This is a genomic window from Streptomyces sp. NPDC005722 (assembly GCF_040630935.1).
Taxonomy (GTDB): domain Bacteria; phylum Actinomycetota; class Actinomycetes; order Streptomycetales; family Streptomycetaceae; genus Actinacidiphila.
Genome location: NZ_JBEXYN010000015.1, coordinates 109,930 through 165,169 on the forward strand (window position 1 = coordinate 109,930; position 55,240 = coordinate 165,169).

At 74.0% G+C, this 55,240-nt stretch carries 52 protein-coding genes (2 of these 52 running past the window's edge); 27 read left to right on the top strand and 25 right to left on the bottom strand.

Annotated elements, in window-relative coordinates:
• The 3 genes from secD to ABZ479_RS19410 form a co-directional block, all read left to right on the top strand.
• Positions 1 to 1,133, top strand: the 3' portion of a protein-coding gene (gene secD / locus ABZ479_RS19400) for a protein translocase subunit SecD (RefSeq protein ID WP_500462719.1). 1,120 nt of this gene lie to the left of the window's left edge; only the last 1,133 of its 2,253 coding nucleotides appear in the window; its start codon lies beyond the left edge, outside the window; its stop codon occupies positions 1,131 to 1,133.
• Between the two features lie 112 nt (positions 1,134 to 1,245).
• On the top strand, positions 1,246 to 2,070 hold the full coding sequence (locus ABZ479_RS19405) for an LLM class F420-dependent oxidoreductase (RefSeq protein WP_500462720.1): 825 nt from the start codon (positions 1,246 to 1,248) through the stop codon (positions 2,068 to 2,070).
• A 30-nt stretch (positions 2,071 to 2,100) separates the two neighbouring features.
• The gene (locus ABZ479_RS19410) at positions 2,101 to 2,541 is read left to right on the top strand and encodes a TIGR03668 family PPOX class F420-dependent oxidoreductase (RefSeq protein WP_500462721.1); all 441 of its coding nucleotides are present in this window, start codon (positions 2,101 to 2,103) and stop codon (positions 2,539 to 2,541) included.
• 149 nt (positions 2,542 to 2,690) lie between these two features.
• On the opposite strand, the gene ABZ479_RS19415 is transcribed toward ABZ479_RS19410, so the two are convergent.
• The gene (locus tag ABZ479_RS19415) at positions 2,691 to 5,207 is read right to left on the bottom strand and encodes an excinuclease ABC subunit UvrA (RefSeq protein ID WP_500462722.1); all 2,517 of its coding nucleotides are present in this window, start codon (positions 5,205 to 5,207) and stop codon (positions 2,691 to 2,693) included.
• 163 nt (positions 5,208 to 5,370) lie between these two features.
• A complete protein-coding gene (locus tag ABZ479_RS19420; RefSeq protein ID WP_500462723.1) occupies positions 5,371 to 6,246 on the bottom strand; it encodes a LysR family transcriptional regulator in 876 nt (291 codons plus the stop codon).
• A gap of 269 nt (positions 6,247 to 6,515) precedes the next feature.
• Between ABZ479_RS19420 and ABZ479_RS19425 the strand changes: the two genes are divergently transcribed.
• The gene (locus ABZ479_RS19425) at positions 6,516 to 7,373 is read left to right on the top strand and encodes an aldo/keto reductase (protein ID WP_499605093.1); all 858 of its coding nucleotides are present in this window, start codon (positions 6,516 to 6,518) and stop codon (positions 7,371 to 7,373) included.
• A gap of 58 nt (positions 7,374 to 7,431) precedes the next feature.
• Here ABZ479_RS19425 and ABZ479_RS19430 read toward each other — a convergent pair whose 3' ends face one another.
• Positions 7,432 to 8,199, bottom strand: coding sequence for an NPP1 family protein (locus ABZ479_RS19430; protein ID WP_500462724.1), 768 nt, complete (start codon positions 8,197 to 8,199; stop codon positions 7,432 to 7,434).
• Positions 8,200 to 8,394: 195 nt separating this feature from the next.
• Here ABZ479_RS19430 and ABZ479_RS19435 point away from each other — a divergent pair, with 195 nt between their 5' ends.
• The 3 genes from ABZ479_RS19435 (at position 8,395) to ABZ479_RS19445 (ending at position 10,464) form a co-directional block, all read left to right on the top strand.
• Positions 8,395 to 8,523 carry a hypothetical protein gene (locus ABZ479_RS19435; protein WP_500462725.1) on the top strand — a complete coding sequence of 43 codons (129 nt, stop codon included), beginning with the start codon at positions 8,395 to 8,397 and terminating at the stop codon, positions 8,521 to 8,523.
• 149 nt (positions 8,524 to 8,672) lie between these two features.
• A complete protein-coding gene (locus tag ABZ479_RS19440; RefSeq protein WP_500462726.1) occupies positions 8,673 to 9,497 on the top strand; it encodes a VIT1/CCC1 transporter family protein in 825 nt (274 codons plus the stop codon).
• A gap of 94 nt (positions 9,498 to 9,591) precedes the next feature.
• Positions 9,592 to 10,464, top strand: coding sequence for an aldo/keto reductase (locus tag ABZ479_RS19445; protein ID WP_499605088.1), 873 nt, complete (start codon positions 9,592 to 9,594; stop codon positions 10,462 to 10,464).
• 65 nt (positions 10,465 to 10,529) lie between these two features.
• Here ABZ479_RS19445 and ABZ479_RS19450 read toward each other — a convergent pair whose 3' ends face one another.
• Positions 10,530 to 10,973, bottom strand: a complete 444-nt coding sequence (locus ABZ479_RS19450; protein WP_500462727.1) for a hypothetical protein — start codon at positions 10,971 to 10,973, stop codon at positions 10,530 to 10,532.
• A gap of 67 nt (positions 10,974 to 11,040) precedes the next feature.
• On the opposite strand from ABZ479_RS19450, the gene ABZ479_RS19455 reads away from it, so the two are divergent.
• A complete protein-coding gene (locus ABZ479_RS19455) occupies positions 11,041 to 11,892 on the top strand; it encodes a DUF3626 domain-containing protein (RefSeq protein ID WP_500462728.1) in 852 nt (283 codons plus the stop codon).
• Between the two features lie 122 nt (positions 11,893 to 12,014).
• Complete coding sequence (locus tag ABZ479_RS19460; RefSeq protein WP_500462729.1) at positions 12,015 to 12,335, top strand: DUF7677 family protein; 321 nt, start codon at positions 12,015 to 12,017, stop codon at positions 12,333 to 12,335.
• 329 nt (positions 12,336 to 12,664) lie between these two features.
• Here the strand turns inward: ABZ479_RS19460 and ABZ479_RS19465 are convergent, their stop codons facing one another.
• Positions 12,665 to 13,510 (bottom strand): patatin-like phospholipase family protein, encoded by an 846-nt coding sequence (locus tag ABZ479_RS19465; RefSeq protein ID WP_500462730.1) that lies wholly within the window; start codon positions 13,508 to 13,510, stop codon positions 12,665 to 12,667.
• Between the two features lie 323 nt (positions 13,511 to 13,833).
• Between ABZ479_RS19465 and ABZ479_RS19470 the strand changes: the two genes are divergently transcribed.
• The gene (locus tag ABZ479_RS19470; RefSeq protein WP_500462731.1) at positions 13,834 to 14,121 is read left to right on the top strand and encodes a DUF6480 family protein; all 288 of its coding nucleotides are present in this window, start codon (positions 13,834 to 13,836) and stop codon (positions 14,119 to 14,121) included.
• Positions 14,122 to 14,147: 26 nt separating this feature from the next.
• Here the strand turns inward: ABZ479_RS19470 and ABZ479_RS19475 are convergent, their stop codons facing one another.
• The gene (locus tag ABZ479_RS19475) at positions 14,148 to 15,080 is read right to left on the bottom strand and encodes an ion transporter (RefSeq protein ID WP_500462732.1); all 933 of its coding nucleotides are present in this window, start codon (positions 15,078 to 15,080) and stop codon (positions 14,148 to 14,150) included.
• Positions 15,081 to 15,502: 422 nt separating this feature from the next.
• Between ABZ479_RS19475 and ABZ479_RS19480 the strand changes: the two genes are divergently transcribed.
• Positions 15,503 to 15,769 carry a hypothetical protein gene (locus ABZ479_RS19480; RefSeq protein ID WP_500462733.1) on the top strand — a complete coding sequence of 89 codons (267 nt, stop codon included), beginning with the start codon at positions 15,503 to 15,505 and terminating at the stop codon, positions 15,767 to 15,769.
• A 273-nt stretch (positions 15,770 to 16,042) separates the two neighbouring features.
• Here ABZ479_RS19480 and ABZ479_RS19485 read toward each other — a convergent pair whose 3' ends face one another.
• Both ABZ479_RS19485 and ABZ479_RS19490 read right to left on the bottom strand, forming a co-directional pair.
• On the bottom strand, positions 16,043 to 16,864 hold the full coding sequence (locus ABZ479_RS19485) for an SAM-dependent methyltransferase (protein WP_500462734.1): 822 nt from the start codon (positions 16,862 to 16,864) through the stop codon (positions 16,043 to 16,045).
• 82 nt (positions 16,865 to 16,946) lie between these two features.
• Positions 16,947 to 17,855, bottom strand: a complete 909-nt coding sequence (locus tag ABZ479_RS19490) for a Sco1979 family transcriptional regulator (RefSeq protein WP_500462735.1) — start codon at positions 17,853 to 17,855, stop codon at positions 16,947 to 16,949.
• A gap of 160 nt (positions 17,856 to 18,015) precedes the next feature.
• On the opposite strand from ABZ479_RS19490, the gene lplAB reads away from it, so the two are divergent.
• Positions 18,016 to 19,080 carry a lipoate-protein ligase LplAB gene (gene lplAB / locus ABZ479_RS19495; RefSeq protein WP_500462736.1) on the top strand — a complete coding sequence of 355 codons (1,065 nt, stop codon included), beginning with the start codon at positions 18,016 to 18,018 and terminating at the stop codon, positions 19,078 to 19,080.
• A gap of 232 nt (positions 19,081 to 19,312) precedes the next feature.
• On the top strand, positions 19,313 to 19,549 hold the full coding sequence (locus ABZ479_RS19500) for a DUF2180 family protein (RefSeq protein WP_500462737.1): 237 nt from the start codon (positions 19,313 to 19,315) through the stop codon (positions 19,547 to 19,549).
• 171 nt (positions 19,550 to 19,720) lie between these two features.
• Here ABZ479_RS19500 and ABZ479_RS19505 read toward each other — a convergent pair whose 3' ends face one another.
• Positions 19,721 to 19,882 carry a hypothetical protein gene (locus tag ABZ479_RS19505; RefSeq protein WP_500462738.1) on the bottom strand — a complete coding sequence of 54 codons (162 nt, stop codon included), beginning with the start codon at positions 19,880 to 19,882 and terminating at the stop codon, positions 19,721 to 19,723.
• A gap of 855 nt (positions 19,883 to 20,737) precedes the next feature.
• Here ABZ479_RS19505 and ABZ479_RS19510 point away from each other — a divergent pair.
• The 5 genes from ABZ479_RS19510 to ABZ479_RS19530 all read left to right on the top strand — a co-directional run bounded on the left by ABZ479_RS19510 (position 20,738) and on the right by ABZ479_RS19530 (position 24,783).
• Positions 20,738 to 21,439: a TetR/AcrR family transcriptional regulator gene (locus ABZ479_RS19510; protein WP_500462739.1), complete on the top strand. Its 702-nt coding sequence runs from the start codon at positions 20,738 to 20,740 to the stop codon at positions 21,437 to 21,439.
• 138 nt (positions 21,440 to 21,577) lie between these two features.
• Positions 21,578 to 22,114: a hypothetical protein gene (locus tag ABZ479_RS19515; RefSeq protein ID WP_500462740.1), complete on the top strand. Its 537-nt coding sequence runs from the start codon at positions 21,578 to 21,580 to the stop codon at positions 22,112 to 22,114.
• A gap of 5 nt (positions 22,115 to 22,119) precedes the next feature.
• Entirely contained in the window at positions 22,120 to 22,818 is a 699-nt protein-coding gene (locus tag ABZ479_RS19520) for a DedA family protein (RefSeq protein WP_500462741.1), read from the top strand.
• Positions 22,819 to 22,899: 81 nt separating this feature from the next.
• Positions 22,900 to 23,895, top strand: a complete 996-nt coding sequence (locus ABZ479_RS19525; protein ID WP_500462742.1) for a hypothetical protein — start codon at positions 22,900 to 22,902, stop codon at positions 23,893 to 23,895.
• Positions 23,896 to 24,045: 150 nt separating this feature from the next.
• Positions 24,046 to 24,783: a hypothetical protein gene (locus tag ABZ479_RS19530; RefSeq protein ID WP_500462743.1), complete on the top strand. Its 738-nt coding sequence runs from the start codon at positions 24,046 to 24,048 to the stop codon at positions 24,781 to 24,783.
• A gap of 19 nt (positions 24,784 to 24,802) precedes the next feature.
• Here ABZ479_RS19530 and ABZ479_RS19535 read toward each other — a convergent pair whose 3' ends face one another.
• Positions 24,803 to 25,198 (bottom strand): DUF2267 domain-containing protein, encoded by a 396-nt coding sequence (locus ABZ479_RS19535; RefSeq protein ID WP_500462744.1) that lies wholly within the window; start codon positions 25,196 to 25,198, stop codon positions 24,803 to 24,805.
• Between the two features lie 289 nt (positions 25,199 to 25,487).
• Here ABZ479_RS19535 and ABZ479_RS19540 point away from each other — a divergent pair, with 289 nt between their 5' ends.
• Both ABZ479_RS19540 and ABZ479_RS19545 read left to right on the top strand, forming a co-directional pair.
• A complete protein-coding gene (locus ABZ479_RS19540; RefSeq protein WP_499605053.1) occupies positions 25,488 to 25,844 on the top strand; it encodes a DUF805 domain-containing protein in 357 nt (118 codons plus the stop codon).
• Positions 25,845 to 25,951: 107 nt separating this feature from the next.
• The gene (locus ABZ479_RS19545; protein ID WP_500462745.1) at positions 25,952 to 26,623 is read left to right on the top strand and encodes an ATP-dependent DNA ligase; all 672 of its coding nucleotides are present in this window, start codon (positions 25,952 to 25,954) and stop codon (positions 26,621 to 26,623) included.
• Positions 26,624 to 26,762: 139 nt separating this feature from the next.
• On the opposite strand, the gene ABZ479_RS19550 is transcribed toward ABZ479_RS19545, so the two are convergent.
• A complete protein-coding gene (locus tag ABZ479_RS19550) occupies positions 26,763 to 28,214 on the bottom strand; it encodes an aldehyde dehydrogenase (RefSeq protein ID WP_500462746.1) in 1,452 nt (483 codons plus the stop codon).
• A gap of 82 nt (positions 28,215 to 28,296) precedes the next feature.
• On the bottom strand, positions 28,297 to 29,148 hold the full coding sequence (locus ABZ479_RS19555; protein ID WP_500462747.1) for an oxidoreductase: 852 nt from the start codon (positions 29,146 to 29,148) through the stop codon (positions 28,297 to 28,299).
• Positions 29,149 to 29,321: 173 nt separating this feature from the next.
• Between ABZ479_RS19555 and ABZ479_RS19560 the strand changes: the two genes are divergently transcribed.
• A complete protein-coding gene (locus ABZ479_RS19560) occupies positions 29,322 to 29,867 on the top strand; it encodes a TetR/AcrR family transcriptional regulator (protein WP_499600946.1) in 546 nt (181 codons plus the stop codon).
• A 37-nt stretch (positions 29,868 to 29,904) separates the two neighbouring features.
• Here ABZ479_RS19560 and ABZ479_RS19565 read toward each other — a convergent pair whose 3' ends face one another.
• From ABZ479_RS19565 to ABZ479_RS19585, 5 genes are all read right to left on the bottom strand, one after another.
• On the bottom strand, positions 29,905 to 32,802 hold the full coding sequence (locus ABZ479_RS19565) for a SpoIIE family protein phosphatase (protein WP_500462748.1): 2,898 nt from the start codon (positions 32,800 to 32,802) through the stop codon (positions 29,905 to 29,907).
• A gap of 32 nt (positions 32,803 to 32,834) precedes the next feature.
• The gene (locus ABZ479_RS19570) at positions 32,835 to 33,122 is read right to left on the bottom strand and encodes a hypothetical protein (RefSeq protein WP_500462749.1); all 288 of its coding nucleotides are present in this window, start codon (positions 33,120 to 33,122) and stop codon (positions 32,835 to 32,837) included.
• Positions 33,123 to 33,302: 180 nt separating this feature from the next.
• Entirely contained in the window at positions 33,303 to 33,956 is a 654-nt protein-coding gene (locus ABZ479_RS19575) for an FMN-dependent NADH-azoreductase (protein ID WP_500462750.1), read from the bottom strand.
• Positions 33,957 to 34,492: 536 nt separating this feature from the next.
• A complete protein-coding gene (locus ABZ479_RS19580) occupies positions 34,493 to 34,711 on the bottom strand; it encodes a hypothetical protein (RefSeq protein ID WP_500462751.1) in 219 nt (72 codons plus the stop codon).
• 164 nt (positions 34,712 to 34,875) lie between these two features.
• Positions 34,876 to 35,238 (bottom strand): hypothetical protein, encoded by a 363-nt coding sequence (locus tag ABZ479_RS19585; protein WP_499600951.1) that lies wholly within the window; start codon positions 35,236 to 35,238, stop codon positions 34,876 to 34,878.
• Positions 35,239 to 35,622: 384 nt separating this feature from the next.
• Between ABZ479_RS19585 and ABZ479_RS19590 the strand changes: the two genes are divergently transcribed.
• The gene (locus ABZ479_RS19590; RefSeq protein ID WP_500462752.1) at positions 35,623 to 36,102 is read left to right on the top strand and encodes a MarR family winged helix-turn-helix transcriptional regulator; all 480 of its coding nucleotides are present in this window, start codon (positions 35,623 to 35,625) and stop codon (positions 36,100 to 36,102) included.
• 148 nt (positions 36,103 to 36,250) lie between these two features.
• Here the strand turns inward: ABZ479_RS19590 and ABZ479_RS19595 are convergent, their stop codons facing one another.
• Positions 36,251 to 36,886 carry a DUF1345 domain-containing protein gene (locus ABZ479_RS19595; protein WP_500462753.1) on the bottom strand — a complete coding sequence of 212 codons (636 nt, stop codon included), beginning with the start codon at positions 36,884 to 36,886 and terminating at the stop codon, positions 36,251 to 36,253.
• 150 nt (positions 36,887 to 37,036) lie between these two features.
• Positions 37,037 to 37,510: a carboxymuconolactone decarboxylase family protein gene (locus ABZ479_RS19600; RefSeq protein WP_500462754.1), complete on the bottom strand. Its 474-nt coding sequence runs from the start codon at positions 37,508 to 37,510 to the stop codon at positions 37,037 to 37,039.
• A 111-nt stretch (positions 37,511 to 37,621) separates the two neighbouring features.
• Here ABZ479_RS19600 and ABZ479_RS19605 point away from each other — a divergent pair, with 111 nt between their 5' ends.
• Positions 37,622 to 38,356, top strand: coding sequence for a class I SAM-dependent methyltransferase (locus tag ABZ479_RS19605; RefSeq protein WP_500462755.1), 735 nt, complete (start codon positions 37,622 to 37,624; stop codon positions 38,354 to 38,356).
• 98 nt (positions 38,357 to 38,454) lie between these two features.
• Here ABZ479_RS19605 and ABZ479_RS19610 read toward each other — a convergent pair whose 3' ends face one another.
• Complete coding sequence (locus ABZ479_RS19610) at positions 38,455 to 40,755, bottom strand: esterase-like activity of phytase family protein (RefSeq protein ID WP_500462756.1); 2,301 nt, start codon at positions 40,753 to 40,755, stop codon at positions 38,455 to 38,457.
• Between the two features lie 555 nt (positions 40,756 to 41,310).
• Between ABZ479_RS19610 and ABZ479_RS19615 the strand changes: the two genes are divergently transcribed.
• The 4 genes from ABZ479_RS19615 (at position 41,311) to fxsT (ending at position 48,137) form a co-directional block, all read left to right on the top strand.
• Complete coding sequence (locus tag ABZ479_RS19615) at positions 41,311 to 41,445, top strand: hypothetical protein (protein ID WP_500462757.1); 135 nt, start codon at positions 41,311 to 41,313, stop codon at positions 41,443 to 41,445.
• A 35-nt stretch (positions 41,446 to 41,480) separates the two neighbouring features.
• Positions 41,481 to 42,629, top strand: a complete 1,149-nt coding sequence (locus ABZ479_RS19620) for an FxsB family cyclophane-forming radical SAM/SPASM peptide maturase (RefSeq protein ID WP_500462758.1) — start codon at positions 41,481 to 41,483, stop codon at positions 42,627 to 42,629.
• Positions 42,630 to 42,999: 370 nt separating this feature from the next.
• Positions 43,000 to 44,181 (top strand): FxsC protein, encoded by a 1,182-nt coding sequence (gene fsxC / locus ABZ479_RS19625; protein ID WP_500462759.1) that lies wholly within the window; start codon positions 43,000 to 43,002, stop codon positions 44,179 to 44,181.
• A complete protein-coding gene (gene fxsT, locus ABZ479_RS19630; protein ID WP_500462760.1) occupies positions 44,178 to 48,137 on the top strand; it encodes an FxSxx-COOH system tetratricopeptide repeat protein in 3,960 nt (1,319 codons plus the stop codon). The genes fsxC and fxsT overlap by 4 nt, the downstream gene beginning before the upstream one ends.
• An 80-nt stretch (positions 48,138 to 48,217) precedes the next feature.
• On the opposite strand, the gene ABZ479_RS19635 is transcribed toward fxsT, so the two are convergent.
• The 5 genes from ABZ479_RS19635 to ABZ479_RS19655 form a co-directional block, all read right to left on the bottom strand.
• Complete coding sequence (locus tag ABZ479_RS19635) at positions 48,218 to 49,444, bottom strand: toll/interleukin-1 receptor domain-containing protein (protein ID WP_500462761.1); 1,227 nt, start codon at positions 49,442 to 49,444, stop codon at positions 48,218 to 48,220.
• Positions 49,441 to 52,281, bottom strand: coding sequence for a hypothetical protein (locus tag ABZ479_RS19640; RefSeq protein ID WP_500462762.1), 2,841 nt, complete (start codon positions 52,279 to 52,281; stop codon positions 49,441 to 49,443). The genes ABZ479_RS19635 and ABZ479_RS19640 overlap by 4 nt, the downstream gene beginning before the upstream one ends.
• A complete protein-coding gene (locus ABZ479_RS19645) occupies positions 52,275 to 53,306 on the bottom strand; it encodes a hypothetical protein (RefSeq protein ID WP_500462763.1) in 1,032 nt (343 codons plus the stop codon). Before ABZ479_RS19645 ends, ABZ479_RS19640 begins: the two co-directional genes overlap by 7 nt.
• Complete coding sequence (locus ABZ479_RS19650) at positions 53,303 to 54,208, bottom strand: AAA family ATPase (protein WP_499600964.1); 906 nt, start codon at positions 54,206 to 54,208, stop codon at positions 53,303 to 53,305. The genes ABZ479_RS19645 and ABZ479_RS19650 overlap by 4 nt, the downstream gene beginning before the upstream one ends.
• Positions 54,209 to 54,276: 68 nt before the next feature.
• A protein-coding gene (locus ABZ479_RS19655; protein ID WP_500462764.1) for a large ATP-binding protein crosses the window boundary here: on the bottom strand, positions 54,277 to 55,240 show its 3' end. The gene runs 1,304 nt beyond the window's last position; only the last 964 of its 2,268 coding nucleotides appear in the window; its start codon lies beyond the right edge, outside the window; its stop codon occupies positions 54,277 to 54,279.

Consider the following 55,240-nt stretch of genomic DNA (forward strand, 5'->3'; position numbering starts at 1 on the left):
GCTTCCGGAACGCCTTCAGCGCCGTCGCCGACACCAACGTCACCACCCTCATCGCCGCCGCGCTGCTGTTCTTCCTGGGCTCCGGGCCCGTACGCGGCTTCGGTGTCACGCTCGGCATCGGTGTCCTGGCGTCCATGCTCAGCGCCCTGGTGATCACCCGGGCCCTCGCCGGCCTGGCCGTGGCCCGCCCGTCCCTGCGCCGGCGCCCGCACCTGTCCGGCATCGCGGGCATCGGCACCGTACGGCAGTGGATCACCCGGCGCGACCCCGACCTGATGCGGCGCCCGACGCGTTGGCTCGCCGTGTCCGCGGCGGTCCTCGCCCTGGCGGGCTCCGGCCTCCTCGTACGGGGTGCCGACCTCGGGGTGGAGTTCACCGGCGGCCGGCTCATCGAGTACGCCACGGACCGGCCGGTGAGCGCCGACCGGGCACGCGAGGTCCTCGCCCGGGAAGGGTTCCCCCGGGCGGTGGTGCAGACCTCGGGCGAGGACCGCCTCACCGTGCGCACCGCGGAGCTGACCGAGGCGGAGGAGGACCGCGTCGCCGCTGCGATCGGCGGCCTCGGCGGCCAGGTGGAAGAACTCCGCGACGAGTCCGTGGGTCCGGGCATCGGCGAGGAGCTGCGCCGGGGCGCCGTCATCGCCCTCGTCGTGGCGCTGGCCGCCCAGCTCGTCTACCTGGCGGCCCGGTTCCGCTGGACGTTCGGCGCGGCGGCGGTGGTCGCCATGGCGCACGACGTCGTCGTCCTCGTCGGGGTGTTCGCCTGGCTCGGCAAGCCCGTCGACGGCGTCTTCGTCGCGGCCCTGCTCACCGTCATCGGCTACTCCGTCAACGACTCCGTCGTCGTCTTCGACCGGGTCAGGGAACTGGCCCGGCGCGACCGGGGACGCGCCTTCGCCCGCGTCGTCAACACGGCCGTCCTGCAGACGGTGCCCCGCACCGTCAACACCGGGATGGGAGCGGCGTTCATCCTCGCCGCGCTCGCCGTGCTGGGGGAGGGGTCGCTCGCGGACTTCGCGCTGGCCCTGCTCATCGGACTCGCCGTGGGCACCTGGTCCTCGGTGTTCACCGCCGCGCCGCTCGCCGTGGAACTGCACCGGCGCGGGCGGGCGCCGAGGGCGGCGCGCCGCTGAGCCGCACCCGGCGCGATGCTCCTCCCGGGTGGTCGTGGGCGCACGGCCACCGGGGAGGGGTAGGGAGCACAGCGGGGCCCACCCCCTCGCCGCCGCAACCCACGGAGCCGTCGTGAAAATCGGGATCTCGACCTTCATCACCGACCAGGGCGTCCGCCCCGCCCCGCTCGGCACCGCACTGGAGGAACGGGCGTTCGACTCGCTCTTCATCGCCGAGCACAGCCACATCCCGGTCCGGCGCGAGAGCCCCTACCCCGGGGGCGGCGAGCTGCCGGACATGTACTACCGCACCCTCGACCCCTTCGTCGCCCTGTCCGCGATCGCGGCCGTCACCCGGCGCCTGCTGCTGGGCACCGGGATCGCGCTCGTCCCGCAGCGCGACCCGATCCACACGGCCAAGGAGGTGGCCTCCCTCGACCTGGTCTCCGACGGCCGCGCCGTCTTCGGCGTGGGTGTCGGCTGGAACCGCGAGGAGATGCGGAACCACGGGGCCGACCCCGCCTTGCGCGGGCTGCTCACCGACGAACGCCTGCGCGCGATCCGCGAGTTGTGGACCTCGGACGAGGCCGAGTTCCACGGCCGGTTCGTCGACTTCGACCCCGTCTTCGCCTGGCCCAAGCCCGTGCAGCGGCCGCACCCGCCGATCTACGTCGGAGGCGGCGAGGGCGGGTTCCGCCGGGTCGCCGAGTTCGGCGACGCCTGGCTCGCCAACAGCAACGCGCCGGACGACCTCGGCCCGCGCATCGAGCGGCTGCGCGAGGTCGCCGGGCGGGACGTGCCCGTGACGGTGTACGGGGTCCGGGGCGGCGCGGAGCAGCTCGAGGGCTACCGGAGGCTCGGCGTCGAACGGGTCCTGCTGTACCTGCCGACGCTGCCCGAACCGGAGACCCTGACGCACCTGGACCAACTGGCTTCACTCGCCGACGGGTTCCGCTGACCGGGCCGGCCGCGACGAGGGGAGGGCCCGATGCCGGCCCTGACGGACGGCGAGGCGCGCGAGCGCTTCGCCGCGGCACGCGTCGCCCGCCTGGCCACCGCCGACGCCGCCGGCACGCCGCACCTGGTGCCGGTGGTCTTCGCCGTGGACGGCGACACGGTCGCGCTGGCCGTCGACCACAAGCCCAAACGGACCACGCACCTCAAACGCCTGGCCAACATCGAGGCCAATTCCTCGGTGTGCCTGCTCGCGGACCACTACGACGAGGACTGGGACCTGCTGTGGTGGGCCCGCGCCGACGGCACGGCCCGCGTCCTCCCGCCGGCCGGCGGCCCGGGCGGAGGATCGCCCGCGGCCGCCCGCTGCGTCGACCTGCTGACCGCCAAGTACGGCCAGTACACCGGCCGTCCGCCCGCCGGACCCGTGGTCGAGATCTCCGTACGTCGCTGGAGCGGCTGGCGCGCCGCCTGAGCCCACGGGCGACGGGGGCCGCCGGAGGACGGGCGTTGGCGGCGTTCGGTGTGCCGCCGCCGTCCGGCGGCCCCGCGCACGGGCGTTGGTCACCGGCGGGGCAGGAGCGGCGGCCCGGACCGGTCGGCCTCGCCCGTCCGCACAGCCCGTCAGCCCGTGAGCCGGCGTGCCAGGTAGGGCGCCGTACGGCTGCCGTCCGCCCGGGCCACCTGGGCGGGACGTCCGGTGGCGACGATCCGCCCGCCCGCGTCCCCGCCGTCGGGGCCCAGGTCGATCACCCAGTCGGCGCCCGCCACCACACCCATCTCGTGCTCCACCACGAAGACCGAGTGCCCGGCGTCGACCAGCCCGTGCAACTGCCGCATCAGCAGCTCCACATCGGCCGGGTGCAGCCCTGTCGTGGGCTCGTCCAGCAGGTACACGGTGTGCCCGCGGCGGCCGCGCTGCAGCTCCGAGGCGAGCTTGATGCGCTGCGCCTCGCCGCCCGACAGTTCGGTGGCGGGCTGCCCCAGGCGCAGGTAGCCCAGCCCGACCTCCTGCAGGGTGCGCAGGCTCCGGGCGACCGGGGGGACGTCGGTGAAGAACCCGGCCGCGGCGTCCACGGTCATGCCGAGCACCTGCGCGACGTTCCGCCCCCGGTAACGGACCGCCAGCGTCTCCTCGTTGTAGCGGTCCCCGTGGCAGGTGGGGCACGGGGCGTACGTGCCGGGCAGGAACAGCAGCTCGACGGCGACGAAGCCCTCGCCCTGGCAGGTCTCGCAACGGCCGCCCGCGACGTTGAAGGAGAACCGCCCCGCCCTGTAGCCGTTCCGCCGGGCGTCGTCGGTGGCCGCGAAGAGCTTGCGCACCGCGTCGAACAGGCCGGTGTAGGTGGCCAGGTTGGAGCGCGGCGTGCGGCCGATGGGCTTCTGGTCGACCCGCACCAGGCGGTCGACCGCCCGCAGTCCCTCCGCCACGACGCCTGACGCCGGCCCGCCTCCGGCACCGTCCCACGCGTCGCTGTCCTCGTCGCCCCCGGGGGCGTCCGCGGGGTCCGGCGCGTCGTCCGCGGTGGCGGCCGGGCCCAGGTGTTCGGTCAGCACCCCCGCGAGCACCCCCACCAGGGTGGACTTGCCCGAACCCGACACCCCCGTGATCGCCGTGAACACCCCGAGGGGCAGCTCGACGTCCACGCCGCGCAGGTTGTGCCGCGTGATGCCGCGCAGGCCCAGCCACGACGACGGCTCCCGTGCCGCTCGCCCGGCGGCCGGATCGGGGCCCGAGGCGAACAGGAAGCGGCGTGTGGCGGACTCCGCGACCGCCTCCAGCCCGTCCACCGGGCCGCTGTAGAGCACCCGGCCGCCGTGCTCGCCAGCGAGCGGCCCGACGTCCACGATCCAGTCCGCCCGGCGCACCACGTCCATGTCGTGCTCGACGACGAACACCGAGTTCCCCGCGTCCCGCAGCCGCACCAGCACCGTGAGCAGCGCCTCGCTGTCCGCCGGGTGCAGCCCGGCCGAGGGTTCGTCGAGCACGTAGACGACACCGAACAGGCCGGAGCGCAACTGGGTCGCCAGGCGCAGGCGTTGGAGTTCGCCGGGGGAGAGGGTGGGGGTCGTGCGGTCCAGGCTCAGGTAGCCCAGGCCGAGTTCGGCGACGACCTCGATCCGGGCGACGAGGTCGGCGCAGAGCGTCCGGGCGATCTGCCGCTGCGGGCCCTCGGGGAGGTCGTCCACCGCGCCCCGCGCGGCCGGGCGCAGGACGTCGGCGAGCCGCGCGAGCGGCATCGCGTTCAGCTCGGCGATGTTCCGTCCGGCGAAGGTGACGGCCAGGGACTCCGGGCGCAGCCGGCTGCCGCCGCAGGCGGGGCAGAGCGAGCTCTCCAGGAACCGCTCCGCGCGGGCCCGCAGCGCCGGGCTCTTGGAGTCGGCGAAGGTGTGCATCACGTAGCGCCGCGCGCTCTGGAACGTCCCCTGGTACGGACGCTGGATCCGGCCCGCCTCCCGCACCGGGTGCACGGTCACCACCGGCTGCTCGTCGGTGAACAGGATCCACTCCCGGTCACGCGGGGGCAGGTCGCGCCACGGCCGGTCGACGTCGTGGCCGAGGGTGCGCGTGACGTCCCGCAGGTTCTTCCCGTGCCAGGCGCCCGGCCAGGCGGCGACGGCCCCCTCCTGGATGCTCAGCGAGGGGTCCGGGACCATCAGTTCCTCGGTGGCCCGGTGCACCCGGCCGAGCCCCTGGCACACCGGGCAGGCGCCGGCGGCCGTGTTGGGCGAGAAGGCGTCGGAGTCCACGGGGTCCGCGCCCCGCGGGTAGCGGCCCGCGCGGGAGAAGAGCATGCGCAGCGTGTTCGACAGCGTCGTCACCGTGCCCACGTAACTGCGGGAGGTCGGCGCGCCGCGGCGCTGTTCCAGGGCGACCGCCGGTGGCAGCCCCAGCACGTCGTCGACCGCCGGGGCGCCCACCTGGTGGATGAGGCGGCGGGCGTACGGGGCGACGGACTCGAAGTAGCGGCGCTGCGCCTCCGCGTAGATCGTGCCGAACGCGAGCGAGGACTTGCCCGAGCCGGAGACCCCGGTGAACACCGCCAGCGCGTCCCGCGGGACGTCCACGTCGACGTCGCGCAGGTTGTGCTCGCGGGCGCCGCGCACCCCGACGTACGGGTCGTGGGCCGAGCTGTTCATGCCCCTCCGGGGAACGGCGTACCGGTACGGGACGGACGCGCGGCGCCGCGCCGCCCCCGGCACCAGTGTGCGCGCCGGCCGGGGCGCCCGCAGGTCAGCGGCGGGTCCGCCGGCCGGGGCGCGGCAGGCGAGGTCACGGCAGGCGACGTCACGGCAGGCGACGTCACGGCAGGTAGGACAGCAGCGTACGGGCGGCGGGGGAGACCCGGTCCTCCTGGGGCAGGGCGGCCGACACCTCCCAGACGTGTTCCTCGGCGCCCGCCAGCGGCACGGTGCGCAGCCCCGCGGCGTGTTCCTTGCGCGCGATGGGCCGCGGCACGACGGCGATCCCGAGCCCGTGGTGGACGAGGTCGATCAGGCTGTGCACGTCGTTGACCTCCAGGGCGACCCGGCGCTGCACGCCGTTCGCGGCGAAGGCCCGGTCGGTGAGCCCGCGCGCGCCCCAGTCGGGGTGGAAGTCCACGAACTCCTCGCCGCCGAGGTCCGCCCAGCCCGCCGTCTCCGCCCCGGCCAGCCGGTGCCCGGGATGGCACAGCAGGACCATCGGGGCCCGGGTGATCGGCTTCAGCCGCACCCCTTCGGGCGCCTCGCCGCTCAGCGCCGTGAACGCCACGTCCAGCCGGCCGCTGGTGATGTCCTGGACCAGGGCGGCCGACCCGGCCTGCCGCAGCCGGACCTCGACGCCCGGGTGCCGGGCGCGGAAGCGGGCCAGCAGCGCCGGCACGTCGACACCGGCCAGGCACTGCTCCGTGCCGATGGTGAGCACACCGCGCATCAGTCCCTGCACGGCCGCCACCGCCTCCTTCGCGGCGCGCACGCTCGCCAGCGTCCGGCCGGCCTCGTCCAGCAGGGCCCGGCCCGCCGCGGTCAGCTCCACGCTGCGCGTGCTGCGCACGAACAGCGGGGTCCCGAGCTCCTGCTCCAGGGCGCGCACGGAGGCGGACAGGCCCGACTGCGAGATCATCAGACGCTCTGCGGCACGGGTGAAGTGGTGCTCCTCCGCGACCGCGACGAAGTACTCGAGATGGCGTAGCTCCATGATTCAGAAGCCTAGCTCCTGAATGTGTTCGCTTTCTTCTATTGGACGTGTGGCCGCAGCTCCGGCGAGGCTTGACCCCGTGCCCGCACGGCCGCGGCCCGTTCCCGTCCGTGCCGGCACGCCAACAGCGCTCCATCCGTACGCGATCGGTACGCCTCCCGTACGCGTTCCCTACGCGGGCCCTGCGCGTTCTTCACGCGGGCCGCGCGGGATCCGTACGCGGTCGGTACGCGAGAGCCGAGACGCAAGCCGAGAAAGGCCACGGACACATGCAGACTCGACGCATCGGCGACACCGAGGTCAGCGCGATCGGCCTGGGCGGCATGCCCATGTCCATCGAGGGCCGGCCGGACGAGGCGCGGTCCGTCGACACCATCCACGCGGCGCTCGACGCCGGTGTGACGCTGATCGACACGGCGGACGCCTACCACCTGCACGCCGACGAGGTCGGCCACAACGAGACCCTGATCGCCAAGGCCCTCGCCTCCCACGGGCGCGGTTCCGAGGTCCTCGTCGCCACCAAGGGCGGCCACCTGCGCCCCGGCGACGGCAGCTGGACCCTGGACGGCTCGCCCGAGCACATCAAGCGGGCCTGCGAGGACTCGCTGCGCCGGCTGGGCGTGGAGGCCATCGGCCTCTACCAGTTCCACCGCCCCGACCCCAAGGTCCCGTACGCGGAGTCCGTCGGCGCGGTGCGCGACCTGCTCGACGAGGGCAAGATCCGCATGGCCGGCGTCTCCAACGCGAACCCGGAGCAGATCCGGCAGGCCGGCGAGATCCTCGGCGGCCGCCTGGTCTCCGTGCAGAACCAGTTCTCCCCGGCCTTTCGATCCAGCGAGCCGGAGCTCGAGCTGTGCGACGAGCTCGGCATCGCCTTCCTGCCCTGGAGCCCGCTCGGCGGCATCTCCCGGGCCCACGAACTCGGTTCGGCCTACGCGCCGTTCGCCCGGGTCGCGCAGGCCCACGGGGTCAGCCCGCAGCGCGTGTGCCTGGCGTGGATGCTCGCCAAGTCCCCGTACGTGATCCCGATCCCGGGCTCCAGCCGCCCGGAGACCATCCGCGACTCGGTCGCCGCGGTGGAACTCGTGCTCACCGCCGAGGAGATCGCGGAGCTCGACGCCGTCTGACGGATGTCCGTGGCCGGGACGGGGCGGGGCGGTGCGCCGCCCCGTCCCGGCGCACGCGTCAGGCGTTCGGGTCGAACGGGATGCCCGCCGGCTTGGCCTTCGCCAGGTGGGCGTTGAAGTTGCCGTCCTTCAGGCCGAACACCGCGCTGCCGAAGTCGGCCTGGCTCAGCTTGTCGCGCAGGCCCGCGGGGTAGCCGTTCCAGCCGATCAGGTCGGGGAACTGCCAGCCGTGGTAGTGGTTCTCCGGCGGCTCGTCGTTGGTGTTGGCGGGACGGAAGCAGTGCGTGCTCACGCCGTCCTTGTGGTAGACGACCTTGGGGTGCGTCCCGTCCCAGCGGATCTGGTCGCGGCCGTAGACGTTGAAGTTGCCGTGCGCCGAGGTGGACACGTACTGCGCCTGGTCGTCCTTCACCCAGACCACGACGTGCTCCCAGTCGTGGCGGTGGCCCCCGAGGCTGATGCCGGGTATGGCCTGGTCCTTCTCGAAGTACAGGCCGTAGATGATGGCGCACCAGCCGTTGTTGCACTTGTAGCGGGCGTAGCCGTTGGTGTTGTCCAGGTCGGACTGGTCGCGGCAGTTGCCGTTGAGGGCGCCGGTGGGGTTCAGGCCCGGGTTGATCGTCCCGTCGGGGCCGATGGCGGGGGTGGCGTAGCAGCCGTCCGTGTCGTAGTCGAACGCCGGCTGGAACGTCTGCTCCAGGCCGTCCGCGTTGGCGGGCAGGGCGGTGGGCGGGGCGGCGAACGCCGGACCCGCGAGGGCGATCACCAGCGCGACCGCGCTGCCGACGACAGCCGGGATCCTGCCGAGACGCGAGCTTCTCTTCACTTGCTTCCTCCTGGTCGACCGCGGTGGGGGTATGCACGGCCTGATTGACATGCCCGGATCACCCTGGCCGAACCGCGTTGACGCGTCGAGCCTCGCCGGATGTCTCCTTGATGAAGCGTCAACCAATAGCGGGGACAGGCCCCGTCGGCCGCCGTGTCCCGGGACCAGCCGAAGTACGCGGCGCCCACTGCCCTGTTGCAGCTCCTCCTGACCGCGTGCACCGCCGTGGACTTCGATGCCGCCGCGCCGGAGGGCCGCCCCGAGGTCCGCGAGGCGATCCTCGACGCCACGGGTCACGGCAGCTCCGGGGATGCGGTGGGCTGACAGGCGGTCGGACGGACGAGTACGGCAGGACGTGGGCACCGACTGCGGGCCCGGGGACCGGGGCCGCGACGGGACCGGCCCGGCACACCCCTCCCGACACACCGCCCCGGCGTCGTTCGGCGTCCCGTACCAGGCGCGACCGTAGCCTGATGAGACGAGCGGCGAGGAGGCTGTGGCGTGGCATCGACGGGGCCGGACTGGTCGGTGCTCGCACCGCGCTGGGACCCCGCCGGGCGCAGCGGGAGGGCGACGCCGCCGCGGAGGCCGAACTCGCGGCGCCGGCCCGCACCGCCCACCGCGTCACGGGCGGCGGAATCCGGGCGGCCCTGCTGGGTGTCAACGACGGCCTGGTCACCAACCTCTGCCTGATCCTCGGCATCGCCGGCGCGAGCGCCGCTCCCGGGACCGTACGGCTGACCGGCATCGCGAGCCTGCTCGCCGGCGCGCTGTCCATGGCCGCGGGGGAGTGGGTCTCCGTACGCGGCCGGCGGGAGATCGCCGGCGGCATGGAGGACGCGCTCCACCGGGCGTGGACCCTGTCGCCCCCCGTCGTGCCGGCGCACATGACGCGCCGGATGCGCGACCGCGGCCTCGACAAGGAGACCGCGGTGCGGGCCGGCCGGGGCATCGTCGCGGCCCGGCGCACCACCCGGCAGACGACCCTGCGCATCCTCTTCGGCGTCAGCGCCCAGGAGGCCGGATCGCCCATGGTCGCGGCCGTCAGCTCGCTGCTGCTCTTCGCGACCGGGGCCTTCGTGCCGCTGGTGCCGTGGTTCCTCACCTCGGGAACGGGCGCGGTGGCCGCGTCGGCCGCCGTGACCGCCCTCGCCTCGCTCCTCGTCGGCGCCGTCCTCGGCTCCGGTGGCGGCCCGCGCAAGGCGGCCTGGACCGCGGCACGCCGACTGCTGATCGTCGCCGCCGCCTCGGCCGTGACGTACTTCCTCGGCGTCCTGGGCGGGCACGCGGTGAGCTGACGGCGGCCGGTCGGCGCACTCCGCCGCGCGGTGAGCGGGCACCTCACCGATGCTGGTGAGCAGCCGTCCGCGGGCACGACTGGAGGAGACCCCCATGACATCCATGAGCGCGGAGGCCGGCGCCCAGGACTCCGGCACCTTCCACCTCGGCGGCGACCTGCCCGTCCACCGGCTGGGCTACGGGACGATGCAGCTCACCGGCGAGGGGGTGTGGGGCGATCCCCAGGACCCCGAGGAGGCCGTACGCGTCCTGCGCCGCGCGGTCGCGCTCGGCGTCACCTTCATCGACACCGCGGACTCCTACGGCCCCTTCACCGCCGAGCTGCTCCTGCGCAAGGCCCTCCACCCGTATCCGCCGGACCTGGTGATCGGCACGAAGGCGGGCTTCGTACGTCCCGGCCCCGGCCGGTGGGTCGCGGTGGGCCGGCCCGCGTACCTCAGGCAGCAGGTCGAGCTGAGCCTGCGCCACCTGGGCGTCGAACGCATCGACCTGCTCCAGCTCCACCGCGTCGACCCCGAGGTGCCCGTCGCGGACCAGGTCGGCGAACTGGCCGCCATGCAGCAGGAGGGCAAGATCCGCCACATCGGGCTCAGCGAGGTGAGCACCGCCCAGATCGAGGAGGCCTCGAGGACGGCCACCGTCGTCTCCGTCCAGAACCGCTACAACCTCGCCGACCGCGCGTCCGAGGACGTCCTCGCCCACGCCGAGCGGCACGGCATGGCCTTCATCCCCTGGTACCCGCTCGCCACGGGCGGACTGGCCCGCGAGGGCGGCCCCCTGGACCGCATCGCCGAGGCTCACGGCGCCCACCCGTCCCAGCTCGCCCTCGCCTGGCTGCTCAGGCGCTCACCGGTCATGCTCCCCATCCCGGGCACGTCCAAGGTCGCGCACCTGGAGAACAACGTCGCCGCCGCGGGCATCCGGCTCACCGACGAGCAGTACGAGCAGCTGACGGCGGCGGTCTGACGCGGGCACGGCTCCCCGGGACGGAGGGCGTACGCCGCCACCGGGCCGGGGACGTACCGGCGCCGTCAGGAGCCCTCGGTCTTCCGGCACTGCTCCCGGGGGTCGTGGGCGTCGACCTCGCCGCCGAGGTTCAGGACGCGGCCCTGGAGTTCGTCCGCGTCGTCCGTGCCCTCGGAGGCGGCACCGGCCTGCAGCTCGGCGAGTTCGAGCCGTGCCGAGGTCTGCTCCGACACCCGGGAGAGCCCCAGGGCGAGTTCCTGCCAGTCCGAGTCGAGGCGGGCGGCCTGGGCCGCCTGGCGCGCGCTGTCCTGGAGAGCCGGTACGACCCTGCTGCGGATCGTCTCACGGCCGTCGGGAGTGTCGAAGTCGGACGGGAGGAACATCTCGTACGTCATGCACGCCTCGGCGGCGAGTTCGCGCGCCCGGTCGGCGTCGCCCGATCCGCAGGCGCCGAGGGAAGCGGTCACGGCGAGGAGGAGGGCGCAGACGCCCAGGGATGATCTTTGCATGGTCACATCATCCCGGAGCCGGGGATACCGCGTGCGGACGCCCCAGCCTCCGCGGGACACTGCGGGGATGACGCCCGACGCCGCCGCCCCGACACCGCGCGAGCGGGCCCTGCGCCATGTGGCGGGGCTGTCGTCGGGGCCTCCGGTGGATCCGGCACTGCGGGTGACGCTGAACTTCCACCCCGACCGGGCGGCGCGCGGCGAGCCGTTGCTCGCGGCCCTGGCCCAAGGCGGGCTCTACCTCTCCCAGTTCGCCACGGGGACGAGCAACGGCGGACTGACCGCCCGCCCGGGAGGCGACCGTTGGCGGTGGGAGAGCCGTATCTTCGCCGGCGCGTACGACGCCGCGCCGGCCGCCGAGCGCCCCGTGTACGGGGCGCTGAACTTCCGCCACAAGACGGTCGGCGCCGCACCGCGGTTCGGCTCCGCCCACCTCCGCCTGACCGCCCGGACCCTGGCGCGGACGACCTTCTGCTACCCCGACAGCTTCTTCGAGCCCACGGACTTCGGCGTCCGCGAGCGCATGGGCCTGATCGCGCTCGCCCTGGCCGACTCCAAGGACGCGCTGGACGACTACGTCGAGGCGCAGGTCCACGGGCCGCTGCGGCTGGACCGCGACGTCGAGGCGCTCGTGCTGGACCCGTGCTACCGGGGCACGGCCGTCGAGGACGCCGCCCAGCGGCTGCCGTGCCCCCTGGAGTGGCACGGCGGCTTCCGGCTCACCGTCGAGGAGCTCAGGCTCCGGCCCGCGTACCGCGGCCAGGAGTACGTGGACCTGGGCGCCGCGATCGCCGTCGACGGGGCGCTCGACCCGCGCGTCGTGGGGGCGGCCGCCGCCACCGGTCGCCACGACCCGCAGGCGCTCAAGAAGGTCTGGCACTGCCTCGCGCGCTTCGGCACGGCTCCCGACGGCACCTGACGCCTGGCCGGGGCCCGAAGCCTTCCCTCGGCGGACTTCGCGGGGTGCCGTCGTCGACCGGGACCGTGGCCTTGCCGTGCGGGGCTGTCGTCAAACGATCTTGCCGACACGGTGCGAAGGTCATGCATGATGAGCGCGTGGGACATCTTCCTGTCGACGTGCGCGCCTCGCTTCGGCTGTTCGCCTTCTACCTGGCGAACGGCACCATCGACCTCGAGTTGCTCGATGGGTTCGACTACCGCTCGACCGTTTTTCACTCCGGCTCATCGTTGGAACAGGTCTTCGCGATCTACGGCAATGTGCTGCAAGTCGACGCATACGAGGCGGTGCTGAATGACGGGGATGCGCAGTACCGGGTCGCACAGTGGATTCGGGCCTGCTGCGACCCGGACTATCGGGTCGAGCCGCCATTCGAAGCCTGGGAGACCGAACTCCATCTCTGAGGACCGAGCGTTCGTCGCCGGGACATCGCACCCGGATCAGGAGCGAGGCGAGGCTGAGGCTGACGGCGACCTGGTCGGCTGGGCGGTCATGTCGTGGCGGGTGGCGATGCCGCACCATGGCTCGAGGCGGTTGAAGCGCCGTTCCAGACGCTGCGGCGCTTGTTGTGCGTGCTCGTCGAAGGCCGGAGGCAGTCGGCCGCGTCAGCCTTGTCTGCCGCGGCGGAGCCGGTTGCGGATCCGGTCGGCGCGTTCGGGCGGCGCGGGCTCGATGCGGCAGCCGACACGCCGGTGTGGGTGACCGGACCTCCGGTGACCCCGTAGCACATGTCCTACACGCGGCTCCACTCGAGCCGCAGCTCGCGGCCCTGGGCCCGACCCGCTTCGGCGGCGGGGCGGCGGGTGGCGGGGTCGAGCGGGTTCGGGCCGATCGCCGCCACCGACGCCTCGTCCGGTCCGACCATGGCGACCTCCGCGCCGGCGGCCCGCAGTTGTGCCACGGCCTGCTCCAGCGGCCGCTCGCTGGGGAACAGCTCGGCGGTCCCCATCGGCAGGATCGCCAGCACACGTGACGCCCCCGCGGCGTAGTCGGCGTTCGATGCCGACCGCACACCGCCGTCGACGAAGCGGCGCCCGTCGATCGTCACGGGCGGCCAGATCCCCGGCACCGCGCAGCTCGCGGCGACGGCGTCGACGAGGTCCACCCCGGACGAGGCGTCGAAGACCTGCGGCCGTCCCGTGTGGGCTTCCACCGCCACGATCCGCACCGTCCGGGACGCGGGCCAGTCGTGGGAGGGGAGCCGCGACGCGATCACCCGTCGCCGTTCGGCCTCCGGCACGGTCTCGGCGCCGAGGGCGTACTCGCCGACCACGCGCCGCATGTCGGGGACCGAGGCGGCGCCCTGCAGCACCTCGGCGATGCCCGCGCCGAAGTCCGTCAGGTCGACCTCCGCCATGATCTCGGCCGACTGGAGTCCCGGCTCGGTCTGCCGGGCGTAGAGCTCGTCCAGGGACAGCCCGCTGCCCAGTTGCGCCGCGACGGTCGCCCCCGCCGACGTCCCGACCAGCACCTCGGCGCCCGTCACGTCCTGCCCCGCGTCCGCGAGCCCCGCCAGCAGTCCGGTGGTCCAGGCGATCCCGGCGACGCCCCCGCCGCCGAGCACCAGTGCGTCGGTCATCTTCCGTCCTCTTCCTCGGTGTTGTCCGCGCGAGCCCTCGCCCCATCCTCTCCCATGCCGCCCGGATCCACCGGTTGCACGAGGGGGCAGGGTGCCGCCGGCGACCGTGGGTGACCGTACGCTCACCGATGTCGCCCGGGGTGCCGGGTTCCCTGATCGTGGATCCCTTCGGGCGGATATACGATGAATTGCCCGGGCAGTGGGCAGCGGAGACCACCGCGGACCGAGCCGAGGACCCTGAGGGTGCCGGCTGCCGCCGCCCGACGTGACGCCGTGCGGAGCGGGTTCCCCCGCCCGCCAGAGGAACGTCCGGAGTGGTGAGCATGTCCGACACACTGATGACCCCCCGGCCCTTGACGGGCCCCGTGATCGGCCCGGCCTTCGGTGCCACGGCCGGTACCGCGGCCCGTTCCGCGCCCGCCCTGCACCCGCACCGCGAGCGGACGGAGCCCACTCCGACACCGGCCTGCGAGGAGAGCACCACGGCCGGCATCTCGTTCACCGAGCCCCCGGAGGTCCCGAAGGCGTGGGAGGTCGTGGCCCTGGTGGCGATCTTCGCCGTCACGCTCCTGATCGCCGTGGGGTTGTTCGCCCGGATCTTCTCGCTCTGACACCCCCGCCGGCCCCGTGGGGGGCCTCAGGTGGGGGACGGTGACGCCTCCGCACGTCCGCCGACCGCGGCGGGGGCGGGCGCGGCCTCCGGGCCGTCGCTCCGCGCGCCGGCGAGTGCCAGCCCCGCCTCGAGTTCGTCCAGGGCCCGGCGGGCGGTGGCGATGCGTTCGCGCAGGTGGTCGGACGTCCCGCCGTCAGGCGTGTGTTCCTGTGCCTCCCGCTCGTGCTCCAGCTGCCTGGCCTCCTCCAGCGAGCTGATCACCACGCCGATGAGCAGGTTGACCAGCACGAACGAGCCGAGCAGTACATAGGAGGCGTAGTAGAGCAGGCTCCAGCGCGAGATCTCCAGGCCGCCGCGGACCGCGTCCCCGATGCCGTCCAGGGTGATCAGCAGGAAGAGCGACAGGGCGGCCCGTCCGATGGAGCCGTAGTGCTCGGGGTCGGCGTCGGCGAAGAAGACCCAGCCGGTCATGGCGTAGACGTACAGCAGCAGCGTGCCCACGAGCAGGAAGCTGAACGTGCCCGGCAGGCTCTTGCCGACGGCGACGATGATGATGCGCAACTGGGGCAGGAAACGGGCCGCGCGCACGACCCGGGCCAGCCGGAGCAACCGCAGCACCGTGGCGTTCTCGCGGGCGAAGGGCAGGTACGCCAGGGTCACGACGGCCAGGTCGAAGACGTTCCACGGGTCGCGGAGGAAGTCCCGGGGGCGGTCGGCGTGCGCGCAGGCCCGTAAGAGCACCTCGGCGGTGAAGACCGCCAGGAAGCCGTGCTCCACCAGTTTCAGGGCGCCGTGCCAGCGCCCGGTGATCCCGTCGTACGTCTCGACGCCGAGGACGGCCGCGTTCGCCAGGACGAGGACGAAGACGGTGACGCCGAACCACTCGGAGTCGACGACGAGGCGGCACCGCACGGCGAGCGCCGCTCGGCCCGGGGGAGTGGCAATGTGTTCTGCCATGTGCGTGTACCCGGTCCTCCGCTGCCGCCTGCCCTGCCGATCCGACTGAAGTCGATCTTATGCCGGGCGGGCACGCCGGAGGGCCCGCTACGGCACGGAACTGCCGTTCGGACGTGGGTGGTTCGGCGCACGGCGCGTCGACCGGAGGGCCTGGGGCGGAAGCCGGGAGCCCCGCACCGTCGCGGACCCGCCCCTGGGCCGGGAATGACCGCCTCCGCCGGGCGGTTGCAGCGGGAAGCGGGTGACCGGTGGCGGGAGTACGCCGCCTGGCGCCGTGGGGGCCGTGACAGCGGTCGGGTCCCCGCGCGGGCGCCGGCGAGCGGCGACCGGCACCCGTCTGCCTCCCGCGCCGGTCCGGCTTCCGGACCGGCGCGGGCCCCGCGTCCGGGGGATTGTCGGTGCCGGGTGGCACCGTGGAGCACATGGACGAGCTGATACGACCCAGGGTCTACGGTGCCGACGTCGACGACCCGGATCCGGGCCCGCGGCCCGGGCACGTCTACCGGGAGCTGGTCGGCGGCCCGCTGGACGGGCTGCTGCTCGACGTGACCGGCTGGACCGGGCCGCAACACCTCGCGGGTGCCGAGCTGCGCACCGACATCGGGCGTTTCGGCGCGGGCGGGCGCGCCCGGTACGCCCCGCAGGAAGGGGACCCCGTCCGCTGGGACTGGTGCGGTGACAGCCGCTGACCACGCGCTCGTGCCCGGCGTCCCGGACGTCCCGTCACACAGGTGTCCACCGCGCGGGGTTGCGCACCGGCACGGGCGGAACACCGTGCGGCACCCGGGTGGAACGCGCGCGGAACCCGGGTGGGTCAGTCCGGCTCGCCGGATCACGCTGCGGGGTGTCTGATGAACACAGCGGTCCCGGGGCCCCGGAGTGGCCCCCGGCGGTCCCGGGCCGCTCTTCTCGTCGCGCGCGGCCGTGTTCGGGACCCGCCCGGCGCGGCAGGCGCCCCGCGGCTACGGCTTCCGGGCCATCCCGGCGGCGATGAGGCGCTCCCAGACGGTGAGTTCACGCTCGGCGTCGCCGATGCGCGCGACACCGTCGTCCGGGTCCGGGCGCCACAGCGACGCGGCGACGATGCCCGGCTCCAGGATCTCCAGGCCGTCCAGCAGGTCCTCGATCTCCTTGTCGGTGCGCCACCGGCCGCGACCGAAGGTCTGCTGCAGGATGCGCTCCGACTCGGCGGTCTCCGGGTTGTTACCGGCCCGGAAGTGGCTCACGAAGAAGTAGCTGCCGGAGGGCACTTGGTCCCGCCAATAGCCGACGATGCCGGCCGGGTCCTCGTCGTCGTTGACGTGGTGGAGGATCGCGCTGAGGATGACGGCCACGGGCTCGTCGAAGTCGATCACCTCGAGGGTGTCCGAGTGATGGCGGATGACGTCGGGCTCGCGTATGTCGGCCTGGATGACCCGGGTGTCGTCGTTCTGCTCCAGCAGCGCCCGGCCGTGGGCGAGGACGATCGGGTCGCTGTCCACGTACACCACCGTGGAGCCGGGCGCGTGCCGCTGGGCCACCTGGTGGACGTTGTCCGCGGTCGGCAGACCGCTGCCGAGGTCGACGAACTGCCGTACGCCGGTCGTGGTGGCGATCTCCCGGATCGCGCGGATCAGCGCGGCGCGGTTGGCGAAGGCGATCGCCACCGAGCCGGGCAGGTCCTTCTTGAACACGTCGCCGATCTCGCGGTCGACGGCGTAGTTGTCCTTGCCGCCGAGCAGGTAGTCGTAGACGCGCGCGATGCTTGGTCTGGTCTGGTCGACCCAGGAGACGTCGTCCGTCATGACACCCATCCTTCTCCGCGATGACGCCGGGCAACCGTCATCCTAGGGAAGATCGCGCGCGGTTCACCCCCGGCGGCGGTGCTCAGCCCATCCGGTCGATGAGCCGGGTGAGGATCCGGCCGGTGTTGCGCGGCGGCTGCGACTCGGCCGCGAGCCGGTCCATGACGGTCAGGTAGTGCTCCACGTCGTCCTGCTTGTCCAGGTAGAGCGCGCTCGTCAGCTGCTCCAGGTAGACGATGTCGGGCAGGTCGGGCTCGGAGAAGCGCAGGATGGTGACGGGGCCGCCCGCAGCGGCGAGGCCGCCGATGTCGAACGGGGCGATCTGCAGCGTCACGTTGGGGAGGGCGGCGACCTTCATCAGGTGCTCCAGCTGACCGCGCATCACATCCACGCCACCGAGCGGCCGGTGGAGGCAGGCCTCGTCGAGGACGACCCACAGCTGCGGCGCGTCCGGCCTGGCGAGCAGGCCCTGACGGGTCATCCGCAGGTCGACCCGGCGGCTGATCTCCCGCTCGGTCGCGCGGGGATGGCCGAGCCGGGTGACGGCCCGGGCGTACGCCTCGGTCTGCAGCAGGCCCGGCACGAACTGCACCTCGTAGGTGCGGATCGTGTGCGCGGCCTCCTCCAGGCCGATGTGCGTCTCGAACCAGCTCGGCAGGACGTCGGCGTACTGGTGCCACCAGCCGGGGTTGTTGGCCCGGCGGGCCAGCGCCAGCAGGTCGGCGCGCTCCTGCGCGTCGGTCACTCCGTACAGGGTGAGGAGGTCGGCGACGTCGCGCTCCTTGAAGCCCACCCGCCCCAGCTCCAGGCGGCTGATCTTCGCGTGCGACGCGCGGATGGCCTCGCCGGCCGCCTCGCGGCTGATCCGCCGGGACTCGCGCAGCCTGCGCAGCTGCGTTCCCAGGACGATGCGCAGCACGGTCGGTCCCCCGCGCTGCACGGCGAGCGGCGAACCGGTGGCGGGCTCGTGGCCCGGCCGGGCGGCAGTCATGTCGGATCCCCCTGAACGACTGGTTGCGGACTCAGTGTTCCATCGCGGGCGCCCTCAGTACAGGCACATCGGCACCACGGCCGTGCGCGCCGCGCCCGCCCCGTCCGTGCCCGGGGCGGCGCCCGGGACTAAAGAGGCGACCGGGACGGTTGTCGTCGGCATGCACGGTGAGTACAAGGTGCCCGGTGGGAAGCTCGTGGTCGTGGACCTCGACGACCACGACGGGATCCTCAGCAACGTCCGCGTCGCAGGCGACTTCTTCCTCGAGCCGGACGAGGCGATCTCCGCCATCGACCGCGCCCTCGAGGGCGCTCCCGCCGACACCGACGCCGCCGGCCTCGCGACCCGGATCGAGGCCGCCCTGCCCGAGGGAACGGTCATGTACGGCCTGACCGCGGAGGGGATCGCCGTCGCCGTACGGCGGGCCCTCGCCCAGGCCACGGACTGGACCGACTACGACTGGCAGCTGATCCACGAGGCACCGCAGTCCCCGGCCCTGCACATGGCCCTCGACGAGGTCCTGACCGCGGAGGTCGCGGCCGGCCGCCGGCCGCCGACCCTGCGCGTGTGGGAATGGGGTGCCCCGGCGGTCGTGATCGGCAGCTTCCAGTCCCTCGCCAACGAGGTCGACGCGGACAACGCCGCGCGCCACGGTCTGACCGTCGTCCGGCGGATCTCGGGCGGCGGCGCGATGTTCGTGGAACCCGGGAACACCATCACCTACTCCCTCTCGGTCCCGGCCTCCCTGGTGTCGGGGCTGTCGTTCGCCGACTCCTACGCCTACCTCGACGACTGGGTCCTCGACGCCCTGGGCGACATGGGCATCAAGGCCTGGTACCAGCCGCTGAACGACATCGCGACCGAGGCCGGCAAGATCGCCGGCGCCGCGCAGAAGCGCGTGGTCGCCCCGGACGGCGGGGCGGGGGCGGTCCTGCACCACGTGACGATGTCCTACGACATCGACGCCGGCAAGATGCTGGAGGTGCTGCGCATCGGGCGGGAGAAGATGTCCGACAAGGGCACGCGCAGCGCGCAGAAGCGCGTCGACCCGCTGCGCCGCCAGACCGGGCTGCCGCGGGAGGCGGTCATCGACCGCATGATCGAGTCCTTCCGCGCCCGCTACGGCCTCACGGACGGGAGCGTCACCGCCGAGGAGCTGGCGCGCGCCGAGGAACTCGTGGCCGCGAAGTTCGGCTCCCCGGAGTGGACCGCCCGGGTGCCGTGACGCCGGGTGCGGTGGCGGCGGGTGCCGTGGCGCCGCGTGCTGCTGCCCGGCCGCGTGCCGTGACCTGCCGGGACGCAGTGGCCCCGGCGGGTGCCCCTAGCCCGTCGGCGCCACGTTGACATTGCTCACTTTTGCACTGGGCAATGATATTCTGGAAGCAGGTCCCGGTGCGGAAGTCCCCGTGGGATCGCGGGGCGGGGCCGGGTTGTCGCACGCGAAGGGAGCGTGCCCGATGTACTGCTTCGACTGCCTCCTGGGCGACCGGCCGGCCACCGCGGTGGCGGTGTGCCGGCAATGCGGCGCCGGCGTCTGCGCGGAGCACGCCCGCGTCAAGGGTGTCTCCGTCGAACGTCTCGCGGCCATGGGGATGGCCACCTCCCACAAGGCGGCGCGCGAGATCACCTGCCCGACCTGCGCGGCCGCGCGGGAGAGCGCGGTGGCCGAGACGGCCCGCTTCAAGGTCACCTGACCCCGGGGCGGGCGGCGGTCCGCCCGCCCCGGGTCGCGCCACGCCTGTTCCGGGGCGCGGAGCGCACCTGCCTCCGCTTGTGGCTTGGTCCGGGTGCCGCCCCGGGTTCGCGGGCGTCGACTTCGGCACCCCGTTGGTGCGCCCGGCCGCGTCACCCCGTCGCCGTGAGGCTCAGCGCACGGCCCGGAAGTCCTGCCGGTCGGTCCGGGTGTTCGGACGCGACTCCGTGCGGACGCCCTGTCCCGCGAGCGGGGCACGCCACAGCGGGACGACGACCAGGGTGCCGTCCGTGCTACCACCACTGCCGCCCGAAGCGGGGAGCGGGCCGTTCATTTCTGCCTCCGGTTCCGTTGTGATCGAACGCAGGGAAACAACCGGAAGTCATCCTTCCGGTATTCCGGCGAACAGTGGTGGGGAAGGTCACAGGAATGCGCCGGGCGTCGGAGCGGCGTCCCCGCGTGGGTGGCGGCGGGAATACGGACGCTTTTCCCGTGCGGGCAGTGCTATGTGACGGCGCGTTCGTCGGCGCGGTCGTCATCGCTGGTCCGGAGCGGGGCCAGGTTGGATTCGACAGGGTGCGTCGTCCCGTGTCCACGGGGCGACGGCTTCCCCGCACCGTCCGGGTGATTTCTGGAACGGAATTCCCGGCACACCCGCCGCGGACCTTGCCTCGGCGCTCAACCCACCGTTTTCGGCGCGGAATTCACCGTCACCCCGGTTCGCGGCCGACGCCGCACCGAGGCGCCGATTCCCGATCGGCTCACCCACGCCGCCCGGGCCGCACTACGCACCCCGACGGCGCGTCCCTTCAGGGACGTGCGGCGACGGCGTCCTCCGGCGTGGCGGACGCGGCCGCGTCCCCGGAGGGCAGCAGTCGTGCGGCGAGGACCGCGCCCGGTCCGGCGAGGGCGAGCGCCGCGAAGCCGTGGGTGGCCGGACTCGGCGGGCGGTTCGCCGTCGCCGGCCCGGGCGCCGATGATCCCCGCCCGACGCCTTCCCCGAGCCGGCGCTCACCCGGCTGCGCGGGCTCAAGGCCGAGTGGGACCCGCAGAACGTCTTCGACCGCAACTTCCCGATCTCGCCCGCGACTTCGCCCGAGGAGGGCGCCGCCGAGCGGCAAGGACGTGGCCCGCGCCGCCCCCGTACGACGGCATCCGGAGGAGTCTCTCCACTTGGTAAACTGGGGCCATGGCAGCGACCGAGAGCCCCCGATCCGCCGAACGGGGACTGCGTGCGGACGCGGCGCGCAACAGGCGGCGGATCGTGGCGGCCGCGCGCCAGATCTTCGAGGAACGCGGCCTGGACGCGCCGCTGGACGAGGTCGCCGAGCGCGCCGGTGTCGGCGCGGGCACGCTCTACCGGCGCTTCCCCTCGCGCGAGGAACTCGTCGAGGCGGCCTTCGAGGAAGAGCTGGCGCGGGTCGGCGCCATCGCCGAGGAGGCGCTGCTCTGCGAGGACCCGTGGACCGGCTTCAGCACGTTCGTCGAGCGGCTGTGCGCCGCCATGGCGGCCGACCGCGGCATCAGCGACCTGCTCGTCCTCAGGCTCCCCAACTCGCCGGTGGCCGCGGGCTCCTGCGAACGCCAGAGCCGGGCCCTGGCCGAACTCGTCCGCCGGGCCCAGGAGGCGGGAGCCCTGCGCGAGGACGTCGTCCCGGAGGACGTCCTGCTCTTCCTCATGGCCAACGCCGGGGTCGTCGAGGTGACCCGGGACGCCGCGCCGCACGCCTGGCGCCGCCTGGTGGCCTTCCTGCTGGAGGCCTGCCGGCCGGTCCACACCGGCCCCCTGCCGGCCGCGCCGACCCCGCTCCAGACCCGGCGCGCCCTGCTGGGGAACGCCGAGGCCAAGGGCCTGCGGGCGCCGGACCGCGAGGGGCACGGCCTCAACTGACCGCCGTGCCGGCGGGCGCGTGCGCTGTTAGCTGCGTCACGGTGGAAATAAGCGGAGAGCCAAGTCCGGTTGCCTGATCGGAAGACGATGTCGACGCGCCGCCGTGGCGACGCGGACCCGGCTGATCAGGAGACCGCCGTGAACCCACCCCCCTCCGCGAGAGACGGCTGGACGGCGCTGGGGCAGGACGCGGCACACGTGCTCGACCGGATCCACTCCGTGGCCCCCTGGCCCCTGATGGCGGTGACGCTGCTGTGGCTGGCCCACCGGCACCCCGCGGTCTACGTCCGCGTCGCCGTGGCGCTCCTGCTGTCCAGCGGCGCCGGGCTCGCGCTCTCCGCGTCGATGGGGCGGGTACCGGTGCGCGGGACGTCCCCGGCCCGTGACTACCTGGCGGACTACTTCGCGCTGCCCGGTGCGGGAGCCGGCTGGTACCTCCTGACGGCGTTCGCGGTCGTCGCCACCGTGCCGGCCGCCTGGGCGCGGATCGCCGTCGCGGCGGTGGCCCTCTCCTCGGTGGCCGCGGCCGTGGCCACCGCCGACGACCCGGTGGCCGGCGCCCTCCTGGCCGCGGGCGTGCCGGTGCTCGCCTGGTTCACCGCACGCCTCCTGCCGCACCGGCGGCGCCCACGAGGCTCCGCGCCCGACGCGGCCCCGCTGCGGCAGACGGGCTGACGGCCGTGCACGTCGACGGTCTGATCGAGGCGGCCGGTTGGTGGACGTACATCGTCGTGTTCGCCGTCACGGCGGGGGAGACCAGCGCGTTCGTCGGACTCCTGCTCCCCGGCGAGACGGTCATCCTCCTGGCGTCCGCCGTCGCCGGCCGCGGTGACCTGGACCCCCTGCTCCTGGCCGCCGTCGTGGTCACCGGTGGCATGGCCGGGGACAGCCTCGGTTACGCACTGGGCCGGCACTGCGAGCGACACCCCGGTACCCGGCTCCACCGCATACGGCCCGACAGCCGGGTCGGACGCGCCCAGCACTTCCTGGTGCGGCACGGCGGCGCGGCCGTGTTCACGGGCCGGTTCGTCGGCTTCGTCCGCACCTTCCTGCCGTTCGTCGCGGGGGCGTCCGGCATGCCGTACCGCCGCTTCTTCCTCTACAGCAGCGCCGCGTCGCTGGTCTGGGGCGTCGGCAACGTGCTGCTCGGCTACTTCGCCGGTGCGGCCGCCACCGAACTGCTGCACCGCGCCGGGCTCTTCGCGATTCCCGTGCTCGTCGCCGCGGGCGCCGCCGCGCTGGTCCTCACCCGCCTCCTGTCCCGGCGGCGCCACGGGACGGCGCGGGCCGCGTCGCGCGTCGTGGCGAAGGGCGGAACCGCCCGACGCACGCCGGAACAAGCCCCGACGGACGCCTACACCTCCGCCCGCGAGTCCTGATCCCCGGCCCGGGCGACCCGGCCTGGGCGACCGCCCGGTAATCGTTCGCCCGGCGTTTCCCCGGCCGCGTACGGTCGGGGCATGACGAGGACGACACCGGCCAGACCAGTGTCCGTGGAAGCGGTGTTCCCCGAACTGGCCGCCCACCGGGGTCGTACGACCCGGTTGCACCCCAGGCCGGGGCGGCCCGGCCGGCACGACAGCCATGTCGGCGGGCCCATGCTGTGGCCCGAGGGCGAACCCTGGCCGGTCTGCCCCGAACCGCACCGGCCCGAGACGAAGGGCTACGCGCCGGAGGACATCCGCAGGGCCCGGGCCGCGGACACGTGGCCGCCGCAGCGGCCGTGGCCCGGCTCGGCAGCTCCCGGCGAGGACGGACCGGTGCCCTTCGTGGGACTCGCCCAGATCTTCCGCCGGGACGTCCCCGCTCTGGCCTCCGGCCCCGGCGGCGCGGATCTCGCACAGCTGTTCCGCTGTCCCTTCACCCACGGCCCGTACCTGGAACGCCGTTACCACCTGCGGTGGCGACGCTCCGCGGAGGCCGAGCGCGCCGGACAACACCTGACCACCGCCCCCGAAGTGCCGCTTCTGCCGTGGGAACACGAACTCCCCGAACCCTGCGTCCTGCACCCCGAGGAGGTGGACACCTATCCCTGGGCGGAGGGCGACACCCTTCCCGCCGCGCTGATCGCGCGCATCGACGCGTGGGACGACGCCCAGGTGCCGGAAGGCGGCCGCGACGCCCTCAGTTACCAGTCCGACCTGTCCGTACCACCCGGCTGGCGTGTCGGCGGCTTTCCCAGCTGGGCGTCGACGGGCCCGATGACCGTCGGCTGCGGGTCCTGCGCGGCCCCGATGCGGTTGCTGCTGACCGCCGCGGGTCACGAGACGGACGCCGCCCCGCACAGCTGGGTGCCGCTGGAGGACCGCGACCCGGCGACGTACGGGACGGGCCCGATCCGCGGCGGACGGGCCGTCGCGAGTCCCACCCGGCTCCGCTTCGGCCGTGACCGGGACCTCCACGTGTTCATCTGCCCGGCCGGCCCAGCGCACCCGCCCCGGTGGGTGCTCAGCTAGCACCGTGACGGGCAACAGCCGCCCCAAGGCGACGGGGTGACGGCGCCACCACCGGCGGACACGGCTCGTTGCGGCACGACTTCCCTCGTCCCGGGCCTTGTCCTCAGCCCGTGGCTCGCCCCCGCCGCGCGACGGGGCTAGGCTCCCGGCGTGCCCGAGACGGAGATCGTGACAGCCGGCGAGCGCCCCGACCTCCGTGCGGAGGCGAGGGCCGCACTCTGGGGCGGGTGGCCGGAGTTCATCCTGCACGCGCCGTCCTCGGCGGAGTACCGGCGCCGGGCGCTGGAGTACTTCCCGCGGTTCGACGTGCTGCTGCTGGACGGCGGTGAGGTGGTGGCCGGCGGGGCGGGGGTCCCGCTGCGCTGGGACGGCGAGACCGGGACGCTGCCCGGCGGTTACGACGGCGCCCTGGCCGCGGCGGTGACCGGGTACGAGGCCCGCGTGGTGCCGGACACCCTCTGCGTCATGGTCGCGGCCGTGCGTCCGGACCGCCTCGGGGGCGGGCTCGCCGGCGAGGTGCTCACCGCACTGCGCGAGCGCGCCGTGGAGGCCGGACTGCGGCGTGTTATCGCACCGGTACGGCCCACCCTCAAGGCGCGGTACCCGCTGGCGGGGATGGAGGACTTCGCCGGCTGGACGCGCCCCGACGGGCTGCACCTGGACCCCTGGATCCGCACCCATCAACGGCTCGGGGCCACCGTCCTCGCGCCCGCGCCGCGCTCCATGGTGATCCCCGGCACCGTGGCCGAGTGGGAGGCCTGGGCGGACATGGCCTTCCCGCGCTCCGGCGGTTACGTCGTGCCGGGCGCGCTCGACCTCGTGGAGATCGACCGCGAGCGGGACCTGGGCGTCTACGCCGAGTCCAACCTGTGGATGCGGCACCTGTAGCCGCCCCGGGGCGGCCGGCTCAGGCGGCGCTGACGAGGTCGTCGCGGCCGAACAGCGGGGCGTAGTCGCAGGGCAGCTGGTGCAGGACGCGCGCGGTCAGGTCGCGTCCGGCCAGCCGGGCCACCACGGCCAGCACCGTGCAGCTGTCCCAGCGGGCCGTGGCCGGGGTGCCGCCGGTGCGGGCGGCCAGGTCCTCGACGAAGGCGCCGCAGGTGATGGGCCGGATCTCCGGGATCTCGGAGGTGAAGACCAGGGCCGCCTCGACGGGCAGGCACGCGGCCAGGGCGACGCGTTCGTCGCCGATGAGCCGCCTGCCCAGGGCGGCCAGCACCGCCCGCACGGCCTCCTCGGCCCGTTCCCGGGTCGGGTAGACGCCGTCGTACCGCACCCGCTCCAGCATGTGGTCGAACGTCATGGACGCCGTGGGCCGACCCGTTCGGGGCTGGGGGGACATCGGTGGACCTCCGCTGTGGGTGTGCGTGCCGGTGGGCCCGGCCGTTCGCGCCCCGTCTACCCCCGAAAGCGCGGAGTATGACCGACGGCCCGCCACCCGGACGGCAGGACCGCACCGTCAGGGAGCGGACCGGGTTCCTCCACCATCGGATTCCCGCCGAATGTCTTGACTGGTGCACTACAAAACCGTACATTCCGCCTGCCCGCCCGCTCCGGACGGGCATCGGGTCGTCGACCTTGGGGGGTTCCGCATGCACTGGTACCTGGACGTGCTCAGGAAGTACGCCGTCTTCGGCGGGCGCGCGCGCCGCACCGAGTACTGGATGTTCGCGCTGGTCAACCTGGTGATCAGCATCGTGCTGCTGTTCGTCGGCCGCGCCATCGGCTTCGACTACCTGCAGTCGGTCTACGCGCTCGCGGTGCTCCTGCCCACGCTCGGCGTCTCCGTCCGCCGCCTGCACGACACCGGTCGGTCCGGTTGGTGGCTGCTGATCGGCCTCGTGCCGTTCCTCGGCGCGATCGTCCTGCTGGTCTTCTTCTGCATCGAGGGCGGGCCCTCGGAGAACGAGTACGGCGCGAACCCGAAGTTCAGCGGCGCGCCCGCCTGATCGCCGCGCGCCCCGCGTGGACCCGCTCCCCGCCCGCCCGGCCGGGAGCGGGTCCACGCCGCCCGGGACGTGCGGTGTTTGATTCGCCGGTCGGGGGGTGTGGGGGGATGCTGGTGTATATGGGTACGCGTGTTCCTGCGGGGTCGGTGGCTCGGTCGGATCTGCCCGCGTGGTCGCCGATGCTGGCGGTGGCGGGTCCGTTGCCGGGGGCGGAGGTGGAGGCGGAGTACGGGTTCGAGCCGTTGTTCAACGGGGCGCGGGTGCTGGTGTACCTGCCGGGGGACGGGCAGGTGCGGTTGGTGTCGGGGATCGGGCAGGACGTGACGGGGGGGTATCCGGAGTTGCGGGGGTTGGCGGGGGTGTTGCCGCCGGGTCTGGTGGGGGTGCTGGACGGGGAGGTGGTGGCGTTGGGGAAGCATGGTGGGGTGTCGGTGGAGCGGTTGCAGCGGCGGATGAGTCTGCGGCATCCGGCGGCGGTGGCGGAGGCCGCGGAGGCGATGCCGGTGCGGTTGGTGGTGTACGACATCTTGTACTTGGGGGAGCCGGTGTTGCATGCGCCGTACACGGCGCGGCGGGCGTTGCTGGATGATCTGGGGGTGTCGGGGGAGCGGGTGGTGGTGCCGCCGTACTGGCCGGCGATGGCGAGTGAGGCGTTGCACTACATCCGGCAGGAGGGGTATGACGGGGTGGTGGCGAAGCGGTTGACCAGTACGTATCTGCCCGGTCGCCGCAGCCGTGACTGGATCAAGGTCAAGAACCTGCACGCCGACGGCTCCTGACGCCGACGGCCCTGACACCGACCGGACCCGGACCCGGACCCGGACCCGGACCCGGACCCGTCGAGCGTGGCCCCGCCCCAACCGGTGGCCGCCGGGCCCGGGGCGCCCCACGCACCGTCCGGGCCCGGCGGCCGCACGGTCACCGCCTGCGGGTGACCGTCTTGTGCTCGACGTAGCCGGTCAGGCCGACCGCGCCGTACTCGCGGCCGATACCGCTCGCCTTGTAGCCGCCGAACGGGCCGTCGAAGCTCATCGGGGAGCCGTTCAGGGTGACGGTCCCGGTGCGCAGCCGGCGTGCGACGGCCAGCGCGCGCTCGGGGCTCGCGCTCCATACGCCGCCGGACAGGCCGTAGTCGGAGTCGTTGGCGATCCGCACCGCCTCGTCCTCGTCGTCGTAGGCGATCACGACCAGCACGGGGCCGAAGATCTCCTCCTGGGCGATGCGCATGCCGTTGTCGACGTCCGCGAACACCGTGGGCGTGACGTAGTGGCCCTTCTCCAGACCGGCCGGCACCTCGGGACCGCCGGTGACCAGGCGGGCGCCCTCCTCGATGCCCAGCTTGATGTAGTCGATCACGCGCTGCTGCTGGTCGCGGCGGATCATGGGCCCGATGAAGGTGTCCGGCTCCGAGGGGTCGCCGACCTTCAGCGACTCCACCATCTCCTTGAGGGCCGTGACGACCTCCTCGTAGCGGCTGCGCGGAGCCAGGATCCGGGTCTGCAGGATGCAGGCCTCGCCGTTGTTCGCCAGCGAACCGAAGCGCAGCCCCTGCATCACGGCGGGCAGGTCGGCGTCCTCCAGGACGACGGCCGCGGACTTGCCGCCCAGTTCGAGGCTGACCCGCTTGAGCTGCTCGCCGGCGATCGAGGCGATGCGCCGCCCGGCGCGGGTCGACCCCGTGAAGGCGATCTTGTCGACGTCCGGGTGGGAGACGAGGTGCTCGCTGGTCTCCCGGTCCGCGGGGAGCACGCTGAGCACGCCGTCCGGGAGCCCCGCCTCGTGGAAGAGGTCCGCCAGCAGCATCATGCTCAGCGAGTTCTCCGGGGAGACCTTCAGCACCACGGTGTTGCCCGCCAGCAGGGCCGGGGTCAGCTTGGCCGTGGCCGCGGAGAAGGGCGAGTTCCAGGGGATGACCGCGGCGACCACGCCGACGGGCTCGCGCCTGACGACGGTGTCGAAGTCCACCGAGGGGTCGGAGGGGGCGAGGACCTCCTCCCAGCCCAGCTCCGCGGCTGCCTTGAGGTAGGCCTCGACCTGACGCGTCAGGAACGGCTGGCCGGCCTTGGTGAACCAGCCCGCCGAACCGTTCTCGGCGGAGATGGCCGCCGCGATCTCGTCGGCGCGGGCCTCGCGCAGCGCGTTGACCCGGCGGATCACCTCCTGCCGCTCCTTGGGGTCGGTGCGCGGCCACGGTCCGTGGTCGAAGGCCTCGCGCGCCGCGGCGACTGCCGCGTCCACGTCCGCGTCGGCCGCCTGGGCCACCCGGCCGAGGAGCGACTGGTCGTGCGGGGAGCGGATGTCGAGGAGGAGGTCCGGGTCACTGGGGGTCACCCAGGAGCCGCCGATGTAGAGCATGTCGCGAACGTTCATCAGTCACGTCTTCCGGTACGAGGGGCGAGGTACGAGGGGCGAGGGGTCGGGACGGAGGGGGAGGGCGGGCAGGGTCGCGGGGTCACGCGGACAGGGGTGCGGCGGGGTGGTCCGTGGAGCGGCTGACGTGCGCCCACGTCCTGGCCTCCGTGAGCCGCGCCTCCTCCGCGCCCAGCGCGATCTCCAGGGCGTCGCTGCCGAGCAGCAGGCGGCGCGGGGGCTCCGCGGCGCCGACGACGTCGACGATCGCCCGGGCCATGCGGGCCGGGTCGCCCGGCTCGTGGCCGCTGTAGGCCGTGAAGCGCTCCTGCCACCGGCCGACGGTCTGCTCGTAGTCGGCGCCGATCGGGCCCGAGGTCAGCGCGGCGCCCGCGGCCCAGCCGGTGCGGATGCCGCCCGGCTCCACGATGGTCACCTTGATGCCGAGCGGGGCCACCTCGTTCGCCAGCACCTCGGAGAAGCCCGCGACCGCGAACTTGGCGGTCTGGTAGGCGCTGAGGCCCGGCGTGCCGCCGACGCGGCCGCCGATGGAGGAGATCTGCACGAAGTGTCCCGAACGCCGGCCGCGCAGTACGGGCAGTGCCGCCCGCGTCACGTTGACGACGCCGAAGAGGTTCGCCTCGACCTGCGCCCGGAACTCGTCCTCCGGGAAGTCCTCCACCGTGCCGTTGGTGGCGTAGCCCGCGTTGTTGACCACGACGTCGAGGCCGCCGAAGCGCTCGACCGCCGCCGCGACCACGTCCCGTGCCTGCGAGGGCGAGGTGATGTCCAGGGCGAGGCTCTGGAGCCGCCCGGGGTGTGCCTCCGCCAGGTCCGCCAGCGCCTCCGGCCTGCGCGAGGTCACCGCGACCCGGTCGCCCGCCTCCAGGGCCGCGACGGCGAGGGCCCTGCCGAGGCCCTGCGAACCACCGGTGATCAGCCAGGTACGTGCCATGGAAGGTTCCTCCTGTCCTGTGACGAGCGCTCCCGGGCCGATGGGCGGAACCGGGATCACTGTGGAAGCTCGTCGAGTAACTGCAACACCAACGTAGCACTATCAATTCCGGATGCAGCGGCCGTGAGGGTGATGTACGTCTAATTGCGACTCGCTGTTACGATGGCGCCATCATGAGAGCCGATGCCGCACGAAACCTCGCCGTGGTCCTGCGCACCGGGGCCCGGCTGCTGGCCGAGGACCCGGGCACCTCGATGTCCGCCATCGCCACCGCGGCGGGGGTGGACCGGACGACCGTCCACCGCCGCTTCGCCACGCGCGAGGCCCTGCTCAACGCCGTCTTCCACGCGAAGCTCGACTCGGCGGAGCGCGTCCTCGACGAGGCGCGGCTCACCGAGGCGCCCGTGCCCGTCGCCCTGCACCGCTACGTGGAGGGGATCGTCCCCGTCAGCCGCGAGTGGCCCGTCGACACACGCCGCATGATGCGGCAGGACCCCGACGCCGACCGCCGGCGCGCGGAGCAGAGCGCGCGACTGGACGACTTCCTGCGACGCGCCGCGGACGAGGGCCATCTGCGGACCGAGGCTTCCCCGGAGTGGGTGAGGGCGGTCCTCGACCAGCTGGTGGACTCCGTCGCCCACCGCTTCCCCGAGGTGGAACCCCCGCGGGCGGCGGACCTCGTGGTGGACGCCTTCCTCAACGGCTTCGGGCGGTCCTGACCCCGTCGGCCCTCGGGGGAGCCGGCCGTCCGGCCGGTCACCGCAGGGGCGGCACCGCGTCGATGTCGAACGGTTCCGGCGACGGCGCGGCGGCCTCGGGGTCCGGGAGCTGCTGCGCCGTCCAGATGCACTTGCCGTTCGGGGTGTAGCGGGTGCCCCACCGCTGGGACAGGGACGCGACGAGCTGCAGGCCCCGCCCGCCCTCGTCCGTCTCGGACGCGTGGCGGATGCGGGGCATCGTCAGGCTGTCGTCGGAGACCTCGCAGACCAGGTCGATGTCCCGCAGCAGCCGCAGCGTCATCGGGCCCCTGCCGTGGCGCACGACGTTCCCCACCAGCTCGCTGGCGAGCAGCTCCGTCGTCGGCGTCAGCTCCTCCAGGCCCCAGGTGGCCAGTTGCTCCCGTACGAGCCGGCGGGCCGTCCCCGCCGCCCGTGGGTCCTCGGGGAGCGGCCAGCAGGCGATCCGCTCGGTGGCGAGCGCGTGGACGCGGGCCACCAGGAGCGCGATGTCGTCGCTGGTGGTCCGCCCGATGGGGAGCAGCCCCGAGATGAGGGTGTCGCAGAGCGCGCCCAGGTCGGTGGCATCGGCGGCGGTCAGCAGCCGCGCGAGGTCGCCCAGGCCCTCGTCGATCTCGCGCTCGGAGGACTCGACCAGCCCGTCGGTGAAGAGCACGAGCAGGCTCTCCTCCGGGACCTGCAGCTCGACGCTCTCGAACGGCTGCTCCGCGGCGCCCAGGGGCGGGTTCGGCGCGGCCTTGGGGAAGCGCACGGTCCCGTCGGGATGGACGACCGCGGGCGGGGGGTGCCCGGCGCGGGTGACGGAACACGTGCCGGTGGTCGAGTCGTAGAGGACGTACAGGCAGGTGGCGTAGGAGTCAGCGCCGAGCCCGCCGACGATGTCGTTGAGGTGTCCCATGATCTCGTCGGGGGGCAGTTCGAGCCCCGCGAGCGTGTGGACCGCCGTGCGCAGGCGTCCCATGGTGACCGCCTCGGACAGGCCGTGGCCCATCACGTCGCCGATGACGAAGGCGACCCGGCCCGCGGACAGCGGGATCACGTCGTACCAGTCGCCCCCGACGTCCGCGCCCTGCTCGGTCGGCAGGTAGCGGGCGGCGAGGGTGCACGACGGCAGCCCGGGCAGTTGCTGGGGGAGCAGGGCGCTCTGCAGTTCCCGGGACCGGGTGTGCTCGGCGTCGTACAGCCGCGCGCGTTCCAGGGCGTGGGCGACCAGGGCGCTGATGGCGCTCAGCAGGGTGCGCTCCTCGTCCGTCAGGCGCCGCGGCCGGTCGAAGGCGAGCACGCAGACGCCGAAGGTGAGCCCGGACGCGGACAGCGGCAGGAAGGCCCACGACCCCTTCCCGGTCAGGTGCGGACGGTCCGCCATCGCCGGGTACCGCGCCGCGTACTCCTCCGCCGAGGAGACGAACACCGGGCCGCTGGTCGAGATGGCGTCCCACACCGGGTCCTTGGCGCCCCGGGGGCGGCCGTGCAGGTTGTCGAGGAAGGACTGCGGGTAGCCGACCGACCCGACGTTGTAGGCCCTGCCGTCCTCCAGGGCCTGCACCAGCAGCCCGGTGGCGCCGAACGGCGGCAGGACGCGCTGCGCGACGGCGTCCACCACGTCGCGCGAGGTCGTCGCCTTGGCCAGGGCCGCGGTGAGCTCCGCGATCCTGGTCGCGCGTTCACCGGCGGCGCGTTCGGCGGCGGCGCGTTCGGCCTCGTGCCTGCGCCGCTCGGTGACGTCGGTGAAGTAGAGCGTCACCCCGTCCGGCAGCGGCACCAGCCGGACCTGGTAGCAGGAGCCCGTGTCCGGCATCCGGACGTCGAAGCTGGTGGGCACCGCCTTGGCCGCGGCCTCGCGGCAGCGGGACTCCAGCCCGGAGATCTGCCGGAGCGAGGGCAGCGTCCAGAGCACCCGGCCGAACAACTCCTCCTCGGAGGAGCCGAGCACGTCCTCCGCCTCCAGGTTGACGAAGGTGATGCGCCAGTCCTCGTCCGCGGAGAGGAAGCCGTCGCTCATGTACCGCAGGGCGCGGCTCAGCGCGTCGCGCGCGGACCGCGACTCGTTGCTCTCCCACGCCGTGCCGATCATCCGGTACGGCTCGCCGCGGTCGTCCAGGACGACCTTGGCGCGGGTCTCCGTCCACCCGTAGCTGCCGTCGGGGCGGCGCACCCGGTACTCGGCCTCGAACACCCCGCGGTCCCGGATCGCCTTCTCCGCGGCGGCGAGCGTCCACCGCAGGTCGTCGGGGTGGACGACCTTCATCCAGCTCTCGACCCGGGGCACGAAGTCGGCGGGAGCGGTGCCGTAGACGGCCATCGCCGCGTCGTCCCAGGCGAGTTCGCCGGTGCGGATGTTCCAGTCCCACGTGCCCACCTCGACGGCCTTCAGGGCCTGCCGCAGCCGGCTGCCGCTGGGCTCCTCGTGCGTGGGGCGGGTCGGGGGCGGGGCCTGGTCCACCCGCTCCTGCGCCCAGGCGGTCACCGCCTCGAGGAACCGCCACTGCTCCTCCGTGGGCTCCCCGCCCGTACCGGTCACGACGGTCAGCGACCCGACGGAACTCACGCCGTCCGACAGCGCCACGGACGCCAGCCCCGTGCCGGGCCAGCCCTTCCCCGCCGCCGGCCCGGGGCGGACGGCGCCGGCCGACCCGTCGGCGGCCCACACGCGGCCGCGCCGGCGTACCGCGCGGGCGGGGACCGCCGGGCTCTCGTGGTCGATGATCTCCCAGGGACGCACGGACCCCGGTGACAGGCCGACCGTGGACACCAGACGCAGCGCCGACATCGGCCCGCACAGGTGGACCGTGCCGCCCAGCCCGTCCAGCTCGGCGACCGCGTGCTGCAGCGCCAGCCGGAGCACCTCGCCCTCGGCGATGCCCTTCTCCACAGCGGCGAGCAGCGCCAATCGGTCGTTCACCATGTAAATGTACATTTCGGGAGGAAAGTAAGCAGGCGAGGGGGGCCTTACCCGACGCCCGGGGCTCGCCCGGGTTCCGGGGCGCCGCCGGACCCGGGGCCGTCGCCCGGTCCCTCCTGGAGGTGCAGGAGGAAGAGCGCGTTCAGCACGTCGTCCGACATGCCGGCCAGGACGGCCTCCGGCGTGGTGGCCATCGCGTGGGCGAGGTCGTCCACCAGGTGGGCCAGACCGTCGATGCCGGACTCCTGCCGGCGCGGGGCGGGGGCCGGGGCGGGGTCCGCGGGGCGGTGGTGGTCACCGGCGTCGCGATGGGTGGTGGTCGTCTGGTTGCTCATGCGCATCTTCCGAACGGGCGGGGGCCGCCGTGGCGGGAGGCCGTGCGAGGGGTGCCTGACACGGCCAAGGCTGCGTCAACGCGGCCGGGCCGGCCACGGATCGCTGTTCCTATGCCCACCGGTACCAGGCCGGGCGCGGGGTCGTGTCCCGCCCGTCCCCGGGCGGGACACGACCGGGCGTCAGGCGGCCCCGACCCGCCGCGCGACCTCCTTGCCCTTGGTGGTCGCGTCCTCCAGCGCCCGGGCCCACGAGGCCTCGGCCAGCGGGACGAGCTCGGCCATGGCCGGGTTCGAGGCCGCCGCGGTCAGCTCGGGGACGATGAAGTCCAGGTCGAAGCCCATGTACTCGCCGAGGATGGCCCGCAGGTAGTTCTGGACGTACTCGGAGGACTCCCGCGGGGTCCCCGGCGCGTAGGAGCCGCCGCGGCTGGCGACGACGGTGACCGGCAGGCCCTTCACGCTGGAGGTGTCACCGGTCGTGCGGCCGACCAGGAGCACGTGGTCGATCCAGCTCTTGAGGGTCGAGGGGATCGTGAAGTTGTACATCGGGGCGCCGAGGAGCACGGCGTCCGCCTGCTCCAGTTCCTCGATCAGGGTCAGCCGTCCCGCGAAGGCGGCCTCCTGCTCGGGGGTGCGGGACGCGGCGTCGACGAAGGCCGCGGAGAAGCCGTGCACGTCGAGGTGGGGGAGCGGGTCCGCGGCGAGGTCGCGGTGGAGCACGGTGCCGTCCGGGTGCTGCTCCTGCCATGCGTCGCGGAAGTTCAGTGCGACGGTGCGGGAGCGGGAGCCGGAGCCCGGGTGGAGGGAGGAGTCGAGGTGCAGCAGGGTGGCCATGTGAAGTTCCAGTCGCGTCAGGCGTGTTCGGGTCCCCGTGGGGCGGCTCCCCGGCGTCGTGTCGCCGGGGAGCCCCGTGGCCCGCGTCGCCGGGGGGTGGCGAGGTGCGGGTCCCACGGATCCACCGTGGGGCACCGGGGTGGCGCCGGACAAAGAGAGGATTAGTCACTAACTTTTAGTAAGTCGGCTTCATGTGCGACGGCGAACTCCGCTGACGGCGGCTGGAGTCGGGCGATCCGGTGGAGCGCCGGGGCATGCGGAAAGCCCCCGGTCCGGAGGGGCCGGGGGCGGCGCGGGCGCGGGTTCGGATCCGGGGCGCCTGCCCGGGAGCACACGGGTCGTGCGGCATGCGGAGCGTGGGACCGGCCGGGGTCGTCCGGGGAGGGCCTGCCGGCGGTCCGTCAGGGAGCGCCGGACGTACGGCCGACTCCGCTCTGCGGCGGGGGAGTTCGTCGTCCCGTCCTGCGTCGGCCCGGTGCGGTCACGGGCCGGTGGTTCGTCGCGCCGGGGCCGGACGGTACGGCGCCGGCGGTGCTTCAGCCGCGGACGGCCGTGGTGCCGGACCCGGACGCGCCGAGCGGGCGGCGGTGGGCGCCCGTGCCCGGGGTGCCGACGGCGGTGAGGCGTTCGCCGGCGGGCCGGCCGCGGTGCCGTCCGGTGCCGGACGCGGCGGCCGGGGTCGGCAGGCGCCGCATCGCCACGAAGGCGTTGGTGAGCAGGCCGCCGGACCTCGTCGTCGGGGTGGTCTCGAGCATGGTGTTCTCCGGGTCTCGTCGAAGGGGGCGGGGGCCGGCCGGTGCCGGGCCGTGCGAGGACGGGCGGCTCGGCACCGGCGTGGCTCCCTGCCCTGGCGGCCGGGACGTCGTCCGGTCGCGGGGGTGTGCGCGCTCCGGCGGGGAGTGCCGGATCCGGTCGGGCCTCAGCGGACGGGTCCGTGACCGTAGGACAGCCACACGGTCACCCAGTGGCCGTGGCTCCAGCGGGCCAGGCGGTGGCCGTCGAAGCGGTAGAGCTTGCCGTCGTACCCGTGCCAGTACTGCACGGCGTGGTGGCCGTAGTCGTAGTGGTGACGGGTGATCTCGTCGTTCCAGCGCCGGTCGGCGGTGCCGCTGCGGTCGCCGTACCCGCCGCCCCACGCCGCGCCGGTGATGGTCGCGGTCTGCCGCTCCTGACCCGTGGGCCGGGGGGCGGCGGAGGCGGAGCCCGTGGCGCCGAGCAGGGCGGTGCCCGCGAGCGCCACCGAGGCGGTGGAGGTGGCGATGATGCGCGTCCACTTGTTCATGACTGTTCTCTCCTTGCTGTGCCCCGGTGTGCGGGGCGTCGGACGACGGTCCGGCCGGTGGGCCGGTCCCCGTCGTGCGGGGGCGATTCCGCGGGGCCGCCGGGGCGGGGCTCCTGGTTCGCAGGCGCTGGATCCGTGGGACCGGCGTCGCTCTGAATCGCTGATGGATGGAACCTAACAGATGATTGATGGGCGTCAATCGTTTGTGCGGTGTGACCATCGCCTCGCGCAAGGAATCGGAAGAAGTGGAATAACCCGGCACGAAGATCCCTCGTCCGGATCGGTGCATCACCTTCGAAAAGGGGTGTGAACGGCCGCCGTAATCGTTGACGGTCATGGATTACCGGCCGATCACGATGGTTGGTGGCGCGCTATGATGGAGTCATGGCAGTGGACGAGATCGCGGTTGAGGGTGCTGCCGGCGGCGACCCGCTGGAGCAGCTCGGTTTCCTGCTGGCCCGGCACGGCGCCATCGCCGACAGCCGCGTCCGGCGCGCTTTCGGCTCCTGCGGCCTCGCGCCGCGCGCGGGAGCCACCCTGATGCTGCTCGGCGGGTGCGGATCCATGGGGCAGCAGGGTCTTGTCGCGGCGCTCGAGGTGGATCCGAGCATCATGGTCGCGATCCTCAACGACCTCGAGTCCGCGCAACTCGTCGAGCGCCGCCGTGACCCGGCCGACCGGCGCCGGCACATCGTCGCCATCACGGACCGGGGGCGCGGCGTCCTGGCGGAGGCCAGGGCCGCGGTGGACGAGGTCGAGCGGGGCCTGTTCGGTGACCTGTCCCCGGAGGAGATCGTGGTGCTCCGCGGACTCCTCGCCCGGGTGCGCACCTCGCCGGTCGACGACTTCTGCTCCGAGAACTGACCCCGGGCCCCGGGCCGCTGACCCCGTCCGGCCCTTACCGGCGCCGCGCGCACCGGAACGGCGACGGCACCCCCGGGGAAGCCGGAAGTGCCGGCGGTTCGGGACGTGACAGGAATGCCGGGCTGGGGACAGGGGCGTTCGGCTGTGGTCAGCCGGTGACCATCCCGGCGACCAGGTTGATGGTGGTGGCCAGGATGCCGGTGCCGAAGACGTACGACAGCAGCGAGTGCCGCAGCACCGTCGCCCGGATCGCCGGGCTGGAGACGTCCGTGTCGGAGACCTGGTAGGTCATGCCCAGGTTGTAGCTGAAGTAGAGGAAGTCCCGGTACGACGGCGGGTGCGGGGAGTTGAAGTCGATCCCGCCCGCCGCGGCCGCGTAGTAGAGGTACCCGTAGCGCGCGGCGTACATCAGGTGGAGCGCCGCCCAGGCCATGAACACCCCGGCCAGCGCCGTCGCCGCCGCGGCGTGGCCGCGGTCCGTGCCGCCGCGCAGGAGCAGGACGACGATGGCGAGCAGCCCGCACAGGGCCGCGCCGACGACCACGAGTTCCTCGACGACGGGCCGGAAGTCCTCCCGGCGGGCGTTGCGGTGGGTGGCGGTGGCGTCCATCGGCCACAGGACGAGCCAGCCCGTCACGACGAAGAGCGCCTCCGTCGCCGCGATCCCGGCGAGGACGCCCAGCGCCCCGTCCTCCAGGACGCCGACGGCCGCGCCGACGACCGCCCCGACGACGACCGCGCCGGCCAGCCGGGGAACCGCGGAGAGCGGCGAACTGGTCCTCATGCCGCATCACGCTACAACCCGGCGTCCCCGGCCCGTGGCAGCGGCACTTGGGGTGTCCGGAGGGGCCGACGGCGGCCCGGCGCGCCCCGGCCCCGCGCCGCGGACGGCGTGGGGCCGGTGCTTCCCGCCCGCGGACCGGGGGGCGCTCCCTCAGCCGAACTGGCCGGGCTGGTAGTCGCCGGCGGGCTGACGGTTGATGACGTTGACGCGGTTGTAGGCGTTGATGACCGCGATGAGGCCGATCAGGGCGACGAGCTGGTCCTCGTCGTAGTGCTTGGCGGCGTTCGCCCACACCTCGTCCGTGACACCGCCGGAGGCGTCGGCGATGCGGGTCCCCTGCTCGGTGAGTTCCAGGGCGGCGCGCTCGGCCTCGGTGAAGACGGTGGCCTCGCGCCAGGCCGCGACCAGGTTCAGGCGCACCGCGGTCTCGCCCGCGGCGGCGGCCTCCTTGGTGTGCATGTCGGCGCAGAACGCGCAGCCGTTGATCTGGCTGGCGCGGATCTTCACCAGCTCCCGGGTCGCCGCGGGCAGCCCCGCCTCCGCCGACACCCTGCCGGCCGCGTTGATGTGCTTGAAGAACGTAAGCGCGAGGGCGTTGCCGAACAGGTTCACACGGGCTTCCATGGTGGGCTCCTCCTGCGTGGTGACGGTTACGCAGCCATGACGGACGAGCCGGGGGAAATGTGACGCGCACTCGGATGTGACGTGGGTCTCCCCTGGGGTAGCGTCCCCCGCATGCCCGACGAGGAGTTCCGGCACCCGCGGCTCGCGGCGTTGTACGACGCCCTCGACGACCCCGGCCGGGGCGACCTCGACGCGTACCTCGCGCTGGTGCGGGAGCACGACGTGCGCCGGGTGCTGGACATCGGCTGCGGCACGGGGGTGTTCGCACTGCGACTGGCCGGTCTGGGCGTCGAGGTCGTCGCCGTCGACCCGGCCGGGGCGGCCCTCGACGTCGCCCGGGCCAAGCCGGGGAGCGCGCGGGTCCGGTGGATCCACGGCGACGCCACGGCGCTTCCGCCGCTGCGGGTGGACCTGGCGACGATGACGGCCAACGTCGCCCAGGCGATCGCCGGCCCCTTGGCCTGGCGGCGGACCCTGCGCGGGGCGTACGAGGCGCTGCGGCCGGGCGGGCGCCTGGTGTTCGAGACGCGGGACCCGGCGGCCCGCGCGTGGGAGGAGTGGAACCGCGCCGCGTCGCACCGGGTCGTGGACGTGCCGGGTACGGGGCCGGTGGAGCACTGGGTCGAGCTGCTCGACGTCAGCGGGCCGCTGGTGACGTTCCGGTGGACGTACGTCCTGGGTGCCGGCCGTGAGGTGCTGACCTCGATATCGACCCTGCGCTTCCGCGGGCGGGAGGAGGTCGAGGCGGCGCTCGCCGCGCAGGGGTACGTCCTCGACGGCGTACGGGACGCCCCGGACCGGCCGGGCAGGGAGTTCGTCTTCCTCGCGCGCCGTCCGGAAGCCTGACCGCGAGCCGGACCGCACGCCGCGGACCCGCATGCCGCCGACGCGTACGGCCGCCGGTGGACCGGCGGCCGTACGCGTCAGGTCGGGCGGGGAGGCGATCAGCGCTGGCCGAAGACCTTCTTGCCGGAGCCGAGGTCCAGGAAGACCGTCTCGCCGGTGGCGTCGGCCAGGGCGTCGTTGTCGGTCACGGCGTAGACGTGGCCGTCACCGCCCACGGTGAGGCCCTCGAGCTTCTCCTGGGTCCAGCCGTTGGTCGCCCGCAGTTCGGGCAGCACGTCGACGGCCAGCTTCTTGGGCAGCACCTGGAGCGGGCCCGAGGCGGCGGCGGACTTCGGCATGTCGACGGTGTACACGCGCTTGATCTTCGCGGCGGGGCCGTTCAGCTTGTCCCGCTCGATCAGGGCGAGCTTGTCGCCGACCGCGGTGATCTCGGACAGGCCGATCCAGTCGCCGGGGGTGTCCGTGGTGCCGATCCGGTAGCCGAACCAGCTCCAGGTGCCCGACGTGACGTCGTAGCGGCCGATCCGGACGATCCCGGCCGGGTCGCCCTTGACCTCACGCTGCAGGGTGGCCCAGACCACCTCGCGGCCGTGGCGGTCGGTGGTGGCGGTGACGCCCTCGAAGCCCTGCTTCGCCAGGCCCGCGGCCACGTCCGCCGGGAGCGTGACGACCTGCCGGGTCACGCCGTCGCGGTCGAGGCGGACCAGCTTGTTGCCGTCGCCGGTCGCACCCTCGACGGCGAGCCAGAAGCCGCCCTGCGGACGGGCGAAGACACCCTCGGCGTCGTAGCCGACCGGCTTGCCGTCGGCGTCCTTGACCGTGAGGGTCCGGGTGATGACCGCCGGCTTCCGCGAGGTGTCGATGGTCATGATCTTGGTGACGGAGTACGCCGCGTCGGTGACCGTGTACAGCTCGTGCGGCCGGCCGGGCACGGCGGACAGCGCGCCGAGCGCGCCCCAGCCGATCGGCGCGCCGGTGGAGTCGGAGGCCGAGACCACGCTTGGGAACGACGGGGTGCCCTTGCCCAGCTGGAACAGGCTCACCGAGGCCCGCACGTTGACCGAGGCGTCGTCCTCCTCGCTGGAGACCGCGAGCATGTCGCGCGACGGGATCGGCAGCAGCCCCTCGGGGCCGTTGGTGGTGGCCAGCATCTGGCGGAAGACCGGGGCGGTCGGGCGGCTGACGTCGTAGACGGCGACGAAGTTGCTGCGCTCGCTGCCGACGAAGGCGTACCGCACGCCGTGGAAGGTGGCGACGACCACGCCCTCCGGCTCGGTGCCCTTCTTGCCCGCGCGGTCCTCGTTGTGCAGGCCGTAGCGGACGGCGAGGCGCTCGAAGCTGTTGCCCGCGTCCCAGGCGACCTTGCCGGTGCGGCTGTCGAAGACGGTCCAGCCGCGCGTGCCGCCCTTCCAGTCGCCCTCGTTGGCCGTCGCGAAGTAGCGGTCGTCGATCCAGTTGACGGCGTCGGGCTCGCGCCGGACGTCGGTGATCGAGCCGGTCTGGTCGATGACACCGTCCTTGACGGTGTCGATGCCGCGGACCGTGGCCGTGCCGGCGCTGAAGGCCTTGGTGATGCGGCCCGTCGGCAGGTCCATCAGGACGATGCCGTTGTTCTCCTGCAGCGTCAGGACCAGCTGGTTGCGGTCGTTGACGGCGACGTACTCCGGCTCCGGGTCGGTGGGCTCCACGATCCCGGCGGCGGTCAGCACGGGCAGCGCGCTGCCGTCGGGGCGGGTCAGCGGCACCGCCCGGGTGCGCCAGTGCTGCGGCGAGGTGCCCTTGAGGTCGACGATCTGCACGAAGCCGGCCGGGGCCTGGGGCAGGTCGCCCTCCTCGCCGCCGGGCGGGGTCGCCTCCTCGTCGCGCTCGTTCTCGATCGCGATCGCGGCGTACCGCTTGTCCTTGGTGACGGTGATGGAGTCCGGCTGGCCGCCCAGGTCGAAGCTGGTGACCCGCTTGCGGTCGCGCAGCGATATGACGTCCAGACGCCCCGAGGGCGTGGCGTAGCCGCTGCTGGTGTTCACCACGACCAGCACGTACTGGCCGACCACGGCCACGGAGGTCGGTTCGTCCTCGGCGTCGCCGAGCGAGGCCAGCGACAGCGTGCCCAGCCCGCGCGGGCTGTTCGGCCTGGTGATGTCGAGGAAGCCGATCCGCCGCGCCAGGGCGTCGGTGTAGACCAGGGTGCGGCCGTCCTCGCTGACCGCCGAGATCTCGGCGACGGTCGCGGTGGCCGGGTCCTCGCCCGCGGGGCGGTTCTGGAAGACCGGGTAGGTCGCGGTGCGCTGGAAGGTCGGCGTCACGTGCGGGTGGTGGGCACTCGCCGGGCTCGCGGCCACCAGCGTGCCGGCAGCGACAGCCGCGGTCGTGAGCGCGGCGTAGGTTCTCTTGGGGAGCATCGTCTCTCCGTTGCGCTAACGGTCGGAAAGGCGATCATCTCGCCACCGGACCAGCACAATCGGGCGTCCAGGTGAACAACCGGCGAAGATCGTCCGCACGGAGTGGCCGGAACGCCCCGGTCCGTACCGGTGCGGGTCGTGAGCCCGGACCACCCTCGCGTCAGGCATTGGTGACGATCCGTCAACCGCGTCCTCGGGGCGCCCGCGGTGGGAGCGGCGACAGGGACGGCCACGGCGGCACGCGGTGACAGGCGGCCGGTGAACGGGAACGGCCGGAAATCCGTCGTGTGCCGGCGCTCCGTCGCGGGTGCGCCGCCCGATGCCGCGGGGGATCGTGTGAAGGTGTCCGGGAGGCGGTCTGGCCTGGTCCGTGGCGCTGTGCTTCCCTGGAAGGAACACTTCAGCAGGAGCACGGGGGAGCCGGCGGTGACACCCGAGGGCTCCAGCCACGTCCGATTCCGCACGCGTCGGCAGGATCGAGCCATCGTGGGCGGCAAGGGGTACCGGGGGCATTGGTCGATGGAAACGGCACCACGTGACGCGCACGGCGATGTCATGAACCTGCGCATCGAGGCGGAGCGGCTGCGCGCGCTCCCACCGTGCGCACTGGTGAAGTCGCTGCTCCGCGTCATGGAGGACCGGTCGGAGCAGGCTCCCGACCCGCACACCGGATTCGATTCCTCGTTGTGACCCCGGAGGGGTGAGGGCCCGGCGGGAGGTCGGTGATGGAGGCGACGCGGCCCATCCACGAGTTCGTGGTGAAGGTGCACGGCCGGTGCAACCTGGCTTGTTCGTACTGCTACGTCTACGAACTCCGCGACAGCAGCTGGCAGCACAAACCCGCCGTGCTGTCGCGTGCCCTCGCCGAGCGCCTGGCGACCCGGATCGCCGAGCACGCGGAGCGGCACCGGCTGCCGTCCGTCAGGGTCGTCCTGCACGGCGGCGAGCCCCTGCTGGCGGGGCGGGGCAGGGTCGAGCACCTGCTGCAGTCGGTGCAGGGGGCGGCGCACGGAATCACGTCCGTGGAATTTGCCGCACAGACCAACGGGACGCTGCTGAACCCTGGTTGGATGGACCTGTTCCGCCGCCACGGTGTGCGCGTGGGGGTGAGCCTCGACGGAGGCAGGGACGCCAGTGACCGCCACCGCCGCACACATGGTGGCCGCAGCAGCCACGCTGCTGCCGAGAGGGGGATCGGGCTCTTGCGGCGCGCGGAGAACGCCGGCTTATACGGCGGCCTGCTGTGCACGGTCGACCTCGCCAACGATCCCCTCGTCGTCTACGAAGCGCTGCTGAGCCACCGGCCCCCGCTCATCGACCTGCTCCTCCCGCACGCGACCTGGGAGTTCCCGCCCCCGGGCCACGACCCCGCGACGGCCCCCTACGGCCGCTGGCTGCGTACGGTGTTCGACCGCTGGTACGCGGCACCGGTCCGCGAGACCCGGATCCGGATGTTCGAGACGATCATGGACCTGGTGCTCGGCGGAAGGGCCACCGCCGAGGCCGTGGGACTCGACCGCCCGCCGTTCGTGGTCGTGGACACCGACGGCTCGATCGAGCAGCCGGACTCGCTGAAGGCGGCGTACGAGGGCGCCACCGCCCTCGGCCTGGACATCGGCGCGGACGACTTCGACACCGCCGCGGCCCACCCCCTCCTGCGCGACCAGGGCCGAGGGCTGGCCTCCCTGTCCGCCGAGTGCCGCGCCTGCGACGTCGTGCGGCTGTGCGGGGGAGGGTTACGGGCGCACCGCTACCGCCCGTCCGGCGGATTCGCCAATCCGAGCGTCTACTGCGCGGATCTCAAACTGCTGACCGAACACATCAGGGACCGGGTCACCGCCGACGTCCGCGCTCTGATCGGAGGGGCGTCATGACGGCCCGTACGCCGTCCGCCGGCACGGCCGAACGGTCCACGGCGGGTACCCGTCCGGCTGAACCTCCGGCGCGCCTCGACGGTGCCCGCGTACCCCGCCGCCCCCGTGGCCGGCCGGGCCGCCCACCGGGTCCGCTCCCCTTGTCCCCGCAACGCACGGGCGCGCCGAGCAGGCGCCCGTACGGGCGGTGCGGAAAGCCTGATCAGGAAGGGGTGACGGTCCGGATGCGCGCCCGTCTGTGGTGCTCGGATGTGGTATTTATCCGCTATTGCTCGCATAGTGATGCCTACGGTGAGCCGTCGGCGCCTATCGAGTCGTCCCCGCTGCCGCGCTCTTTGCGGGGCGTCCCGACCTGCACGACGGAGTCACCATGAGCCGGTTCTACCTGAGCCACATCCGCGGGGTCGACGAGGAGTGGACGGCGACCCTGTTCCGGGACCTCGCGGGCGCGGTCGCCGCGCGTACGGGCGGCTCGCCCGAGTCCGTCGGGGTGTCCGGCACGCCCCGCTCGCCCGAGGCCACCGTGGAGCGCATGCGCGGCGCGACCACCATGGTGGCCCTCTACGCACCGGGCTATTTCGGCCACTCCTACTGCGCCACCGAGTGGTCCTACTTCGAACACCGCGCCGAAGTGCTGTGGTCCCGGACGGGACGCAGCGCCGACGCCATCATCCCGGTGGTCTGGGCGCCGGCCACGGAGCCGCTGCCCGCCGTCGTACGCCGCAAGGGGCCGCTGACCGCCGACTCGCCCGCGTACGCCCGTGACGGGCTGCTCCACCTGCTGCGGCTCAAGGCCCGCTACGCCGAGGACTACCGGCTCGTGGTGGCCGCCCTCGCGGACCGGGTGGCGGCGGCCCTCGGGCAGCACCTCCCGGACGCCGCCGGGTTCGACGCGACCGGCAGGCGTCAGGCCACGCCCTCCCTGCCGCCGCCCTCGGGACAGCAGACGGTGAGCTTCGTCGTGGCCGCCGCCGCGGCCGACGACCTGCCGGGGGAGCGGACCGCCCGCGAGTACTACGGCAGCACGCCGGTCGACTGGTCCCCGTACGCCCCCGGACGGCCCGGGGAACTGGCCTCCCTGCTCTGCAACACGGCGGCGGAACTCGACCTCGCCCCCGACGTCCTGGCGCTCGAGGAGAGCACCGTGGAGCAGGTCGGCGCCGGCCCGCGCCAGGAGGAACTGGTCGTCCTCCTGGTCGACGCCTGGGCGGCCAAGGCCGACCGGCAGCAGCGCCTGCTGACCGACCTCGACGCGGCCGTGCCCGAGGGCACCGCGGTGCTGGAACCGCGCAACCAGGACGACACCCAGTCGTGGCAGCACGCGGAGGACCTGGACGCCGCCCTCGACGAGGTGCTGCCCACGCTGCGCGGCCACGCCTCGGAACTGGAGCGCTGGGGCCTGCGCGACGAGGAGAAGTTCACCGCCGCGCTCCGCAAGGCCCTGGTCCGCGCCCAGAACGACGCCATGAAGTCCGCACAGGTCGCTCAGCGCCTGCCCACACCCACCGGTGGCCTCGACTCGTTCCCCCTGCTTGGAAGGTCTTCCTCATGACGCACGACTCGGGCGGTCCCGGCGCCCAGGGGCCCGGCACCGTAGTGACGTTCTACTCGTTCAAGGGCGGCACGGGCCGCACGATGGCCATGGCGAACGTCGCCTGGATCCTCGCCACGAACGGCAAACGGGTCCTGGTCATGGACTGGGACCTGGAGGCGCCCGGTCTGCACCGCTACTTCGCGCCCTTCCTGCGCGACCCCGAACTGAGTTCCACACCCGGTGTGATCGACCTCGTGCGCGAGTTCGAGCGGATGAGCCCGCACCTGACGGACGGCCTGCGCACGTACGCCCGCGTCGACCGCCACGCGCACTCGCTGGAGTGCTCCTTCCCCGGCGGCGGCTTCATCGAGTTCGTCTCCTCGGGCCGCCGCACCCCCGAGTACTCCGAGAACGTCAACACCTACGACTGGCGCGGCTTCTACGAGAACCGCAACGGCAAGGCGTTCCTGCACGCCCTGCGCGAGGACATGCAGGCCGGCTACGACTACGCGCTGATCGACAGCCGCACGGGCTTCAGCGACACCTCGGGCATCACCACGCTCCTGCTGCCCGACGTGCTGGTGAACTGCTTCACCTTCAACGTCCAGTCGGTGGACGGCGGCGCCAACGTCGCCCGCGACGTCCGCAGGTTCGCCCCGCACGTGACGATCCTGCCGGTCCCGATGCGCGTCGACCCCGCCGAGCAGGACCGGCTCGACACCGCCCGGCAGCACGCGCGCAGCCGTTTCCAGGAGTTCCTGGACGAGTCCGCGCACCCGGACCCGGACCGCTACTGGGGCGACATCGAGATCCCCTACCGCCCCTACTACGCCTACGAAGAGGTCCTGGCGACCCTGAAGGACCCGATCCGCAACCAGGGCACGCTGCTCGCCGCCTACGAACGCCTCACCGCGGTGATCACCCGCGGCGAGGTCACGGCGATCGGGCACATGGCGGAGGAGCAGCGGGCGTCGCTGGTCAAGCGGTTCGACCGGGTCCCCGTGGCCGGCGCCGTCACGCCGCGCGTACGCATCGACCACGCCCTGCGGGACCGGCTGTGGGCCGAGTGGATCGCGGACCAGCTCAAGGCTGCGGGCGTCACCGTGACGCTGCGGCCCAGCAGCGCCACCGCGATGGCGCCGGTCCCGGCGACCGCCGCGGACACCGTGCTGGCGCTGCTGTCACCGGACTTCGTGAACACCAACGTCGCCGAGGAACTGGTCACCGTGGTCGAGGCCGCCGACCGCCGCGGCGACGGCCCGCGGATCCTCGGCCTGCGGACCCGCGAGTTCCAGACCCCCACGGCGCTGGCGAGCCTCCCCGGGTTCTCCCTGGTGGGGATGACGGCCGCGACGGCGCTGGAGCGGGTGACGGCGCTCATCGGGGTGCCGGCCCTCAACGAGCCGGTGACCGGCCGCACCCGGTACCCGGGCGAGGCCCCCTCCTCCTTCGAGGCCCCGCCCCGCAACAACCTGTTCACCGGCCGCGACCAGGAACTCGACAGGTTCTGGGACGACCTCGGCCAGGACTCGCTGGACGACGTCCACACCCCCGCGGACCGCCTCTTCCTCTACGGGCTCGGCGGCATGGGCAAGACGCAGATCGCCCTGGAGTACGTCCACCGCTTCGGCGCCCAGTACGACCTGGTGCACTGGGTCCCGGCGGAACAGACGGACCTGGTACCGCAGAGCCTGGCGAACCTCGGCGTACGGCTGGGCGTCCAGGGCGAGACCGCCGAGGACCTGGCGCTGGCGACCCTCGCCGAGCTGCAGAGCGGCCGGCGGGGCAAGTGGCTGCTGGTCTACGACAACGCGGCGAACGACGAGGTGGGCCGCCAGGGCGGCCGCCGGCTCGAGGACTACCTGCCCTCGACCGGGCCGGGCCACATCATCATCACCGCGCGGGAGTCCGACAGCGGCCCCGCCACCGTCGAGGTCGGCGTCTTCCGGCGGGCGGAGAGCGTCGCGCTGCTGCGGCGCCGGGTGGAGAACCTGTCCCGTCAGGACGCGGACCGGATCGCCGAGGAACTCGGCGACCTGCCGATGGCCGTGGAACTCGCCGCGGCGTGGCTGCGGGAGACCGGCATGCCGGTGGACACCTACCTGGACCTGGTGCGCAGCCGGGTCGGCGAGGTGCTGAGCGCCGGTCCCGCCGGGGAGTTCGAGCAGCAGACCCAACTGCCCGCCGTCTGGCGGCTGTCGGTCGAACGACTGCGGGCCGAGCGGCCCGCGGCGGTCCGCCTGCTGGAACTGTGCTCGTTCTTCTCGCCCGAGCCGATCGCCGACTCCCTGCTCTACAGCGACGGCATGCGCAACGAACTGGCGCGCTCCGACGCCGCGTTGCGCGACCCGATGATCATGGGTTACCTCATCCGCGACCTGAGCCGGTACGCCCTCGCCCGGCTGGAGGGGCGCTCCCTGCAGGTGCACCGGCTCCTTCAGGCCCTGGTGCGCGAATGGATGGCGGTGGACCCCGAGGCCCTGGTGCGCACCCGCAGCCAGGCCCACCTCGTGCTGGCCAGTGCCCTCCCCTCGCCCTCCCAGGGTGAGGACAGTCCCGCCTCGCGCCAGCGCTTCGCGGAACTGCGTCCGCACCTCGAACCCTCCGGGGCCGTCGAGAGCACCGACCCGCAGGTCGGCGAGTGGGTCGTCAGCCAGGTCCGCAACCTGTGGCTGGTCAAGGACCACCTGGCGGCGATCGGCCTGGGGCGCCGCGCCCTGGACGCGTGGACCGAGAACCGCGGTCCCGACCACCCGCTCACCCTCCGTCTGGCGGCGCAGCTGGCCAACCCGCTGCGCTCGATGGGTCGTTACGCCGAGGCGTACGAACTGGACTCCGACACCCTGCGCCGGCAGCGCGAGCACCCCGAGCTGGGTCTCGCCCACCCCCACACCCTGATCACCGCGCGCAACGTCGGCGCCGACCTCAACGGCCTCGGCCGCTACGCCGAGGCCTGCGAGTCCGACGCGGACACCCTGGACCGCTACCGCCGTTCGGTGGGGAACGACCACCCGGACACCCTCCGCGCCATCAACAACTACGGTGTGTCGCTCAACCTCATCGGACGCCCCCGCGAGGCACTGGTGCTCGCCGAGGAAGCCTATGTGACGGCGCGTCAGGCCCTGGGGGTCAGGAGCCCCGCCTGCTCGCGCTACGCGCTCGGTGCCGCCCTGGACCGCCGCGAGATGGGCGACTACCAGGGCTCCCTCGAACTGCTGCTGGAGACACGGCAGCACTACGTCGTCCTGTCCGGCGAGCACTCGCCCGACGTGATGCGCACGGACGCCTCGCTCTCCGTCACCCGCCGCAGGCTCGGTGAGTTCCGGGCGGCGGAGGCGCTGTCCCGTACGACGTACGACCAGTACCGGCGCCGGTACGGCGACCGGCACCCCGAGACGCTGGCCTGCGCGGCGAACCTCAGCTGCGACCTGCTCGCGCTGGCCGGCACGCAGGGCGACCCCTCCTTCGACGAGGGGCGGGAGATCGCCGAGCGGAACCACGCGAACTACCAGTCGACGCTGGGCGCCGAGCACCCGTTCACGCTCGCCTCGGCGACCAACCTGATCATCGCCCGCCGGCTGGACGGCGAACCGCTGGCCGCCCTCGACCTGGGCCGCCCGACGCTCGCCGCGCTCGAACGCCGGGTGGGCGCCGGGCACCCGGCGGCGGTCGCCTGCCGGGCGGACGTGGCGGGCGTCCTCGCCCAGCTGGAGCGGTACGACGAGGCGCTGGCGGAGGACGAGCACGCGCACCGGGAGTTCCTCGCCCTCTTCGGCGAACGGCATCCCCGGGTCCTCTGCGGCGAGTACAACATCGCGCTCGACCGGCTGCGCATCGGCGAGGCCGGGGCGGAGGACCGGCTGCGGGACATCACGCGCCGTTCCGCCGCGCGGTTCGGGGACACGCATCCGACGACCGTCGCCATGAAGGAACGGCGGCGGATCGACTTCGAACTGGAGATGCCGCCCATCTGACCCCGCCGGACCGCCGGACCGCCGGACCGCCGGACCGCCGGACCGCCGGTACGCCCCCGATCCCCGGGGGCGGCCCGGCGTCAGTTGCGGCCCGCGTACCGGCGCACGAAGGTGCGGATCGTGCGGTTCATCTCGTCCTCGTGCGGGCGGGGCAGCCCCTGCAGCCGGGGCAGCGGATCGGGCACGGTGCCGACGAGGTCGCCGTCGACCACGAAGAGGAACAGGACACCCGCCGGGAACTCCTCGCCGAGCCGCGCCATCAGGTCGGGGTCCGGCGGATGCGGCACGATCACCACCACCGGGCCGAAGTCGTGCTCGTGCTGGAGCAGGGTCTCCAGGTCGTGGACGTCCACCTCGGCCAGGTGGTCGCGGACACCGTCGACGAGGCTCTCCGCGACCCCGGACCCCGCGTCGATGGGCACCACGAAGTGGTCCCAGGCGACGGGCTGCCCGCTGGCGCGGTGGACGAAGCGCCGGGCGGTCTCGGTGGAGTGCGCGGGCAGCACCGCGGCGCGCGGCGCGGCCGGGGCCGTGAGCACCTCGTTGATGCGCCGGGAGTCGGCGGCCGGGACCCGGGCGTGGGTGACGCTGAGTTCGATCACCTCGCGCGATCCGGAACTCGCCTGGAGCGGCAGGAGTTCGGTGAGGGCCGCGCGCAGCGGGTCGTCCTGGGGTTCGCTGCGGCGCTCCGTGAGCAGTCCCTCCGCCACGCGGTGGTGCATCAGGGGCAGCAGGATCTCCCGCGACACGCCGAGCCTGTCCCCGGCGCGGCTGAGCACCGGCCCGTCGACCTCGCGCAGGTGCTGCACGACCCGCTGGTGCACCCGGTCCTCGTTCACCTGGGCCTTCATCAGCTCCAGTTGCGGTGTGATGTCCCGGACGACCTCGGCCAGGTCGCCGTCGGCGGGCCAGTCGATGTTCTGCCGCCGGGTGGGGCTCAGCGAACCCAGCCGGCTGGCCTCCAGGCTCTCCCGGTCGATCTCCGGGAGCAGCACGAGGATGATGGGGAAGCCGTCGTGGCGGTTGCGCAGTTCGGCCATCGCCAGTTCGTTCTGGACGTGCGGTGACTCGACGGCGTGCGGCGACGCGAGCAGCACCATGCCGTGGGCGTTGCCCATGCCGTCGGATATCGCCTCCATCCAGTCCTGGCCCGGCACCAGCGTCTCCCGGTCGATCACGATCGGCTCGCAGCCGGCGGACTCGAGCAGGCCGATCACGGATCTCCTGGCGGGCCAGCACGTGCAGGCGCAGCCGGGGCGTTCGCTGCGGCTGAGGAAGACCAGCGGGCGTGACGTCGTCCCGATCATGCGCCCGGCCGCCATCCGGGGTCGGTGTTCTCCCACAGGCTCAGCCAGTGGGTCTCGCCCGCGGCCACGGTGACCGGGTACCCGCCGGCCGACGGACGGACGGTGACCGGCCACCGCCCTCCGGCGGTTCCGGAGGCGCCCTCGTGTGCGGCGTCCGGCGACCGGTCCGGCGTACCGAGCGTGCCGATCCCGACCAGTTCCGGTCCGTCGGGGGGCGCCGGTACGGTGACGCCGACCGCCGCGTCGGTGGCGTTGCCCACGCACAGGACGGCCTCGCTGCCGTGCCGCCGCCACAGCGCCGTCACGCCCGGCACCGGCTCGGGCAGCGCGGCGTCGACGGTGCCGTGGACCAGGGCCTGCTGGCGGGCCCTGACGGACAGCAGCACGCGCAGCGCCTCCGCCCTGGACCCCGTGGCCGTCAGCAGGGCGACGGGGACCTCGTGGCAGCCCGGGAGGGCCAGCAGGACGCCCGGGTCGGCGGCCGGCCGTTCGGGGAGTGCCCAGGCCGTTCCGGGGGCGGCCGTCCAGGACCCGGGCAGCGGGAGCGGCGCCGGACCCACCGTCAGATGGACGGCGGCCCGTCCGGGCGCCTCCTGCGGTACGTCGCCGTCCGAGGGCCCGGGGCCGGCGGCCCCGATCAGCGCCGCACCGGGATAGGCGTCCGTCAGATGCCGCAGGTCGTCGGGCAGACCGGCGGGCCAGGCCGGCAGGTCCTCCAGCAGCAGCGCGTCGACGCGGGCGTCGAGGAGGCGCCGCGCCTCGTCCAGCACGTCGGCGGGAGCCGCCCCCGGAGCCGGCGCGCCGAACCCGGCGACGACACGCAGCCCGGCCTCCGCGGCCCGCTCCACGGCGAGTTCCGTGCCCCGGGGATCGGCCAGGACCGGCCCGGAGAGGCGGATGTGGCCGATGCCGCTGCGACGGGCCGCACGCAGCAGCTCCCCGGGCGGCGGGTCCGTCCCGGCGGCGGGGAGCGCGACGCCGACCGACTCCCGCAGCCAGGACGGCCCTGGAGCCCGTGGGGCGGACGCGGCGGCGGAGTGGGGCAGTACGAGGTGGACCCGGCCGTCCTCGGACCGTATCTCGACCGGTCCACCGGTTCCGGTGAGCATCAGGCGGCCCCGGCCGGCGGTGAACACCTCGCGCACCTGGAACGGCAACCGGGCACCGGGGAGCGGCGCGGCGCCGGGGTCCTCCGCGGCGCCGGGCGCGGGGCGGCGCAGCCGCAGCAGGTGCCGTCCGCCGTCCGCGGCGACCACCGCGGCGTCGTGGGCGGAGACGGCCAGCGCGGTGGCCGGCCGGGGCAGCCTGCCGAGCGGCACCGGGCCGGGCGCGTCGTCCTCCGGGCTCCGGGCCAGCCACACCCGCCCGTCGCCCGTGGCCCAGACGACGTCCCCGCTCAGCGGGTCGCCCGCGAGCGCGGTCACCGGCGACCCGCCGGTGGCGAAGGGCCGGGCGACCATGCCGTTCCCGGCCGCGGCATGACGGACCACGACCCGGCCCTCGGCGTCCGCGACCGCGACCAGGGCCGCCGAGACCGACGTCCACAGATGGGTGACGTCCGCCGGGTGATCGAGGGTCAGCACCACGCGCCGCGGGTCGCCGTCGGCCAGCAGGTGCACCTTCCGGCCCGCCGCCACGCAGAGGACGGCCGGGCCGCTGCCGGGCCCGCCGGGGGCCGCCCAGCCCAGTGCGGTCGGCGCGGGGGACCACGGATGGGTCGTCACCTCGCCCGAGGCGTCGAGGGCCGCCCCGACGACCTGGAGCCCGGAACCGCCGGCCGCCGCCGCCCTCGGCGGCCCCGCGTCGGCGACCGCCAGCAGGTCGGGCGGCACCGGGAGGTCCGCGACCAGGACGCGCCCCGACGCGTCGACCCGGATCTCGGTGCGGCCCCCCGCGCTGACCGCGAGTGCCCCGTGCTCCCCGGCCCAGACGCAGCGCACCACGTCGCCCAGTTCCGCCCGGGCACCGTCCAGGCTGCCGTCGAGCCGGGCCGCGGCCACCACGTCCAGGGCGGCGGCGGCCCGCCTGCGGTCGTGGAGGTCCAGGTCGTGCCAGGCCGCCCCGGGGAGGGCGGCCCGCAGCCGCAGCCTGACCCGGGCGGCCCCGCTCACCTGGCACACCTGGGCGTCGCGTTCCGGCGGCCTGGTCAGCACGATGCCGCCCGGCTCGGCGCGGACCCCGATGTCGACGTCCCCGTGCACCATCCTGCGGACCGTCGTCACCTCCTCGGGGAGCAGTCCCGCGGCGGCCGGCGTCAGTTCCAGGCCGAGGCGTTCGGCGGCGGCGATGCGCAGCCGCCGCGCCGGCGCGGAGTCCCGTACGGCGTCGGGCAGCCGCGGCAGGTGGCGGATCGCCCACCGGCCGGCCTCCAGGGACTCGGGGCCACCGGCGAGCACCCGGTCGAGGAAAGGCTCCAGCTCCCGCCGGATGTCGCCCTCGGCGGGCGCCGCCTGCGCCGTGCCCGTCCACAGGAGGGTCTCGAAGGTGCGCACGGCCAAGGGCGCGTCGTGGTGGGCGCGTTCGGTGAAGCTGCGGACCGAGGCCATCAGGGCGCGGTCGCGCGTGGCGAGTTCCCGGCGCAGCACGGCGGCCACCGCGGGTTCGAGCACCATGGTGAGGCCGCCCGCGGCCTCCACCAGGGGCGAGAACCACAGCTGGGCCTCCAGCCCGGCGCTGCTGCGCGGCACGAACCGCAGGCGCGCGGCACGCACGAAGTACGGCTCGGCCTGCGCCGCCAGGCTCAGCGACTGCGCCAGCCGGACGACGTCCGGCTCCTCCTGGCGCTGTTCGTGCACCAGCCTGGCTGCGGAACTCCGTCCGGCGGCCGCCGTCACCACGCGGGCCCCCGGCGGCGCAGCCGCCTGATCTGCGAGCGGGCCGACCACACCGAGGTGCGGCGGTCCAGCGGGACGAGCGCCACCATGCGGCGGACCGCGGGCGGGTAGACGTCAGGACTGAACGGGGTCAGACAGGTCACCGGGTGGCCGGCGTGCCGCAGCCGGCGGAGGAAGGCCAGCCAGTCGGCCGGAGAGGCCTGGTGGCGCGTCGCCACCGGAGGCCGCAGGTGGCCGAGGTCGGAGACGAGCAGCACGGGAGTCCCGGGCGCCGGGCGCACGGCCGGGTCCCACGCGCTGCCGCCGCCCGTGCCGGCGCCCTGCGGCAGTCGGAAGTCGAGGACCCGCAACTGGTCGGGGGCGAGCACCTGCCGGGCCAGCCGGGCCACCCACTGGTGGTCGTGGCGGAACGGCCGCATGGAGGGACTGCGGTCCAGCAGCACGTGCAGACCCGCCCGCGTGGTCGGACGGCGGCGGTACGGCAGGCGCAGGCCGCCGGGGGGCAGCCGGCCGCCGAGCCGCCGTACCAGCAGGTCGATCAGCCGGCGGTGGTCGAGTTCCCTGCCGAGCGCCTCGGTGGCCGCCACCGTGAGCATGATCGCCTGCTGGGTGCGCGGGTTCCACGGCGGTGCGAGCGGCCGCTCGCTGACCTCCTCGCGGTCGGCGAAGAGCGGCGTTTCCGGCCCCGCCGGCCCACCGTCCGTCTGTCCGGCCGGGGGTGGGGTCTCCTGGGGCGCGAAGGTGAGCAGCGACCGCCCTGCGGGGGCGGTGCCCGCCGGGGCCCCGGCCGGCGGCTCCGAGACGACGGCCTCGTCGCGGGGTGACGTCCGGCCGGCGGGAGGGACCCGTGGCGCGGGCCCGGGGTCCGGCCGGGGCGGCGCCGCCGGGCCGTCCGGCTCCGGGGGCCGCGGCGCGGGCCCGGGCAGACCCATGGCCCGGACCAGGGACAGGACACCGGCGGGGTCGTGGATGCCGAGGGCGGCGGCCGCACGCACGACGTCTCCGGCGTGCACGGGACCGCGGCTCACGCGAAGGCCGTCGGCTCGTAGGTGTCCTTGACCATGGCGAACCGCGCGACGTTGCGCCACAGTTCGGAATCGGCGGTCAGCCCCATCTCGTGGCAGGCGCGCAGCGTGTCCAGGTACTCCGCGGTGCTCGCCGCCGTCAGGTGACCGGTGCCCGCACCCTGTTCGACGAAGAGGTCGGCCACCTCGGCGCCGAGCTCCGGATCGAAGTCCGCGCCCATGTGCAGCCGCGCGACCTCCAGCAGGTGGTCGCGCCCGGGGACCCGCAGCCGCAACGGGATGCAGCGGCGGCGGAACGCGGCCGACAACTCGCGTTCCTCGTTGGTGGTGATGACGACCAGCGGCGGGCCGATCTCGGGGCGCACCGTGACCAGGCCGCGGTCCGGGCCCTCGAAGCGCAGGTTGTCCAGCGGGTCCAGCAGGGCGTTGGGGAGGTCGGGGTCCGCCTTGTCGATCTCGTCGATGAGCACCACGGCGGGGCGGTCGCGCAGTCCGGCCGGGGCCGCCTCGTCCAGCGCGGGGTCCAGTGCCTTCCACAGCGGGCCGGGCCGGTGGTACGGCTGGTCGCCGGGCGCGCCGAGCCTGCCCCGTGAGGCGTCGTTGAGCTGGCGGAACGCCTCCTCGCGCCAGAGCAGGTCCGGTGCCTCCGTGCGGGCGGTGACGACCTCGGAGTAGAAGCGGTAGCGCATGACGCGGGCCACGTTGGGCGCGAGCGTGGACTTGCCGGAACCGGGCGGGCCCAGCACCAGCAGGGGGCGGCGCGTCACCAGGGCGACGTTGACGGCGAGCACCGTGTCCTCGTCGAACAGGTACACCCGGTCGTCCCGGCGTCCCGGGGACCCACCGGCGCCGGTCTCCTCGGCGGCGCCGGGCGCCTGCGGGTCGAAGACCTTGGTGTACCGCATGTGCCCCCCGAGAACGTCATGCCACCACGCGCCGTGGCGCCACTGTAACGGACCGCGTCGCAGTCGATCTACAGGCCGGGAAGGCCCTCCGGGGGGCCCGGCGGCGCGTGCACGCGCACGTCGGCCCGCCCCACGCGCGGGGCGCGGACGGTCTCGGCGCCGCCCGGCGCGCCGGCCGTCACCAGGTCGATCCTCCGCAGCCATGCCGCGTCCCGGAGGGGGCGGAGGTCGAGGGACGGGTGCCAGGGCGCGATCGTCAGGAACATCACCGGGGAGCCGCCGAGTGAGCTCAGGTCGTGCAGCCGGGGGCAGTCGGCCAGCCGCAGCGAGCGGAGCGAGGCGCAGCCGCTCAGGTCGGGCACCGCGGTCATCTCCGGGTGGTCCGAGATCACCAGGCTGCGCAGTCCGGGGATGCCCGCGAGCGCGGCCCCCAGATCCCCGAGCGGCCCCCGGCACCAGACCTCCGGCGCCGTCTCCCCCCGCTCGGCCAGGCCGGCGAGTTCGCCGGCGGAGCGGACGAGGAGCGGACCCGCGGGCGGTCTCCCCGGTGCCGCCCCGGCCGTCAGCCGCCGTCCGGTGGCACCGTGCTCCAGCAGCCCGGGGACCTCGGGCAGCGACTTGCGGGCCGCGCTCAACTCGGCCACCAGCCGGGCGAGTCCCGAGGACCCCGTCCGTTCCACGTGACCGGCGAGGACGGCGTCACCGGCCGGGCCGGGGTGGGCCGCCAGGTGCTCCGCCGCCAGGTACTGCCGTACGGAGTCGCCGGCGAAGGCGATCGTCGCCGGAGCCGGCGAGAACAGGATGCCCGCCTCGTCGGCCAGTTGCGACAGCAGCCGGTCGGGGGGAACCGTGCCCGTGAGGCCGGGCGTGCCCAGCCCGTACAGCGCGTCGAGCGCGGTGCCGGCCGGGAGCGGGGCGTCCCCGGCGCCGAGCGTCGCGGCCGCCAGGCCGCCGGCCGCTGCCCGCAGGACGCTGTCGCGCACCCGGGTGCGGGTGTGGGCGGCCTCCCGGTCGGGGCGCCAGACGGCGGCC

Coding starts and splice junctions, on each gene's coding strand:
- ABZ479_RS19595 (WP_500462753.1), bottom strand. CDS start 36,886: ATGAGGACCAGTTCGCCGCTCTCCGCGGTTCCCCGGCTGGCCGGCGCG.
- ABZ479_RS19470 (WP_500462731.1), top strand. CDS start 13,834: ATGTCCGACACACTGATGACCCCCCGGCCCTTGACGGGCCCCGTGATC.
- fsxC (WP_500462759.1), top strand. CDS start 43,000: ATGAGCCGGTTCTACCTGAGCCACATCCGCGGGGTCGACGAGGAGTGG.
- lplAB (WP_500462736.1), top strand. CDS start 18,016: ATGCACGGTGAGTACAAGGTGCCCGGTGGGAAGCTCGTGGTCGTGGAC.
- ABZ479_RS19455 (WP_500462728.1), top strand. CDS start 11,041: ATGACGCCCGACGCCGCCGCCCCGACACCGCGCGAGCGGGCCCTGCGC.
- ABZ479_RS19480 (WP_500462733.1), top strand. CDS start 15,503: ATGGACGAGCTGATACGACCCAGGGTCTACGGTGCCGACGTCGACGAC.
- ABZ479_RS19475 (WP_500462732.1), bottom strand. CDS start 15,080: ATGGCAGAACACATTGCCACTCCCCCGGGCCGAGCGGCGCTCGCCGTG.
- fxsT (WP_500462760.1), top strand. CDS start 44,178: ATGACGCACGACTCGGGCGGTCCCGGCGCCCAGGGGCCCGGCACCGTA.
- ABZ479_RS19545 (WP_500462745.1), top strand. CDS start 25,952: ATGCTGGTGTATATGGGTACGCGTGTTCCTGCGGGGTCGGTGGCTCGG.
- ABZ479_RS19540 (WP_499605053.1), top strand. CDS start 25,488: ATGCACTGGTACCTGGACGTGCTCAGGAAGTACGCCGTCTTCGGCGGG.
- ABZ479_RS19525 (WP_500462742.1), top strand. CDS start 22,900: ATGACGAGGACGACACCGGCCAGACCAGTGTCCGTGGAAGCGGTGTTC.
- ABZ479_RS19420 (WP_500462723.1), bottom strand. CDS start 6,246: ATGGAGCTACGCCATCTCGAGTACTTCGTCGCGGTCGCGGAGGAGCAC.
- ABZ479_RS19510 (WP_500462739.1), top strand. CDS start 20,738: ATGGCAGCGACCGAGAGCCCCCGATCCGCCGAACGGGGACTGCGTGCG.
- ABZ479_RS19415 (WP_500462722.1), bottom strand. CDS start 5,207: ATGAACAGCTCGGCCCACGACCCGTACGTCGGGGTGCGCGGCGCCCGC.
- ABZ479_RS19425 (WP_499605093.1), top strand. CDS start 6,516: ATGCAGACTCGACGCATCGGCGACACCGAGGTCAGCGCGATCGGCCTG.
- ABZ479_RS19440 (WP_500462726.1), top strand. CDS start 8,673: ATGAGACGAGCGGCGAGGAGGCTGTGGCGTGGCATCGACGGGGCCGGA.
- ABZ479_RS19490 (WP_500462735.1), bottom strand. CDS start 17,855: ATGACTGCCGCCCGGCCGGGCCACGAGCCCGCCACCGGTTCGCCGCTC.
- ABZ479_RS19445 (WP_499605088.1), top strand. CDS start 9,592: ATGACATCCATGAGCGCGGAGGCCGGCGCCCAGGACTCCGGCACCTTC.
- ABZ479_RS19460 (WP_500462729.1), top strand. CDS start 12,015: ATGCATGATGAGCGCGTGGGACATCTTCCTGTCGACGTGCGCGCCTCG.
- ABZ479_RS19615 (WP_500462757.1), top strand. CDS start 41,311: ATGAACCTGCGCATCGAGGCGGAGCGGCTGCGCGCGCTCCCACCGTGC.
- ABZ479_RS19505 (WP_500462738.1), bottom strand. CDS start 19,882: ATGAACGGCCCGCTCCCCGCTTCGGGCGGCAGTGGTGGTAGCACGGAC.
- ABZ479_RS19535 (WP_500462744.1), bottom strand. CDS start 25,198: ATGACGTTCGACCACATGCTGGAGCGGGTGCGGTACGACGGCGTCTAC.
- ABZ479_RS19500 (WP_500462737.1), top strand. CDS start 19,313: ATGTACTGCTTCGACTGCCTCCTGGGCGACCGGCCGGCCACCGCGGTG.
- ABZ479_RS19570 (WP_500462749.1), bottom strand. CDS start 33,122: ATGAGCAACCAGACGACCACCACCCATCGCGACGCCGGTGACCACCAC.
- ABZ479_RS19610 (WP_500462756.1), bottom strand. CDS start 40,755: ATGCTCCCCAAGAGAACCTACGCCGCGCTCACGACCGCGGCTGTCGCT.
- ABZ479_RS19575 (WP_500462750.1), bottom strand. CDS start 33,956: ATGGCCACCCTGCTGCACCTCGACTCCTCCCTCCACCCGGGCTCCGGC.
- ABZ479_RS19585 (WP_499600951.1), bottom strand. CDS start 35,238: ATGAACAAGTGGACGCGCATCATCGCCACCTCCACCGCCTCGGTGGCG.
- ABZ479_RS19555 (WP_500462747.1), bottom strand. CDS start 29,148: ATGGCACGTACCTGGCTGATCACCGGTGGTTCGCAGGGCCTCGGCAGG.
- ABZ479_RS19620 (WP_500462758.1), top strand. CDS start 41,481: ATGGAGGCGACGCGGCCCATCCACGAGTTCGTGGTGAAGGTGCACGGC.
- ABZ479_RS19550 (WP_500462746.1), bottom strand. CDS start 28,214: ATGAACGTTCGCGACATGCTCTACATCGGCGGCTCCTGGGTGACCCCC.
- ABZ479_RS19450 (WP_500462727.1), bottom strand. CDS start 10,973: ATGCAAAGATCATCCCTGGGCGTCTGCGCCCTCCTCCTCGCCGTGACC.
- ABZ479_RS19565 (WP_500462748.1), bottom strand. CDS start 32,802: ATGTACATTTACATGGTGAACGACCGATTGGCGCTGCTCGCCGCTGTG.
- ABZ479_RS19635 (WP_500462761.1), bottom strand. CDS start 49,444: ATGATCGGGACGACGTCACGCCCGCTGGTCTTCCTCAGCCGCAGCGAA.
- ABZ479_RS19485 (WP_500462734.1), bottom strand. CDS start 16,864: ATGACGGACGACGTCTCCTGGGTCGACCAGACCAGACCAAGCATCGCG.
- ABZ479_RS19605 (WP_500462755.1), top strand. CDS start 37,622: ATGCCCGACGAGGAGTTCCGGCACCCGCGGCTCGCGGCGTTGTACGAC.
- ABZ479_RS19580 (WP_500462751.1), bottom strand. CDS start 34,711: ATGCTCGAGACCACCCCGACGACGAGGTCCGGCGGCCTGCTCACCAAC.
- ABZ479_RS19650 (WP_499600964.1), bottom strand. CDS start 54,208: ATGCGGTACACCAAGGTCTTCGACCCGCAGGCGCCCGGCGCCGCCGAG.
- ABZ479_RS19410 (WP_500462721.1), top strand. CDS start 2,101: ATGCCGGCCCTGACGGACGGCGAGGCGCGCGAGCGCTTCGCCGCGGCA.
- ABZ479_RS19590 (WP_500462752.1), top strand. CDS start 35,623: ATGGCAGTGGACGAGATCGCGGTTGAGGGTGCTGCCGGCGGCGACCCG.
- ABZ479_RS19560 (WP_499600946.1), top strand. CDS start 29,322: ATGAGAGCCGATGCCGCACGAAACCTCGCCGTGGTCCTGCGCACCGGG.
- ABZ479_RS19465 (WP_500462730.1), bottom strand. CDS start 13,510: ATGACCGACGCACTGGTGCTCGGCGGCGGGGGCGTCGCCGGGATCGCC.
- ABZ479_RS19600 (WP_500462754.1), bottom strand. CDS start 37,510: ATGGAAGCCCGTGTGAACCTGTTCGGCAACGCCCTCGCGCTTACGTTC.